37 protein-coding genes and 1 pseudogene are annotated in these 43,733 nt (G+C 62.1%); 20 read left to right on the top strand and 18 right to left on the bottom strand.

All coding sequences use genetic code 11. The features are described from left to right. Positions 1–137: 137 nt before the first annotated feature. Both J2W46_RS33155 and J2W46_RS33150 read right to left on the bottom strand, forming a co-directional pair. A pseudogene (locus J2W46_RS33155) lies at positions 138–368 on the bottom strand (lipocalin family protein); the annotation flags it as partial. A gap of 410 nt (positions 369–778) precedes the next feature. Next, the gene (locus tag J2W46_RS33150; RefSeq protein WP_310360044.1) at positions 779–1,678 is read right to left on the bottom strand and encodes a LysR family transcriptional regulator; all 900 of its coding nucleotides are present in this window, start codon (positions 1,676–1,678) and stop codon (positions 779–781) included. Between the two features lie 110 nt (positions 1,679–1,788). Here J2W46_RS33150 and J2W46_RS33145 point away from each other — a divergent pair, with 110 nt between their 5' ends. The 5 genes from J2W46_RS33145 (at position 1,789) to J2W46_RS33125 (ending at position 7,189) form a co-directional block, all read left to right on the top strand. Continuing rightward, a complete protein-coding gene (locus J2W46_RS33145) occupies positions 1,789–3,210 on the top strand; it encodes an aldehyde dehydrogenase family protein (protein WP_310360040.1) in 1,422 nt (473 codons plus the stop codon). Between the two features lie 573 nt (positions 3,211–3,783). Next, positions 3,784–4,632 (top strand): sensor histidine kinase, encoded by an 849-nt coding sequence (locus tag J2W46_RS33140; RefSeq protein WP_374726912.1) that lies wholly within the window; start codon positions 3,784–3,786, stop codon positions 4,630–4,632. 340 nt (positions 4,633–4,972) lie between these two features. Beyond that, positions 4,973–5,356, top strand: coding sequence for a BON domain-containing protein (locus tag J2W46_RS33135; RefSeq protein ID WP_088174973.1), 384 nt, complete (start codon positions 4,973–4,975; stop codon positions 5,354–5,356). Between the two features lie 117 nt (positions 5,357–5,473). Beyond that, entirely contained in the window at positions 5,474–5,917 is a 444-nt protein-coding gene (locus tag J2W46_RS33130) for a DUF3331 domain-containing protein (protein ID WP_088174974.1), read from the top strand. Between the two features lie 12 nt (positions 5,918–5,929). Further along, positions 5,930–7,189: an MFS transporter gene (locus tag J2W46_RS33125; RefSeq protein ID WP_310360034.1), complete on the top strand. Its 1,260-nt coding sequence runs from the start codon at positions 5,930–5,932 to the stop codon at positions 7,187–7,189. 27 nt (positions 7,190–7,216) lie between these two features. Here J2W46_RS33125 and J2W46_RS33120 read toward each other — a convergent pair whose 3' ends face one another. After that, positions 7,217–8,605, bottom strand: a complete 1,389-nt coding sequence (locus J2W46_RS33120; RefSeq protein WP_310360032.1) for an aminotransferase-like domain-containing protein — start codon at positions 8,603–8,605, stop codon at positions 7,217–7,219. Between the two features lie 160 nt (positions 8,606–8,765). Here J2W46_RS33120 and J2W46_RS33115 point away from each other — a divergent pair, with 160 nt between their 5' ends. From J2W46_RS33115 to J2W46_RS33105, 3 genes are all read left to right on the top strand, one after another. After that, entirely contained in the window at positions 8,766–10,052 is a 1,287-nt protein-coding gene (locus J2W46_RS33115; protein ID WP_088174978.1) for a hydroxymethylglutaryl-CoA reductase, degradative, read from the top strand. 361 nt (positions 10,053–10,413) lie between these two features. Further along, on the top strand, positions 10,414–10,905 hold the full coding sequence (locus tag J2W46_RS33110) for a hypothetical protein (protein ID WP_310360029.1): 492 nt from the start codon (positions 10,414–10,416) through the stop codon (positions 10,903–10,905). Further along, positions 10,905–12,284 carry a tripartite tricarboxylate transporter permease gene (locus J2W46_RS33105; protein WP_310360026.1) on the top strand — a complete coding sequence of 460 codons (1,380 nt, stop codon included), beginning with the start codon at positions 10,905–10,907 and terminating at the stop codon, positions 12,282–12,284. The genes J2W46_RS33110 and J2W46_RS33105 overlap by 1 nt, the downstream gene beginning before the upstream one ends. 69 nt (positions 12,285–12,353) lie before the next feature. Here the strand turns inward: J2W46_RS33105 and J2W46_RS33100 are convergent, their stop codons facing one another. Then, the gene (locus J2W46_RS33100) at positions 12,354–14,045 is read right to left on the bottom strand and encodes an FAD-dependent oxidoreductase (protein ID WP_310360023.1); all 1,692 of its coding nucleotides are present in this window, start codon (positions 14,043–14,045) and stop codon (positions 12,354–12,356) included. Positions 14,046–14,454: 409 nt separating this feature from the next. Here J2W46_RS33100 and J2W46_RS33095 point away from each other — a divergent pair, with 409 nt between their 5' ends. Together J2W46_RS33095 and J2W46_RS33090 are read left to right on the top strand one after the other, a co-directional pair. Next, positions 14,455–15,543: an ATP-binding protein gene (locus J2W46_RS33095; protein WP_310360020.1), complete on the top strand. Its 1,089-nt coding sequence runs from the start codon at positions 14,455–14,457 to the stop codon at positions 15,541–15,543. A gap of 186 nt (positions 15,544–15,729) precedes the next feature. After that, positions 15,730–17,130, top strand: a complete 1,401-nt coding sequence (locus J2W46_RS33090; protein WP_310360018.1) for an amidase family protein — start codon at positions 15,730–15,732, stop codon at positions 17,128–17,130. A gap of 89 nt (positions 17,131–17,219) precedes the next feature. Here J2W46_RS33090 and J2W46_RS33085 read toward each other — a convergent pair whose 3' ends face one another. The 11 genes from J2W46_RS33085 to J2W46_RS33035 all read right to left on the bottom strand — a co-directional run bounded on the left by J2W46_RS33085 (position 17,220) and on the right by J2W46_RS33035 (position 27,724). After that, the gene (locus J2W46_RS33085) at positions 17,220–17,669 is read right to left on the bottom strand and encodes a universal stress protein (RefSeq protein ID WP_288829796.1); all 450 of its coding nucleotides are present in this window, start codon (positions 17,667–17,669) and stop codon (positions 17,220–17,222) included. A gap of 88 nt (positions 17,670–17,757) precedes the next feature. Next, entirely contained in the window at positions 17,758–18,270 is a 513-nt protein-coding gene (locus J2W46_RS33080; protein ID WP_310360014.1) for an RNA polymerase sigma factor, read from the bottom strand. 756 nt (positions 18,271–19,026) lie between these two features. Next, positions 19,027–19,989 (bottom strand): anti-sigma factor, encoded by a 963-nt coding sequence (locus J2W46_RS33075; protein ID WP_310360011.1) that lies wholly within the window; start codon positions 19,987–19,989, stop codon positions 19,027–19,029. Next, positions 19,986–20,534: an RNA polymerase sigma factor gene (locus tag J2W46_RS33070; RefSeq protein WP_020070054.1), complete on the bottom strand. Its 549-nt coding sequence runs from the start codon at positions 20,532–20,534 to the stop codon at positions 19,986–19,988. Before J2W46_RS33070 ends, J2W46_RS33075 begins: the two co-directional genes overlap by 4 nt. A 295-nt stretch (positions 20,535–20,829) precedes the next feature. Beyond that, positions 20,830–21,675, bottom strand: a complete 846-nt coding sequence (locus J2W46_RS33065; RefSeq protein WP_310360009.1) for a CPBP family intramembrane glutamic endopeptidase — start codon at positions 21,673–21,675, stop codon at positions 20,830–20,832. 107 nt (positions 21,676–21,782) lie between these two features. Next, complete coding sequence (locus tag J2W46_RS33060) at positions 21,783–22,577, bottom strand: GNAT family N-acetyltransferase (protein WP_204521168.1); 795 nt, start codon at positions 22,575–22,577, stop codon at positions 21,783–21,785. A gap of 193 nt (positions 22,578–22,770) precedes the next feature. Beyond that, positions 22,771–24,003, bottom strand: coding sequence for an MFS transporter (locus J2W46_RS33055; protein ID WP_310360005.1), 1,233 nt, complete (start codon positions 24,001–24,003; stop codon positions 22,771–22,773). 93 nt (positions 24,004–24,096) lie between these two features. Beyond that, positions 24,097–25,368: an epoxide hydrolase family protein gene (locus tag J2W46_RS33050; RefSeq protein WP_310360002.1), complete on the bottom strand. Its 1,272-nt coding sequence runs from the start codon at positions 25,366–25,368 to the stop codon at positions 24,097–24,099. Between the two features lie 222 nt (positions 25,369–25,590). After that, positions 25,591–25,878: a hypothetical protein gene (locus J2W46_RS33045; protein WP_020070049.1), complete on the bottom strand. Its 288-nt coding sequence runs from the start codon at positions 25,876–25,878 to the stop codon at positions 25,591–25,593. A 64-nt stretch (positions 25,879–25,942) separates the two neighbouring features. Next, positions 25,943–26,218, bottom strand: a complete 276-nt coding sequence (locus tag J2W46_RS33040) for a DUF4148 domain-containing protein (protein ID WP_310360000.1) — start codon at positions 26,216–26,218, stop codon at positions 25,943–25,945. A gap of 306 nt (positions 26,219–26,524) precedes the next feature. Continuing rightward, complete coding sequence (locus J2W46_RS33035) at positions 26,525–27,724, bottom strand: cytochrome P450 (protein WP_310070737.1); 1,200 nt, start codon at positions 27,722–27,724, stop codon at positions 26,525–26,527. 320 nt (positions 27,725–28,044) lie between these two features. Here J2W46_RS33035 and J2W46_RS33030 point away from each other — a divergent pair, with 320 nt between their 5' ends. From J2W46_RS33030 to J2W46_RS33020, 3 genes are all read left to right on the top strand, one after another. Next, positions 28,045–28,374 (top strand): DUF4148 domain-containing protein, encoded by a 330-nt coding sequence (locus J2W46_RS33030; protein ID WP_027804956.1) that lies wholly within the window; start codon positions 28,045–28,047, stop codon positions 28,372–28,374. Positions 28,375–28,526: 152 nt separating this feature from the next. Then, complete coding sequence (locus J2W46_RS33025) at positions 28,527–29,558, top strand: alpha/beta fold hydrolase (RefSeq protein ID WP_020070045.1); 1,032 nt, start codon at positions 28,527–28,529, stop codon at positions 29,556–29,558. 76 nt (positions 29,559–29,634) lie between these two features. Continuing rightward, on the top strand, positions 29,635–30,090 hold the full coding sequence (locus tag J2W46_RS33020; RefSeq protein ID WP_374726913.1) for a cytochrome P460 family protein: 456 nt from the start codon (positions 29,635–29,637) through the stop codon (positions 30,088–30,090). Between the two features lie 107 nt (positions 30,091–30,197). Here J2W46_RS33020 and J2W46_RS33015 read toward each other — a convergent pair whose 3' ends face one another. Beyond that, positions 30,198–30,785 carry a TetR/AcrR family transcriptional regulator gene (locus J2W46_RS33015; protein ID WP_310359995.1) on the bottom strand — a complete coding sequence of 196 codons (588 nt, stop codon included), beginning with the start codon at positions 30,783–30,785 and terminating at the stop codon, positions 30,198–30,200. A 63-nt stretch (positions 30,786–30,848) separates the two neighbouring features. Next, positions 30,849–31,817 (bottom strand): LysR family transcriptional regulator, encoded by a 969-nt coding sequence (locus J2W46_RS33010; RefSeq protein WP_131320321.1) that lies wholly within the window; start codon positions 31,815–31,817, stop codon positions 30,849–30,851. 160 nt (positions 31,818–31,977) lie between these two features. Between J2W46_RS33010 and J2W46_RS33005 the strand changes: the two genes are divergently transcribed. From J2W46_RS33005 to J2W46_RS32990, 4 genes are all read left to right on the top strand, one after another. Further along, positions 31,978–33,267 carry an MFS transporter gene (locus tag J2W46_RS33005; protein WP_310359989.1) on the top strand — a complete coding sequence of 430 codons (1,290 nt, stop codon included), beginning with the start codon at positions 31,978–31,980 and terminating at the stop codon, positions 33,265–33,267. Positions 33,268–33,384: 117 nt separating this feature from the next. Continuing rightward, positions 33,385–34,893 (top strand): M81 family metallopeptidase, encoded by a 1,509-nt coding sequence (locus J2W46_RS33000; RefSeq protein WP_027804955.1) that lies wholly within the window; start codon positions 33,385–33,387, stop codon positions 34,891–34,893. Between the two features lie 239 nt (positions 34,894–35,132). After that, positions 35,133–35,468 carry a DUF4148 domain-containing protein gene (locus tag J2W46_RS32995; protein ID WP_204521160.1) on the top strand — a complete coding sequence of 112 codons (336 nt, stop codon included), beginning with the start codon at positions 35,133–35,135 and terminating at the stop codon, positions 35,466–35,468. A gap of 83 nt (positions 35,469–35,551) precedes the next feature. After that, complete coding sequence (locus J2W46_RS32990; protein WP_020070038.1) at positions 35,552–36,331, top strand: alpha/beta fold hydrolase; 780 nt, start codon at positions 35,552–35,554, stop codon at positions 36,329–36,331. A 103-nt stretch (positions 36,332–36,434) separates the two neighbouring features. Here the strand turns inward: J2W46_RS32990 and J2W46_RS32985 are convergent, their stop codons facing one another. Further along, positions 36,435–36,767, bottom strand: a complete 333-nt coding sequence (locus tag J2W46_RS32985) for a hypothetical protein (RefSeq protein WP_310359984.1) — start codon at positions 36,765–36,767, stop codon at positions 36,435–36,437. Between the two features lie 412 nt (positions 36,768–37,179). Between J2W46_RS32985 and J2W46_RS32980 the strand changes: the two genes are divergently transcribed. The 3 genes from J2W46_RS32980 (at position 37,180) to J2W46_RS32970 (ending at position 43,634) form a co-directional block, all read left to right on the top strand. Then, positions 37,180–42,258, top strand: coding sequence for a trifunctional serine/threonine-protein kinase/ATP-binding protein/sensor histidine kinase (locus J2W46_RS32980; RefSeq protein WP_310359981.1), 5,079 nt, complete (start codon positions 37,180–37,182; stop codon positions 42,256–42,258). Between the two features lie 116 nt (positions 42,259–42,374). Next, the gene (locus J2W46_RS32975) at positions 42,375–43,061 is read left to right on the top strand and encodes a response regulator transcription factor (RefSeq protein ID WP_088175008.1); all 687 of its coding nucleotides are present in this window, start codon (positions 42,375–42,377) and stop codon (positions 43,059–43,061) included. Between the two features lie 195 nt (positions 43,062–43,256). Then, on the top strand, positions 43,257–43,634 hold the full coding sequence (locus J2W46_RS32970) for a response regulator (RefSeq protein WP_288829763.1): 378 nt from the start codon (positions 43,257–43,259) through the stop codon (positions 43,632–43,634). The last annotated feature ends 99 nt before the right edge of the window (positions 43,635–43,733 follow it).

Here is a 43,733-nt window from a genome sequence, read left to right as displayed (position 1 = left end):
TGCGGATTGCCCGTGTGAAAGTAGGTAATCGTCAGGCTCCCCAGCAGCATCAGAAACCCCACCCCACAAAAGGTGGGGTTTCTGCGTTTACGCGGTGGTAAAACGCGGCGATAAAACAGCGAGACCACCTCACAGCCTCACTGCCTGCCGATCCGCAGCGCATCCGCGTAACCCGTCAGTTCCAGATAAGCCCGCCCGAGATCGGCGCCATCGCGGCTCACGCGCACCGCGCCTTCCCAGTACACCGCGCCAGTAGACTGTCGCGAGTCCAGTTCCTGGTCGTCCATCAGCGGATCCAGTTGCCATGTCAGCGCACCGGTTCGGACCGACATCGACACCGGCTACGACGTGTTCGTACGCAGCGAGCGACATGTGGTTTCTCTGCGGCACGCTGCGAATTCTCGCGAGAAGAGACGCTGCATATGAAGCGATTCGCAGCGGCCGCCAAAAAGACCGCTTGGCGGGCAACCTAACCGATTAAACGATCATTGCCGCCCGTCGTGGCGAAACGCTCGCGAGAAGACTTGGAAACCGCGATCGGCCCACAAAAACGGGATCACCCTCAGAGCAACTCCGGCTCAACAGTCCTTCAGCGAACGCAGACCTCGGAACGATCGTTCCTCCAATGGTTGTATCGCGGCGCCTCCACTACAGCACATTGCTGCTCTTGGCTGATCCGACAAGGCAATGCCTCGCTCAGCGACCAGAGAGAAGCAATCACACTCCACCAAGGCCCAAAAAGCCCCACCCATCCCCGCAAAACCAGGTCGTTCGCAACCTATCTGAAATCGCCTACCTCATGAATGAAGTCAATAAGCGCACGCAGCGCCGGCGGCAAATGCCGGTGACCGGAATAGTAAAGGCATAAGCCCGGCACGGGTCTCACCCAGTCATCCAGCACCCGCTCAAGACGGCCCTCGGCCAGGTCATCCGCCACATACCACTCGGCAAGTTGCGCTAGCCCCACGCCTTGTCGTACGGCCTCGCGCATCAAAATAGGCGCATCGAGTACCAATGTACCCGGCACGTCCATGTTGAACCTCTCGGTTCCCCGGTCGAATTCCCAAGGCGACGGCACCCCGCTTGGCAGCCGGGCGCGAATGCACGAATGCTGCAGTAGATCAGCCGGCGTCACAGGTTTAGGATGCCTGACGAAATAGTCAGCCGATCCCACTATGGCCACAGGTGTATCGGCCGTTATTGGCACGCGGATCATGTCGCCTGGAACGCGCGAACTCGAGCGCAGCCCGGCGTCGAAGCCTTCCGCGATGATGTCCACCATCCGTCCTTCGGTAACGAGATCGATGGTGATGCCGGGGTAGCGGTGCAGAAATTCGATCATCACGGGCTGGAACGTCATGAGCGCCGCGCCAAGAGAACTGTTGATCCGAATGGTTCCCGTCAGCTTGTCCTCGCGCTCGCTCACCGCTGCCATGGCGTCCTGGATGTGCGCTACCGCAGGTCGGATCTGATCCACGAATCGCTGACCGGCCTCTGTCAGGGAGACGCTGCGCGTCGTACGGTGAAACAGGCGCACGCCCAGTCTTGCCTCCAGGCCCGCCACCGCGTTACTCACGGCCGATGTCGACATGTCCAGATCAACTGCAGCCGATCGGAAGCCTCGCCGTCTCGCCACCGCCAGCACAACCTCGAGTTCGGTCAAACCGCTTCTGTTCATTGTTCTGGTTTCCGCGATAAGTCATCTCTGACTGCCCATATTATCAAATCAATGCGCCGCCCCCAGACTATCTGTATCCCGGCGACCGCCGGCGCTTTTGGGGAATCAATATGTGGAACATCGACAAGGCATACATCGACGGAAAGTTCGCCCCCGTGCACGGCGACGAAGTGATTGAGACGACCAACCCATCGACGGAGCAGGTCATCGGCACAGCAACGCTGGCTAACCGTGACGACGCCAGGCGCGCAATCGCGGCCGCCCAACGCGCTCAGCAGACGCTCGCGCGCACCAGCAAAGCCGAGCGCATCGATATGCTGATGAGACTGCAGACGACCGTTCTTGCAAGTACCGAGCGCATTCGTGACGCCACCATCGACGAATACGGCGGTCCTGTCGCGCGCGCTCAATGGGTCAGTGAATATGCGTCGCAGTGCTTCGCCAATACAGCGAGAGCGCTCGACGATTACCCGCTGACACGCCGTGTAGGAGACGCCACCGTGTTCATGGCGCCGGTCGGCGTGGCGGGCCTTATCGCGCCCTGGAACAGCACGGCCGGCACGATTTGCAGCAAGCTGGCGTCGGCGATTGCGGCCGGCTGCGCCTCGGTCATCAAGCCTAGCGAGTTGAGTCCCATCCAGACTATGGTGGTTGCCGAAGCACTGCACGACGCCGGCTTGCCGCCGGGCGTCTTCAATATTCTGCTGGGGCGGGGCGCGGACGTCGGCGACGAAATCAGCACCAATCCTGGCGTAGCGAAGATTTCGTTCACCGGCTCGACGCCGACCGGCAAGCTCATCTCCCGTGCCGGGCTCGAAACGATGAAGCGAGTCAGTCTGTCGCTAACCGGCAAATCTGCCTCCGTCATATTGGACGATGCAGACCTCGACAGTGCAATTCCGCTCGCGTTGAACGCCGCCTTTATGAACAACGGCCAGGCGTGCGTGGCCGGTACGCGGCTTCTGGTACCGCGATCCCGCCTCGACGAGGTGATCGAACAGGTGAAGGCAGCGGTCGCAACCATGCGCGTGGGCTATCCGCGCGACCCATCCACGGTCGTGGGGCCGCTCGTCAACCGGGCTCAGTACGATCGCGTGCAGCGTTTCATCCGCCGAGGGATCGAGCAAGGCGCTCTGCTGGTGGCCGGGGGCGAGGGCCGGCCGGCAGGACTCGACAAGGGCTATTTCGTGAACCCGACGGTGTTCGCGGGCGTACGCAACGACATGGACATCGCGCGTGAAGAAATCTTCGGTCCAGTGTTGTCGATTCTGGAGTACGAAAACGAGAACGACGCCATCCGGATCGCGAACGACTCGGTCTACGGTCTTCAGGCGTACGTGTTCTCGTCGCAGACCGGGAGCGCGGAGCGCGTCGCATCGCAACTGGAAGCAGGCACGGTGTTGATAAACCGCATCAAGCCCGAACTTCTCGCGCCGTTCGGCGGGCTGAAGCAGTCCGGATTGGGGCGGGAGTTTGGCGTCTTTGGTCTGGAGGCATTTCTGGAGCCGAAGTCCATCGTCTCGGCGCAGTAAGGCGGAACAGGTCACACCGCATGTCCTCGCGGCGCCTCCGCAATTACCGTGTTTGGGAATCGCCGCTTTTCGAACAGTTGCGCGCCGTCGCGCAACCTTTCTGGAACGCAGTGCAAAAAACATCGCGCAAAAGCGCTGCGTTCAGCGCTGCATATCTACCTCACGCCTGTCCGCAAGCACAGCCCGAGCTTTGCGGACAGGCATTTCCCAGCAACCAGGTTCATCTCTGCTGCATCGCAAACCTTCAAACTGTAGCAGGTACAGTTGGCTGTCTGTAGTCGACATCTGTACCTTTTAAAAGGGTACAAAACACCTATCATTCGCGCATCCGCTTCCAAACAGAATGAGAGCAACTGGAGAACGAAGATGATTGCGTATCCGACTCAGTCAGGTAACGCGCTGCTCGAACGGCCGACGCGGGATCGTACGCATTCGGTTCGACATCCCCGGCGGTTGAGAGGGCGGGCAGGCCGGGCAGGTCGCGTGGGCGCAGTGCTTCTGTTGGCGGGCCTCACTGTCTATTGTGCGCACCTGGGGGAAGCGGTTGCATGGTCCTCGCTGAAAGGCGCCAGCTTGCCGCTCTTCGCAGCGGCCGTCGTCGGAATAAGCCTTGCCGTCGCGGCGACTCTTAAGGCGGCCGAACTGTTGAGCACACTGCGGCAGCTCTCTGCCGCGATAGAAACAGACACCGCGGAAGGTACAGAGGCCATGTTGTCCGAGGACGGACCGCCGGCAATCGCCAGACTGGCTCGCGCGATCAACGCGGCCACCCGCTATCGCGCCGGTCGTCAGGCCGAGCTGCTGCAGGTGCTCGCCGCCTATGCGCACGATCAGCGCACGCCGCTGACACGCATGGGCATGCGCTGCGAACTGCTCGAAGACTCAGCGGTACGCGACGCATTGCAGCGCGATCTCGCGGAGATGGCCCAACTGGTCGAAGCCAGCGTGTCTTGCGCGAAGATGCAATGCAGCGCCGGCGAGCGGACACAGCGGGTCGATGCGGACAATCTGCTAGGCACACTGGTCGGCGATTACCGCGACGCCGGGCGCACCGTGGCATTGGAGGGGAGCGTGGGGCGTCCGCTCGTCACCTGTCCGCATGCGCTGCGCCGTGTGCTGATGAACCTCATCGACAACGCGCTCCGCTACGGTGGCGACGCGCGCCTGTGTGTCCGCGTCGAAGCTCGCCAGCTTGTGCTGGCCGTAGTGGACTCCGGGCCCGGCATTCTGCCTGCGCAAATGGACGCAGTGTTTGCGCCTTGGTACAGGTCTCCGGAGACATCCGCGCGTGCGCCGGGTTCAGGACTGGGGCTCGCGATCGCACGGCGTCTGACGCTCGCAATGCGCGGCGAACTGCAACTGGAAAACCGCTGCGCAGGCGGCCTCGAAGCGCGGCTCACCTTGCCACTCGCGACCGCCTGAATAACCTGGCATAAAAATCGCCCCTTCGTTTCTGCAGGCAGGGCTTGCATACTCAATCGACACCCGGAACAGGTACACCGCGAACCCCGGTTCGCACACGCACCTCTCACGTTCTTCGGAGACACGTTCCAACGGTGCGTCACCGGATACTTGCCGATACCGGGCCGACACATCCGGGATACATTTCGCGCTTCTAATGGACACATGGCGCGAGGTTAGCAAGGTCGAGAAAGCACTCGACGCAATACGTGCCCAGGCACATCGTAGTTGCAGTGATGGTTCTTGCAGTGACAGTTCGATAACTCAAACGATTCTCTCTCATACTTCAAAGGATCAAATCATGAAACTTCGACATCTCGTCGTGAGCAGCGGCCTCGCGATTGCCGTCGCCGCATTCGCATACACGCCGGCCTTCGCGGCGGACGCGGCGGCTGCCGCGTCGGACAGCACCGCAGCGACCAGCAAACCGGCGCCGACCAAGAAGTCGGTTCGGGCAGCTAATCGTGCCTTCTCCAAGACGGTCCATAAGGCGATCTTCAAGACCAAGGGTCTCGAACAGTCGACGATCGCCGTTTTCGGCGATGCAAAGACGGGGCACGTAACGCTGTCCGGTCAGATCGAAAGCGAGGACCAGGAAGGTATCGCGGTCAACGCTGCAAAGAAGGTGCCGGGCGTGACCTCGGTCAGCAGCAAGCTGACGCTGCGCGAGCAAGGCGGAGGCTGATACACCAGGGCGACACATGGCGCAGCGTCTGAACGGATAACTGCGCCGCACGTGTCGTCACCGGCAAGCCTCGGGCCGTTTCGCACTATGTCCACGCACGCTAATGGAGATGGATCGATGACCGTACCTTCCAAAGACCATATCGTGGTTCGCGCGCTGCTGAACGTGCTCGATCCGTCCGCCGAGCAACTCGACGCGTGCGCGAAAAAACCTTTCGTGAAGCTCAAGAAGCGCGGCGTCAACGCATGTGCGCCCACCGCCGACGACAATCGCCGCGTGGTGGGACGGCCAGCCAACATCGTGGTGGTCGAGCGCCTGTCGGCGTGCACGATCAGCGTCTCGTGGAGCGACGCGTGTTCCGGCCGCTACACCGAACAGATCTGGTGCAGCGGTCTCGCTCACGTCGCCGCCGTCTGTGCGCTGACGGGCCGCGCGATCCATCGCGGCGATCAGGTGTTTCGTCCACGCACACGTGAAGTGCGTGTGCCGCCGAATCGCCATCAGATGATTCTTGCCGCGACTATCGGTCATCGCGCCGACCTGGCAATCGCGGGAACGTGACACTACTGGTTTTTGAAGCTCGACGCTCGCGGCTCGCGTCTTCGTGAGCGCAGCAGAACGAGCTTCGTTCGACCAGTCATGCGGATTCTCCCAATGCGCCCATTCAGCGCCTTTTTCGTGCTCATCGGCACCTTGCTCGCAGCGGGCGGGTACGGAGCAACGTTTTTCCTCTCGATGCATTTCCGCTCGATGGGAGGGAACGACCTCGACACCGGACTGGCGCTTGCGGAAGCGACAGTTGGCACGCTCGTCGGAGTCCCGCTGGTGGGCTGGTTCGCTCAGCGCATCGGCGCCGCTCGCACGACCGCTCTTGCGGCGTTGTGCATCGGTTTGGGCGTGGCGGGGTTTGCGTTGATCGACCGCATGAGCGGTTTGAGCGTATTTCCAGGCTTTCTCGTGGGATTCGGCTGGGGCGCGTTCTGTCTTGCTGCGCCGATGGCGCTCGCGGAACGCACGAGCGATACGGACCGCGGCTTCTGGTTCATGCGTTTCGGCACGATCCAGATGGCCGGCATCGGCGGATGTCCTGCCGCGGCCGCGTTCGCCATTCGTTCATGGCATTGGCCGCTTACCAGCGTGCTCTATCTCGTCGGTGGTCTGTGCGCGCTTGCCGCGCTGATGCTCGAAGTTTTCGGCCGGATCTCGCCGCATTCGTCCGCGTCGCCGGTGCAGGAGCGCTGGCTGCGTCAGATAGGCGCTATCAGCCGAACGCGTGCGGCTTATCCGATTGTGATGATCTCGCTTTGCGCCTGCGTTTTCTCAGGCTTGATGACGTTCCAGATGTCTTTCGTGCAAGGCACGCATGCGCAGGCGGGTACCTTTTTCAGCCTGTATGCAGTGACCGTCGTGGCCGCCCGCTGGCTGCTGACGCGCGTCGTGATCCGGCTACATCGCGCAGTCGCGACGAAGCTGCTGCTCGGCATCATGGTGCTCGGCATCGCAGCGATGTCCGCGGTGCCGTACTACACCGGGTTCCATGCCGCGAGCGCCGTGTTGCTCGGGACCGGTTACGGTCTCGTCTATCCGACCATTCAGGCGCAGGCGGTCAACGACTCCGCCGCGATGCACCGGCCGGCCGCATTGACCTGGTTCGTCGTCGCGTACTTTGTCGGCACGTTTGGCTTTCCGGCGATCGGCGGCTGGGTGCTCGTTCATCTGGGCAAGATTGCTTTGATTGCGCTGATCGCGACATGCGGCCTCGCGGCGCTCATGCTCGCGATCATGCGTGACAAGCATGACAGGCACAGCATTGGGCCATTTGCTGGGGCTTGAATAGCCACGGGTTGCGAGTGCGCCGCGTTAAGGCGCAAGCGCGCGCAACGCATTGACGAATCGTTCGTCGCTGAGATAAGCGACGTTGAACCGCGAGTATGCCGAGACGCGTTCCGAAGCAGGCGAGAAAACGGCGCCGGGCGCGAGAATCACGCCGCGCTCCAGCATTGCCTTCGCGAGTTTCATCGAGTCGGTCCATTCGGGCAATGACGCCCACAAGTACATGCTTTGCTCGCTTTCCTTGAAGATCTCCGCGCCCAACTTTTTGAGCGCGGTTTTTGCCGTCGCCGTTGCGCGCTTCAATTTTTCCTGAAGTTGGTTCGTATGCCGAAGGAAATGGCCGTCGCTGACAATGGCCGCGAGCGTCCGCTCGCTGTATTCCGAACTGCTTACGTGAATGAGCATTTTTACGTCGGCGAGATCGCTCGCGAGCGCCGCATTGCACGCGAGAAAGCCGACGCGCAATGCCGCCGACACGGACTTCGAAAAGCTGCCCACATAAATGGTGCGGCGCAGTTGATCGAGTGTAGCGATACGTGTCAATGATCGCGGCCGCAGGTCGGCGAAAGCGTCGTCTTCAACGATGACCGTGTCGTGTGTTTCGGCAAGTTGCAGAATGCGATACGCCTTCGCGGCGCTCGTGTCCGTGGCCGTTGGATTGTGTCCGACCGATTGCGTGAAGAACAGCTTCGGCCGGTGCTCGATCATGCAGCGCTCGAGTTCGGCGAGATTCGGTCCGTCTACTTCGCGCGGCACGCCGATGATATTCGCGCCGCTCAATTTGAGTTTGCCGAACAGCGGGTAGTAGCCCGGATCGTCCACGAGTACGGTGTCGCCCGGCCGCACGAAATAACGCAATACGAGATCCATGGCCTGATTGGCGCCATGCGTGAGAACGATCTGTGAAGGCGCGGCCTCGATCTCATAGCCGGAGAGCTTCTGTTGCAGCGACTGGCGCAGCGGCAGATAACCGTAGCGGCTGCCATAGCGAAATAGCGACGCGACGCCGGTGCGCACAACCCGCTGATGGTACTGATCGAGTCGAGTCGCTTCGAGCCATTCGATAGGCGGAAAGCCTTCGCCCAGATTGAGAACGTCGGGCTTGACCTGTAATTGCTCACGCATTAACCAGACGGTATCCATCGCGCGATCGAGCACGCCGCTTTCTTCTGTTTCAGTCGCGGCTCTTGCTCTTTGCGCGACATAAAAACCGGAGCCCCGCCGAGGCTCGATCAGTCCGCTCGCGGTAAGCATTTCGAATGCGCTGATCACCGTGTTCTTCGAACAACCGGACGCATCAGCATATTCCCTGATCGAAGGAAGTTTGGCGCCCGCCGGAATCACGCCTTCTTCAATCTGTTTGGCGAGATTGTCTGCCATGGAACTCGACAGACTCGCACTTCTACGCAAGCTCATTAACGCGACTCCGGCAGGATATAAAAGTGTCACTGGTACAGTGATTCAACTGTAAGCACCAACTGTACCTTTTAAAGGGGTACGGTCCGCCTATTATTGATCCTTTAATTCATAGTCGCAAGCACGAATGAACGCGGCGACCGTAACCCCGAGGACAGTAATGGCTATTGATTCGACGCTGCCGAATTTCCGTTCACTCAACCCGCAGGAGCGTCTCGCTCATATCTGCAAAGCGGTCGGTCTGGATGATGCGCAATATTCGCAATTGGCAAAGCCCGGCGCGTTGCCGCTCGAAACGGCGAATGGAATGATCGAGAACGTGATCGGTACTTTCGAATTGCCGATGGCGGTGGCCGGCTACTTCCAGATCAACGGCAAAGACGTCATCGTGCCCATGGCAGTGGAAGAGCCGTCCATCGTCGCGGCGGCTTCGTTCATGGCGAAACTTGCGCGAGTAAGCGGCGGTTTTCAGACGTCGAGCACCGGACCGCTGATGCGCGCACAGGTTCAGGTGGTCGGCGTGAGCGATCCCTATGGCGCGAGACTGGCGATCTTGAAACACAAGGACGAATTGATCGGCCTTGCGAATAGCCGCGACAAAGTACTGATCGGCTTGGGTGGCGGTTGTCGCGACATCGAAGTGCACGTGTTTCCGGACACGCCGCGCGGTCCGATGATAGTCGCGCATCTGATCGTCGACGTGCGCGATGCGATGGGCGCGAACACCGTCAATACGATGGCCGAGTCCATCGCGGAACGCGTGGAGCAGATAGCCGGCGGCAAGGTGCGTCTGCGCATTCTGTCCAATCTCGCCGACTTGCGGCTCGCGCGTGCTTCCGTACGCTATTCGGCGGACACGCTCGCTACCAAAGACTATTCCGGTGAGGAGGTGATCGACGGTGTGATCGACGCGTATCTGTTCGCCGCGATTGACCCTTATCGCGCGGCGACGCATAACAAGGGCATCATGAACGGCATCGATCCGGTGATCGTCGCGACCGGCAATGACTGGCGCGCAGTGGAAGCGGGCGCTCATGCGTATGCGTCGCGCGGCGGCCGTTATACGTCGCTCACAACGTGGGAAAAGGCGCAGAACGGCGACCTCGTCGGCACGATCGAGATGCCGATGCCGGTCGGACTCGTCGGCGGCGCTACGAAGACGCATCCGCTCGCGCGTCTCGCACTCAAGATCATGGACGTGAAGTCGGCACAGGAACTCGGCGAGATTGCAGTCGCCGTTGGCCTTGCGCAGAACATGGGTGCTTTGCGCGCGCTCGCAACGGAGGGCATTCAACGCGGCCATATGACCTTGCATGCACGCAATATCGCTTTAGGTGCGGGCGCAACGGGTGACGATGTTGACTGGGTAGTCAAGCAAATGATAAGTTCGGCGGACTTCCGCACTGACTTCGCAATAGAAGTTCTACAGCGTCCGCGAGATGCATGACATCTGCGCGGATACGATTTTGCCGGGGCCGCAATCGACGGTCCTCGCAAAGCGAGACGGCGCTCTGCCGGCACCGGCTATTCCGTTGTACCGGCGCGCCGCGAACATCGCGCCAATAGTGAACGCGCAAACGCGCGCCGATTCGCAACCAGGCGGAGTACTTTCCCGCTATATGACTGAGCTTTCGCTATCACGTGTGAGCTGCGCTTGCTTGAGCAGCGCACATCGTGCGTGACATCTTCGCTGATTAAATTAGACGGAACCTAACCGCAACTCGAAGGCCCACGGCGATGTTCTCGCCGTGCATGAGGCGTCGCGAGGCGCACTCCCAGAATAAAACATCTTGGTCAGGAGACAGACATTGAAATCATCCAGTGCCAGTGCAGCGACGGCCGCCGGCGACGGGTCGGGTATTCACGCGCACGTCGACGCGTCCACCTTCAAGCTTGCCGAAGTATGGGGCGATACCGTCGATCTCCGCCATCTGGCGTGGTCGGTGGCCTTAGGCGTGGCAATTAGCGTCGCCGCGTTCGAGGCCGGCAAGGCGGTGCTGTCGTCCGCTGTTAGCGACGCGGCCATCGTGCGTGCCTACGCAATGCTGATTGGCCTGGGCGGATGCCTCGCGGCGGGCGCGCTCAGTGCGTTCTTCTTCAAACCCAAGCGCGTGGTGACCGACCACACGGTTGGCGAATCGGACCGCCAGCATGTGTTGAAGCAACTCGCTGAAGAAGGAGGCGGCATCGGATCGATCGCCGATCTTCCGCCAAACGCTGCGGCCGAATTAAAAGAGTTGGGACTCTACGACCTGTTCGCCGCATACGAGTTATCCGAGCAAGCAAAGGGAGAACGCTGATGGACTCGCTGATCCAACAGTTTCCGATGGCCTTGGCAATGGGACTGCTCGGCGCTGTCGTCTTCGCGGCGATCGGCCTTGTTTCCGGCACCGACGAAACGACCACGATCGCACCGTTGACCTTGCTGGTCGCATTGCTCAGCGTGCCGCCGGCCGGCGTATTCACATTCTTCATGGCGGGCGCGGTTGCCAAGCACATGACCCACGCCATTCCCACCGCATTGCTGGGCATTCCCGGCGACACGATGGCCGCGCCGCTTCTCCAGCAAGCCGCGATGCTGCGCTCGCTTGGTGTGCCTCATATCGCGTTGCGCAAGATGATCTCCGGCGCGATCGTGGCGGCATTCGTTGCATTGCCTTTCGCCGTGCTGTTCGCCGTCATGCTCGCGCCTTTCGGCAGTCTGATCACGCGCGCCGCGCCGTGGGTGTTTCTGTTCGCGGCGGTTTGCATCGCGTACTTTTCGGCGGGACGGTGGGCTTCGGTGCTTCTACTGATTCCTTTCGTGTTGCTGATAGTCGGATTGCAAACGCTCACGCGCAGTCACGGCGTCAATCTTAGCGTCAGCTATTTTCTCGGCATTGCAATTGGCCCGCTGATTGCCGACCTGTTCTCGATACTCTCACCGGTCGAACGCCGACGCATGCGTCGCGACCACGTGTCGAACTTTGCGCTTGCGCCGGACCTCAAAGGCTGGAGCGGTTACTTTCCGAATCCGCTGAAAGTACTCGACCGGCAACAGACGGCATACACGGTCGCGACGGCGGCGGTATCGAGCGCGACCTTCGTGTTCAGTCCGGTCGCGATGACGGTACTGATGGGCGAGATAGTCGGCGCGCGAATCCGTCATGCGTACCATCGTTTGACGACGGTCATTGCCGTGCGTAACGGCGTGACCGAAGCCACTTACATTGCGGAAGCGCTGATCCCGTTGATCGCGTTCGGACTGCCGCTCAGTCCGGTGGCCGCGGGTCCTGCCGCGCCGCTTTTCAATGCGCCGCCGCGTTTCACCGTGAACACGGCGACCGGCCACATCGACAACCTTCACACGCTGATGACGACCTGGCAGTTTCTCGTCTTCGGTCTGTTGTCCATCGTGCTGGCCGCGTTGATCGCTTATCCGCTCGCGATGAACTATGCACACCGCGCCGCTTCTTTCGTCGCGCGCAAGCTGAGTCACGAGGCGATTATCGCGACGTTCTCCGGGCTGATCGTGGTGATCGGTCTTTGGGAAGGGCAGTTGCTGGGGCTTGCCGTGATCCTCACGGTCGGGCTGTTTGGCGGATTGCTGTCGCGTCTGTTTGCGTTCAATGCGGGCGTCCAGTTCATGGGCTATTACGCCGCCGTGCTGAGCGTGCCCGCTATCATCAAACTCTTCTAACAGAACACCCGCTGCGCGCCTGCTGCGATGACTTCGAATCGCCAGCAGGTCAGCCGCGCCGGGCGCGCATCAAGCCGTAGGCGAAACAGAGCTCAGGAACTGGTGAATTTCGGAGACAACCGCCGCGCCGTCGCCCACTGCGGCGGCGACGCGTTTGGCCGAAGCCGCCCGCGCATCGCCGATCGCGAACACGCCCGGCACGTTCGTCTGCAAAGCGAAACAGGCCGTCTCCGGCCGCACTCCGGCGGTATAGCCCGTTTTGACGAAGCCGCGTTCGTCGATCTCGACGCTGCAATCGCGCAGCCAGCGTGTGTTTGGATCGGCGCCGGTGAACAGGAACAGGTGGCGCGTGGCGACACAATGCGGCCCGTCAGGCGTATCGCAGACGACCGATTCGAGTCCCCACTGATCGCTCGTGACCGCCGATACGACCGTGTTCGTATGCAGCACGATATTGCCAAGCGACGCGATGCGATCGATCAGGTAACGCGACATGCTTTTCGCAAGATCGTCGCCGCGAATCAACATATGGACGCGGCTCGCATGCGAAGCGAGGAATACCGCCGCCTGACCCGCCGAATTGCCGCCGCCAATCAGCACGACCTCGGCGCCCCGGCACAAACGCCCTTCGACGGACGACGCCCAGTAGTAGACGCCGCGTCCGTTCACCGCGTCGAGTCCGGCAATCACGGGCTGCCGGTATGCCGCTCCTGTTGCGATGACGACCGTGCGCGATGCGATCCGCTGTCCGTCTTCGAGCGTGAGCTGCAGCGGCGTTTGTGCGCAATCGAGCGTCTCCACTCTCGCGGGCATTACGATTTCCGCGCCGAACTTAACGGCCTGGACGAACGCGTTCGCGGCCAGTTCGTGGCCCGACACGCCGGTGGGGAAGCCGAGATAGTTTTCGATGCGTGCGCTCGCGCCGGCCTGGCCGCCCGGACCATGGCCGTCAAACACGATCACCGACAGACCCTCCGACGCGGCATATACCGCCGCAGCGAGACCTGCGGGCCCTGCACCGACCACGGCGACGTCATAGGTGCGGGCCGCGTCGACGTCGAGCAGAAGGCCGAGCTTCGCGGACAACTCGCGCGCGTCGGGGTTGCGCAATAACGTGCCGTCCGCGAGCATCACCACGGGATAATCGTTTTCACCGCCGCCCAGACTTGCGAACAGTTCGCGCACGGCGGGATCGATGTCGGGATCGGCGACCGAATACGGATGATCCAGCCGATGCAGCAAGCCTTCGAGCGCGACCAGATTCATGTTGCCCGCGGGGCCGATAAGCACCGGCCCGCAACCTTCATGCACGAGACCGAAGCGGCGCAGAATCACCGAGCGCATGATCGTCTCGCCGATGTGCGCGTCGGCGACCAGCATCGCGCGAATCTGTTCGGGCGGAATCATCAACGCTTCGACGTCGGTGAGCGCGAGCCCGTCCGCGAGCGCGGGCTTCCCACTCAACTGCGCGACTTCGCCGAGGAACTGGCCGGCGCTCAATTCGGCGATGACCTGCGAACGGCCGAGGCCGTCGCGCCGCGTGAGCCGGGCTTCTCCGCTAAGCAGCACGCGCATGCCGAGGCCCGGCTGTCCCGTGCGAAAAATCACATCGCCCGCGTTCCAATGTTCGAGCGTGCCGAAGCGCAGCATTTTGCCGATGTCGGTTTCGCTGAAACGCGGATAGAGGTGATCGCGCGGCGCACCGAGCGATGCGGGAAGGCGCGGCGCTGATGCGTGTTTGCTGCTTCGATCGTGGTTCATCGGATACCTTTCCTTGCGCGCCGGCCGCGCGTCGCCGGGCGCGCAGCGCGGATCGGCGGCCAGGCAATCATGCCGCCGGCCACAGCGACGGTCAAGACAAACGAAGGTATGCCCGCACACACATGGACCGTCCACCGGCAGAAGGTCTTCGGGCCCGGTTCCTAAGCTCGACTGACCATATTCGACGGCCTTCGCTCATACCTACATATGATGGCACTCCGCGCCTCGAACGATATGCTTCTATCACGGGCGATGACGGCGAGCGACTTCCTTTCATCCGACATGCTCGAATGAACAAGCCGCCTTCACACGGCGACCAGATGCCTGCTGCGAAGACCGTCGAAACGCTCGTGCGATTTGAACGCGAGTATCGATGTGCGCGCATCGCGGCGGCGATAGGAGAATCACCATGACGATGATTGCGTTGATGCCATCCGATCCCACTCGCCGATCGCCTGCACCAGTTCGAGCAGATGCCGAAGACTCGGCGTTGCAGCCGGCCGTTGGATTTCGTCGCCTGCTTGTGACTCGCCGGATCCGCAACACAGTGGCAATCGCTGCGTGCGCATTGTTCGTGCCGCTCTTCGACCTGGGTGGCCGGGCGATCACGCTGTTCGTGACTCGCTGTTTCGCCGGAACTGGTTCAGTGGCGATCGCCGCGGGCGTGGCCGTCTCGTTGTCGCTGCTCGCCGCCGCATTGTGGATGTATGTGCGATATCTGCGTGTGAGCATCGAGCATGTGACAAAGGCGATCGAATTGCACAGTGCAAGCGACGATCATGCGCCGCTCCCCGAGCGCGGTCCATCTGCGGTGTTGCGGTTGACTCGCGCAATCGGTTTCACACGCGGCCGTCATGCGGCCCGCCTGGCGGAACTGCTCGATAGTCAGGCCGCTTACGCACACGACCTGCAGGTACCGCTTAAACGCATGGGTGTTCGCTGCGAGACGCTCGACGATCTCGCGTTGCGGCGTTCGCTGACGCGCGACCTCGCCGAGATGAAGCAGCTAGTCGAGGCGAGCATGGCTTGCGCGAGAATGCAGTGCAACGTGGAAGAGCCGCGGACTCATGTGTCTGTCGACGCGCTGCTAAACGGCCTGATCGACGACTATCGCGATGCGGGGCATTGCATCGAACTGAAAGGCGAGGTCGGTTATCCGATCGAGACATGCCCGCATGCGCTTCGTCGCGTGCTCGTCAATCTGATCGACAACGCATTGCGTTACGGCAGCGACGTGCGTTTGCGTTTGCGAGTCGAAGCGCAGGCCGTGGTGTTTGCCGTGCTGGATAACGGACCAGGCATTGAACCGTCGCAGATGGAAGCAGTATTCGCGCCGTGGTATCGCGCGCCGCGCACTGCCGCGCGCGCGCCAGGTTCGGGCCTCGGTCTCGCGATCGCACGGCGACTCACCCATGCGATGCACGGCGAGCTTTGTCTGGAAAACCGCCTGACGGGAGGCCTCGAAGCGCGGCTCACGTTGCCGTTAATCGTCACGTGAACGACGCGACGTCGCGCGCCTCCTTCTTGCCGTTGCTGCATCGCCGTTCACGTGCACGAAGCGTGCTGCTTTCGTAGCGCAATGTATCCGCGGCGCTTCTGGAAAAAGTGGCTTGCAAAGCGGCATCAGTTGGAAATACGGCGGATACGTTGAGCCGTTCAAATAAGAATTCTTATTGGAGGCAACATGAGTGAACTATGGCGTTTGTCCGCGGCCGAGCTTGCCGGACTCGTCAAGACCCGCAACGTGTCTGCGCGCGAAGCGGCGCTCTCCGCGCTGGAGCGGCTCGATGCGGTGAATCCGAAAGTCAACGCGGTGGTTGCGCATCGGCCCGAACTGGTACTCGAGCAAGCGGATAACGTGGACCGCGCAATAGCGCGCGGCGAAGATCCGGGGCCGCTCGCCGGCGTGCCGGTCACGACGAAGATCAATACTGACCACGCCGGTTTCGCAACCACCAACGGTACGCGGTTGCAGGAAAACCTCGTGGCGCAAACCAATAGTCCCGCCGTCGACAATCTGACGAAAGCCGGTGCGGTGCTGCTTGGCCGGAGCAATTCGCCGACCTTCGCGCTGCGCTGGTTCACCTCGAATCAGGTACACGGCCGCACGCTGAATCCGCGCAACGCGAAACTGACGCCGGGCGGCTCGACTGGCGGTGGCGCGGCAGCGGTCACGGCGGGCATTGGCCAGCTTGCGCTCGGCACCGACATCGGCGGCTCGTTGCGCTATCCCGCCTACGCGTGCGGCGTACACGGGCTGCGGCCGACCTTCGGTCGCGTGCCGGCCTTCAACGCTTCGTCGCCTGAACGCGCAATCGGTGCGCAACTCATGTCCGCAACCGGGCCCATCGCGCGGACTGTGCAGGACCTGCGCCTCGGTCTCGCCGCGCTCGCCGCGGCTGATCTGCGCGATCCCTGGTATATGCCGATGCCGCTCGAAGGACGCGCGGTGCCGTTGCACGCGGCCATCTGTCTGCGGCCGGGCGGCTTGCAGATCGCGAAGGAAGTAGAGGACGCCTTGCTCGACGCCGCGCGCCGTTTGGTCGATGCCGGTTGGACCGTCGAGGAAATCGACGACGTGCCGGCGATTCGCGAAGCCGCGCAATTGCAGGAGCGGCTGTGGCTCGGCGACGGCTTCGGGGCGCTCGCCGACATGGTGGCGAGCGACGGCGATCCTGGCGCGCACGCGGTGGTCGCGGCCGCGCGTCTCAAAGTGAAAGACCTGCCTGCCGATGTGATCAGCCGTTCGCTCGTCAGGCGCACGACGTTGCTGCGTCAATGGCGGCTGTTTCTCGACCAGTACGCGGTCGTGCTGATGCCGGTTTCGTCGGAGCTCCCGTTCCCCGACGACCTCGACATGCAGGGCGCAGCAGGTTTCGACCGCGTGTGGGAAGCACAACTGACGATGCGCGCTTTGCCTGCGATGGGTTTGCCGGGTCTGGCGGTAACGACGCAACTCGTCGACGGCGTGCCGGTCGGCGTTCAGATCGTCGCGGCGCACTTTCGTGAAGACCTGTGCCTGCTCGCCGGCGAAGCGATCGAAGCGCGTGGTGCACCCGCGTCGCCTGTCGATCCGGATTGCTAAGTATGTGAAGGTCCGCGCTGTGAAGCACTTGGGGTCGCGAACCACCTGTCGTGCGCGTAACGCAACTTCACGGTGCGGACTATCCGACGCTATGCCGACGGCAGCGTGACGGTGACGATAGTCGATCCGCGCAGGCGTTCGGCCAGATCCAGATGAACCGGCCGCTCGCCCAGCCAGCGCAAGAACCCCTTCTGCGTTCGGTGGCCGACCACCACGATATCCGAATTGAAGTTGGCCGCGTGTCGCGAGACGGCGTCCGCCGTGCGTCCGAAAGTAAGGTAGCCGTGCGCGGTGACGCCGCTGTCCGCGAGTTTGCCAATGGCGGTTTGCAACGTATGGCGCGCGAATTCTTCGAGGCGGCTGTAGGCGAGGTCGCTCAGCATGCCCGCAGAGTGCGCATTTGCGCCTGCCGGGTCGACGACCGACACCACATCGACTGCGGCCGACAACGCCAGCGAGAGTTGCGAACAACGCGACAACGCGGCTTGGGACTCGGCTGTGCCGTCGTACACGAGCAGCATTCTGAAAAGAGATGACATGTGTGTCTATCGCAAGTAGGGCATGAGGGGCGGTGCTGACACAACAACACGCCACCGTGCACGTTTATTCCGCTTGGCGGAGCCGGCGCTATCTCGGCGTTTTGCAGTCGTCATCGAATAGCGCGCCGATGGTCCGCCGCGCGCGCGACAGTCGGCTCATCACGGTGCCCACAGGTATCTGCAACGCGTCGGCCGCCTCCTGATAGCCGAAGCCTTCCACGCTCACCAGCAACAGAACGACACGCTGCGCTTCGGGCAGCCGCTCGACTGCCGCGATGATCTGCTGAGCCAGCGCACCCGCTTCCGACGCGGAGCCCGGATCGGCGACTGTCTCCGACAGCGTGTCGCTCCATTCGGCCTGCAACTGGCTGCGCTGATCCCGCTGCTTCAGATCGTTGAGCCATGTTGAATGGACAATCGAGAACATCCAGTTCAATGCCGAGGTACCGGCGCGCAATTGATGCGCTCGCTCCAAACCCCGTATGCATGCTCTTTGCACCAGCTCTTCCGCGTCGTAGCGATTCCGTGAAAGACGGAATGCGAACGACCAGAGCCGCGGGAGCATGTCGGGGAGCAGAAGTGAGAGATCGGTTTGCTTCATTGCCCATGTAACGCTGATAAGAAATGCCACCCCTCTGCCTGATATGCCGTGTATGTCGCGTGGCCGGGCGGAGTGCTCTAAACCGGCCGAACGCATTCATCAACTGACGCAGGCGGACCACGCGTTACAGAGAATCCTGCTGAAGAAGTCCTTACACCTCTGGCAATGCATCGGACATGTTGTCCAGGCGACGACTATCCCTTCTCTGCGACGCGCATTAACGACTCGAATAACGAAGCCGTACAACGATTGGAACGCCTCAAGGTATCTGGCGTATGTCGGCGAAGTGGAGTTCTGCAATGTTGTGTAGCTGCCGCTCAGATGGATACATTGCAAAAAGAATCGAGGGCGTAATTGGGAAGTATGTGTTGGGAGTGCTGCCCGTTACACACGACATGCCGAGAAGAATGAATGGCGCTGCAACCAGGAAGCGTTGCTGCAGGATGCCAAGTCGGTGTTTCCGCGCATACAGGCGCGTGTTATCGGGGCGCACTGGTTAAACGCGTTCAGGTGGAGTGGTGCTGACTTGCCAGGCGACGCGTGACAGCGGCAATCATCCCAGTGCCGCTCGCCTGAGGATCGCGAGAAGGAAGGGCGGATGCCGCGCGTGTGCCGGCGTGATAGCTAAGACGCAATCTTCACGCGGCGCTGCAGCGAGTCGCCTTCGGATCGCCGATGTTCGTGCAGACAGTGCTGACGCAAGTACTCAAAGCTGCCCGAGGTGCGACACGTGGGCAGTTGTTGAAATACTGTTACTCAACTCGCGAATGGGCGTTCGGCTTTGGACAACTGGCCGATGAGTTCCTCGACATCGCTTTCGGAAATCCGCTTTCCGAGCGCACCGAGATCGGTATCGCCGGGCGTGGCGATCAGCGCATAGCTCAGTTTGTCGCGCCGCCACGTGACGACGTCCATGCTGTCCACCTGTTGTTGCGCGAGCGCCGAGTCGGCTTTTTCGTCCTTCATCACGCACAGTGCAACAGGCAAGCCTTTTTCGGGTAAATAAACGATCTGCACCAGCGGCTTGTTGTTATAACGCAGCCGCTGTATGCGTTTGAATGTCAGTCCGGCCGAACGCAGGTCGGGCACGCGAATAGGCAGTCCGTCGTCGTGACGGATGTTATCGACAACGTGCGCGGCCGCGGCCATATTGGACGAATCCAATGCGACGGTATCACGCGTGTAAAGGCGCTGATAACTGACTGCCGCCATGACCCACGGCGACGCGCCGCCTTGTGCGCCGTCGTGCATGCCGTTCTGCCCGGCCACCTGAGCGGTCGATTGCGCGAAGCCGCCTTGCGCAGCGCCAGGCGCGAAGCGCAGCACCACGCCGCAGCAGAAAGCGCCGGCGACGAACGCGACCGCGAGCCATGGTGCCGCGGTGCGTAAGCGCGAGCGTACCGGCAGGGAAGGGCCTGCGAGAGGATCGGGCTGCGAGTCGGGGGCAGGCGCGCCATGGTTGCCGCCCACCTGCGACGCGGCCGCGGGTGTCGCGTACGCTTGCGCAAGCTCGGCGATCTTACGAGTGAGGCTTTCCGGAACCGGCGGCAATGCCTGTTGCTGGAACGCGCGCCGATACGGCAGCACCGACGCTTCGAGTAACGCAACGCGTTCGGCGACATCGGCCGAGGTGCGAATTGCCTTCTCGACTTCCTCGCGCTCGTGTGGCGTTAGTTCGCCATCCACATATGCCATGAGCAGGATGTCGTCCATTTTCATGCCCCTTGGTCCTTACTAATCGCCGCGCTGTTTACGCGTTCTTCTTTTAGGTCACTAAAGAGGGCGCCGATGGCCTGGCGAGCCCGCGAAAGCCGGCTCATTATCGTGCCGATCGGCACGCCCAGCGCCTCGGCCGCTTCCTTGTAGGAAAGGCCCTCCACGCCTACCAGCAGCATAACGACGCGCTGTGCTTCGGGCAACCGCTGCACCGCCTTGACGATCTGGCCATCCATGACGTTCTGTTCCGGGGTGCGGGCGGCCGGGTCGGCGACGGTTTCCAGGAAGTCGTCGTCCCAATCCATGCCCGAGCGCCCGCGCACGCTGCGCGCGCGCAGTTCGTTGATCCACGTGGATTGCACGATCGAAAACATCCAGCTGAGCGGCGCGGTGCCCGGTTGCAACTGATGCGCGCGTTCTAGTGCGCGCACGCAGGCACGCTGCACGAGATCTTCGGCATCGTGCTGATCTCCCGAAATACGCAGCGCGAATGCCCACAGACGCGGCAGCAGCGGCGGAAGCATGGCGGACAGGTCGGCGGCGGTCATTGGCACGAGTCCTCGTCCGATACGGCACTGCCGGCGTGCACCGGCTCGGCGAATAAGTGCTCTCCGATATGACAGGAGCACCGCTGTCGGGTTGATTCGTGCGGCAGGGTCCGCGTCTGACTCGAACGTCGACGCTTGAGGACCGGTTGCGGTATCTGACGAGTATCCATGGGTTCAGGCGAAATTGGGCAGGCAATCCATCAACACGTAAACAACCCGATCGAATTATTATTCCATCAGGGCTGAAACATAACGCAAATTGCCGTATCGCACTTACCCGGCGCATTTGGGCTTTTTATGACCGGGCGATGAATGGATAGGTAAACAAGCCGAATTGCACCAGATTGAGTCCGAAGTGCGTAAGCATCGCGGCCTGCAGTCCGCCGGCACGATACGCCAGGCCGTAGCCGAGCCCCGATAGTCCCGCCAGCACAACCAGAGCCGTGCCACCCTGATAGTGCGCGAGACCGAAGAGAACGGCCGCGACGATCAGTCCGAACCACCAGGCTTGCGGCCGCGCTTTCATCAAGCGCGTTATTCCTGCCTGAATATAGCCGCGGAAGAATGCTTCTTCAGCGAACGCAACGAACAGGAAATTGTTGAGCATCCAGAGCCATGCGAGATGCGGCCACTTCGGCGCCCATGCAATCGAGCCGGCTTCAAACGCAATAAAAAGGCAGACCGCCGACGTGAGCGCACAAGCGCCGAGCGCAGAAACGGCCACCACCGGGAATGATTTCTTCAGCTGAACCCACGGATAGGTGAGTACCAGCCAGAAGCCGATTAACGGCTTATCGAAGTTCAGGTACATCGTATAAGGCGCGGCGTCGGGCGTGAAACGCGTGGCATCGATCACCTTCAGGTTCTGAAAGCCCGGTAACCAGTGCTGAAAGAGGCCGAGCGCCACGATTACGAAAACGACATTGCAGAGCAGTTTGCCGAGCGGCGAAGGGTTCCACTGCAACAGAATGCCGGTGCACAGCAGTAAGGCAATCGGAAGTATTGCGAGTACATGCAATTGTCCAAGTGCAAACGCGAGCCCGTAACCGATAGCGAGAAGGACTAATGTCAGTCGGCGGGGCGCTCGAAAAATTGCCGTGGAAGCGGCGATAAAAATGGCAATCCATGGCAATGCGGCCATTAGAACTTCCGGAAATATGTAAAGGCTATTGTTTGCTCTGCGCCGCGGCTTTACACCGCGGCTTAGCAGCACAGCTAGCAACGCGGATATGCGCGTCAGCTCACGCTTCAGGCCGGCCGATAAGTCTTGAATACCGTCGTGCGATGGTAGCCGACTCTCATGTAAACGGGCAGGCCCGCGTCGGTAGCGTGCAGGATGGTCCGCCTGATCGCCGTTGCATGGTAGGCCGCATTAAGCGCATAACGGACGGTGGCCTCGCCGAATCCGTTGCGTTGTGCGTCTGGCCGCGTCGCTACGAGCGCGAGATAGATGGCGCCGTCGTTGACGATCGCTGCTGCTGTCGAGACCGGCTGACCGTTCAGATAGCCGATGTAAGCAAAAGCAGTTTTCTTCCAGAACGTCGAGCCCGCAAGGCCCGCGCGTCCTGCTTCGAGCGGAAAACCGTATCCTTCGCTATTGATGTCGGCATAGGCCTGCAATGCCGTTTCGCTGTCGACGCGCGCAAAGTCCAGCACCGGATGCGGCAAGCCCGCTTCGACCGGCAGGATATCGCCAGCCATACCGGTGATATCGAGCGCGAAGGTCAGATTCTCGCTCGCGGCGATTGCGTCGAGTTCTTCACGCGCCGCACCGCTCAGCAGATCTTCGCAGACGTACACGAGGCCGCTGTGCTGTTTTGCCAGCATATAAGTACGCGACATTCTCAGGCGAACGCGCAGCAGATCGCGATCCGAAATGTTCTCGTTGATGAATAGCGCGTTCCAGAACGGAAACGGGCTGTCCGCCCAGCACACCGAGAGCCCCGCTTTATCGCGCAGATCGGCGCCCTTGCGGTCGCCGGCCAGTACTTTCCACATTGACACGTACTGGTCGTTGGATTCGAGAATTTCTGATCTTTTCATGACTATGGGGCTGTTGGATGAAGACGCGATGCGCGGCAAAGCAATGGCGCCAAGATGCCTGCTGACGCGTATTCGAGCGTTGTATCAGTCAAGAACACCTGAGCCTCCGGCTTTATTCCAATGGCACGGTGTTTTTGGCAAAACGGGTTGTTATCGCCAGATGCGTCGTTGAAAGCGCGCCGGCAGGTGTCGATCAACGCGGCTCGGACATCGCGGGCATCGCTTTGCTTCCCGATTGCGACAAGGGTCTTAATAGCGGCACCATCGACGTAATCGCGACAGCTACCAGGAAGAGCATCAGATACGAGGCGAAATAGCCGTCCGTGCGATCTCGCAGAAAGCCGAAGCTCAACGGCCCGAGCGCCGCCACCAGATAGCCGACGAACAGCATGAATACGCTCCATGCATTGGTCTCGGCCGGCGTATGGGTGTTGTCGAGCGGCAAGGTCATCGCAAGCGTAAAACACATGCCTTGGCCGATGGCGATCAATACGATGCACGGCACGGGAAAAGCCGTAGGGGCGAAAGCAAGGCCGCCGAGTCCAAGCGCCGTGATAGCCGACGCGAGTCCCAGCCAGCCGCGCCGGTCGCTCGAATGGCCCGCTTTCATGCCCATACCAAAGCTGCTCAACGCGAACACGCAAGTGAAGAGGCCGAGAACGAGGCCGGGTGAAAGCACAGCGATATTCATCTCCGCACTCGACGAAGCAAGCCACGCGAAGCAGGCATAGACAATGAACTGACTCGCGCCGAAGTAGATGGCAACGCGCCACGCGTCGATTCTCGTCCACGGAAGTCCGGCCGCCGCCGCAGATTTCGCGGGCTGGCGTTGTTCACGTTCACCGGTCTCCGGTTGCTGGAAGCGGTGAGCGAGTCTGCGCCAGCTCACAATGGCTGTGATGCAAAGCGCACTCCATAACGCCACGGCCACGCGCCAGCCGCCGAGGCTATGCGCGATATAACCCGACGAGCTTGCGGCAACAGTTGCGCCCACGCTGAGTCCCGCGCTGTAGATGCCCATGAAGTACGACGCGTCGCGCGCAAAGTGCTTTTTGACCCACCCCCCAATCAGGGAGCCGGAGATTGCGATGCCGATTCCCGCGAACACGGTGCAAACGAGCAGCACGGCCGCCGAGCCTGCCAGTGCGCGGGCAATCATCGCAATGCAAAGCAGAGCGAGCGCGGCGACCACCGCGTTGTCCGTGCCGAACCGGCGCGCGACGCCCGGCGCGACCAGCGCGAACACACCCATGCAGATGTCGGGAATCGCAGTGAGCAATGAAGCCTGCGTGTAGCTCAGGCTGAAACTCCTCTGTATCGAATCGAGTACCGGGCCGATCGAAACGATTGGCGGACGCAGCGCGACCGAAAGTATCAGAAGGGCAATGGCCGCGGCCGCTTTCTTTGTATTCGTGGATTCAGGCATGGAATTCCTGGCGTTCTGGCACTCGCTGCCGACGTTGGCATGCGAAACGTCACGGCGACAGCGCGAGGCGCTCGCCGTGACTTACCGCTCTTCTTAACGCAGCGTGCGGAACGCGGCGCGAACTTCGGTTGCGAACAGTTGCGGCTGTTCCCACGCGGCGAAGTGACCGCCTTTGTCGACTTCGTTGAAATAGATGAGGTTGTGATAGGCGCGCTCGGTCCAGCTACGCGGCGCCTGATAGATCTCACCGGGAAAGACCGTCACCGCGGCGGGCAACGAGATATCGACGGCATTGAAGTTGTTGGAATGATCTTCCCAATATATCTGCGCGGCAGAAGTTGCGCTGTCCGTCAGCCAATAGAGCGAGATGTCGTCGAGAATTTCGTCGCGGGTGAGCGCGCGTTCCGGCACGCCGCCGCTATACGTCCATTGCGAAATCTTGTCGTACATCCAGGCGGCCTGGCCCACAGGCGAATCCGCAAGTGCATAACCGACGGTTTGCGGGCGGGTCACCATCATCGATGCATAGCCGCAATTGTCGCGATAGAAAACATTCAGCGAGTTATAGGCGGCTTTCTCTTTCGGCGACAGATCGGCCGGCGCCGGTTCTCCAAGCAGGAGCAAGGTAGCGAGATCCGGCGGTACGGTTGCGGGCATGTTGACGTGAATGCCGATCAAGCCTTTTACTTTTTGCATCGCCATGCGGTGCGAGATGACCGATCCGCAATCGCCGCCTTGCGAAACGAAACGCGTATAGCCGAGACGCGCCATCAACTCGCCCCACGCGCGAGCGATATGGTCTGAGCCCCAGCCGGTTGTCTTCGGTTGTCCGGAGAAACCGAAACCCGGCAGTGACGGCACGACGATGTGAAACGCGTCGTCGGCACTTCCGCCGTAAGCGGTGGGGTCGGTAAGCGGCCCGATGACCTTGATGAGTTCGAAAATCGAGCCCGGCCAGCCGTGCGTCATGATGAGCGGCAAAGCATTCTTGTGGCGGGAACGTACATGAATGAACTGGATGTCGAGCCCGTCTATTTCGGTCATGAACATGGGCAGCGCGTTCAGTTTCGCTTCGCCTTTACGCCAGTCGTAATCAGTGCCCCAATACTGCGCTAGCGCCTGCATTCTGACGAGCCGCACGCCTTGCGATTCATCGGCGACGGTTTCCTTGCCTGGCCAGCGCGTGGCAGCGATGCGTCGGCGCATATCGGCGATATCGGCTTCGGGTACGTTGACCTTGAACGGACGAACCTTGCTATCGCCTGTCGCGGCGAACACGGAGCCGGGGATCAGCCCCATGGCGCCGACTGCGACAGAGGCGGCAAGAACGTGACGTCGAGCGGGAGAAAACGGTGTTGAAGACATGTTTGATTTCCTGACGCTATAAGAAGCCGGTGAGCCGTTCGCGGCGAACCGGAAAGTTCACGAAGAGAGCGCTCCACCGCCGGATCTGTCGATGAGCAAGCGGTATGGAGCGCGAGTCAGACAGCAGCGGACTCAGATCACAGTGATAACGACGTTGCCGGGCATCGGGGCGAATAGCGACACGTCGTATGTGTGAACGATGCAGACATCAGTGATGGGTAATCAGTGATGTGTATACGGCGCGATGGAAACGCCGGACATTGCGCGCGAGCCTGCTTGCGAAGTCGTGTCGGGCATGCCGCCGTAAGACTGCGCGGCGTCGTCCGCGCTGGCCATCGACTCGGCCTGTTCAGCGCGCACGGTCTGCTCGCTCTGGCCGCGTTGCGAGGACGGCGCGCCGACGAGCGGGTTGTAGTGAGGCGCCGGACCGTAACCGCTGCTGGCGAAAACCGGCGCGGCAACTGCGGCACTTGCGCAGAGAACCGCGGCTATAACAAGGCGCTTGATCATGATGGAACCTCCAATGAATGAATTGGCAGCAAATGTTCTGTGTGGCTGAAATGGGGCGGCTAACCTAGCTGCCTTGATAGAGCTTGCTGAGTGCTGCAAGCTGACCGTCTTTCTCGGCGCGCACCAGTTCCTGGCGAACTTCGGCACGAGTCTTCGATTTCAATGCGGTCTGGGCCGGTGCCCAGCTAGCCGCTTGCTGAGCGTCAAAGGTGGTGATGGTGGTGCTGGCGTTGGCGCTGCTGTTGGTGTTGGCGCCGGCGGAACTCGCCGCAAAAGCGGAAGCGCTCATTGCGGAAGCGGCCAAAGCAGCAAAGGCGAAACCTATGATCGAGACTTTCATGTCGTGCTCCTGAAACAGATCGGGTGGAAAGCATCCGTACGGGCATCTGAAAGTCGGCCGGGAACAGTGAGGTCCGCCGCGTCGCGTTGTTCAGATTCCGTCGTTGGAATGCATTAAAGCCACACGAGGTATCTGGTGTGTGTCACGAAAGCTGGCTATTGCAATGCCGTGTATCAGTGCGAATCTCATACACATTGAGAAACAAAACTGTCTATTCATTTGCAATAGCGCTTTGATTGAATCGCGAATAAATAGCGCGACAAACGCAATTAGAAGAAGCCGACGCGGCGCGTCGTATGCAATCGCTCAGATATGTATCCGCAACGATTGCACGCCGCGCAGATTATTACGGCGGTGCCAGGTCAGCTGGTCGAGATCTTCGGGCTGCATCTGCGGAAAGCGCGCGAGAAGATCTCGCAGCGCCACTTCCATTTCGAGCAATGCGAGCCTTGCGCCAAGGCAATAGTGAATGCCGCCGCCGAATGCGAGGGAAGGGACATTTGGACCACGGTCGAAGTCGAGCTGGTCGGGATGCGAGAACACCGCGGGATCCCGGTTCGCTGCGCCGGTCAGCATGAAGACGATCGTGCCGGGCTTGAGCGTCACGCCTTGAATCACCACTTCCTCCAACGCGGTGCGTACCACCATTTGCACAGAACTGTCGAAGCGCATGCACTCGGCAACCGCCTTTGCAATTATTGCCGGCTCGCGCCTGAGCGCTTCGAGCCGCGCTGGATGACGAAACAGCGCGACCATTGCATTGCCAATCATGTTCGACGTGGTTTCATGGCCTGCAATGAATAACAGTATGACGTTCGAGACAATTTCATCGTCGCTTAAGGTCGTGCCCTCGTCCTCGACATGAACCAGCGACGAAACGATGTCGTCGCCGGGCCGTGCACGGCGCTGCTCGATGACCGTGCGGAAATAGCGTTCTAGCGTGAGCGCGGCTTCATTCGCATCGGCCAGCGCGGCGTCATCGAGCGGCGCGAGATCGAATGCGGCGACGAGGCGGCTCGCGGCCACACCGAGTTCAGTGCCATCAGAAGAGGGGATATCGAGCAGCCGGCAGATGATCTCGACCGGCAATGGCAACGCGTACTCGCTGACCAGGTCGAATTGGGCCGCGGAGCCGATGCGATCCAGAAGTTCGCGACTGGTCGCTTCGACTATCTCTTTCTGTTTTTCGACTTGTCGCGCGTTGAACGCTTTCATCAGCAGCGTCCGGAGCTTGGTGTGCGCCGGCGGGTTCATCATCAGAAAGGTGCGGCTGAGTGCCTGAAATACCGGTTGTTCGGTGGCCGCGTCGCCGTAACGTGCGCGTACACTTTGCAGATAAGTCTTGCCCATGCGCCGGTCGCGCAACAGCGCGTCGATGATCTCGAAGCGGCCCGTGACGAGCGCGTTGGGCCCGACAGGCAGCAGCGGACCTGCCTCCCGCAGCTTTTCGTACATCGGATAGGGATCGGTAAAGAAGGCGGGAGACGAGAAGGTCGCGAAATTCATCGTGCAGGGTGTTCCAGTAAGTCGATGGACGGACGGCTACGCCGGTTGCAACCGATAACACCCGGCAGGCTTGTCCTATTCCATCCGCCACAGCGAATTCCGTCCATGCGGAGGAAGGTCAATGCGAGCCGTCTTCGTTTTGTATCCCAATGTGTCTGCGTGCCGGGGCGTTACATAACGTTGCACCGGCGCGGATCGCCGACATACGCCAGATACCTGGAGAGCGTCTAATGATTCCATGCCAGCCGCACTGGCGCTTGCAGAACCCGAAAACGCAAACGGGCGTTTGCGTCGAAAGACATTCTCTTGAGGTGGATATCATGAAAGTCATTCAATCGCTGATTGCAGTCGCTTCCGTCGCCGCTGCCGTTGCACTGCCGTCTGTATCGTTCGCGCAGTCGAACCAGCCGCTGACCCGCGCGGAAGTCCGCGCGCAACTGGTCGAATTGCAGAACGCCGGCTATAACCCCGCAAGCGATCAAACGCAGTACCCGAAGAACATCCAGGCCGCAGAGGCACGTATCGACGCACAGAAGAATGTGCTCGCGTCATCGTATGGATCGTCTACTTACGGCAGCTCGGCTTCCGGTTCGCCGCATTCGTCCGAGTCGGATGTCATCGGCCTCGGCCCGATCTACGCCAAGCCTTAACGAAACACACCGTTCATTTATCCCACTGCCTGTATTCATTTCGACGATCGACCTGTTCGTGCGCCGTTGATCGCGTGCGGACTCGTTAAAAGTTTTTTTCCGCGAGTGCATGCAGGTCCTACCAGGTTTTCGTACAAGAAGAGGAAATAGCCATGTCTGAACAGGTCAATACGCGGCGGCGCCGTCTGCTGGGCACGACGGTCGCAGGCATCAGCCTGATGGAACTCGGTTTGAGCGGACTCGCGCACGCGCAGTCGAGCGGCACGAAATCCGGATCCGGCGCCACGTCGTTCGAGAACTTACGGCAGATCAACGCCGGCACGCTGAACATCGGTTACGCGGAAACAGGTCCGCAAAATGGCCCCGTCGTCATTCTGGTGCACGGTTGGCCATACGACATCTATAGCTACGTGGAAGTCGCGCCGCTGCTGGCCGCCGCCGGCTACCGCGTGATCGTGCCGTACCTGCGCGGCTACGGCTCGACGCGCATTCTTTCGGCGGATACGCCGCGCAACGGCCAGCAGGCGGTTATCGCGGTCGACATCATCAACCTGATGGACGCGCTGAAGATCGACAAGGCCATTTTCGGCGGCTTCGACTGGGGCGCGCGCACCGTGAACATCATCGCGGCACTGTGGCCGGAGCGCTGCAAGGCGATGGTGTCGGTCAGCGGTTATCTGATTGGCAGCCAGGAAGCCAACAAAGCGCCGTTGCCGCCGAAAGCGGAACTTGCCTGGTGGTATCAGTTCTACTTCGCGACCGAGCGCGGCGTAGCCGGCTACGACGCGAACCGTCACGAGTTCAACAAGCTGATCTGGCATACGGCCTCGCCGAAATGGAATTTCGACGACGCGACGTACGAACGCACGGCGGCATCGTTCGTCAATCCCGATCACGTCGCGATCGTGATTCACAACTACCGTTGGCGTCTCGGCCTCGCGTCCGGCGAGCCGAAATACGACGACCTGGAGAAGCGCCTGGCAATGGGCCCGACCATCTCCGTGCCGACCATCACGATGGAAGGCGACGCCAACGGCGCACCGCATCCGGAGCCGTCAGCCTATGCGAAGAAGTTCACAGGCAAGTACGCGCATCGCAACATCGGCGGCGGCGTGGGGCATAACCTGCCGCAAGAAGCACCGAAAGCTTTCGCCGACGCCGTCATCGACGTCGCCCGTTTCTGAGCGGACGAACGGGAGACACGCAATGCGAAAGATCCGGCTTGCACAGGTTGCGCTGAATGCGGCGCTCCTGCTTGGCATGGTGGGAAATCATGCGCTGGCGGCACCCGCGAAGTCGGCGCCCTCGCCAATCTACGGGGTGACGATTCCGGATGGCTACCGCAAGTGGCAGATGATCGCGCCTGCGGAGGAGGCCGCGCCGCTCGACGAACTGCGCGTGGTGCTGGGCAATCCCGCCGCGATCAAGGCAATCGAGAAGTCGACGTTGCCGTATCCCGACGGCACCATCCTGGTCAAGCTTGCGTACAAGCGCAAGCAGTCGCCCGAGTTCGCGACGGCGACCATCCCCGGAGAGCCCACTACCGTTCAGGTGATGGTCAAGGACTCGCGCCGTTATGCGTCGACGGGAGGCTGGGGTTTCGGGCGTTTCATCAACGGGCAGCCCGTTGACGCCGCGCAGCACGAGACGTGCTTCGCGTGTCACGCGGCGAAGGTGAAGGATCGCGATTATGTGTTCACGCGATTTGCGCCGTAGCCGAGGCGGCGCGCGCACCGGGTACGTGTGAGTGTTTCAGAAGGGCGGGCTGCAGCGATGTGAATATCGCTGCAGCCCGTTCGAACGTTACGGCGTTCTTCGCTCCGCTATGAACGCACGACCAGCCGCTCGACGGCGAATTTCGCAAGGCGTCGCAGCGCAGCCGGCGTCATGCCTGCGCGTGCATTCAACTGAATGCTTTGCATGGTGCTGCCGATGAACAGCGCCACTTCTTCCGCGTTCATTTGCGGATCGATCTCGCCGTCGCGCTGCGCCTGTTCGATGCGAGCCAGCAAGTGCTGCTTCAGGCGCTTTGCGCCTGCTGCACGGATCGCGACGATATCGGCATCGCTCGCGCCGAACTCGGCGGCACTGTTCACACCCATGCAACCGTTTGCACGCTCGGCGGCGTCCGACGCAATCGCGCCCAGCAACATCGCCTTGATGCCGGCTAGCGCCGACGCGCCGCGTGTGAGCCGCTCGACGTGCGCCGCGATGCTGTGCTGCTGATAACGGTCGAGCGCTTCCAGGTAGAGCTTGCGCTTGTCGCCGAATGCGTTGTACAGACTCTGCCGGCCAATTTCCATGGCCGCGAGCAGGTCGTCCGTGGACGTCGCCGAGTAACCCTTGGACCAGAACACGCGCATGGCGCGATCCAGCGCTTCGTCCCGATCGAATTCACGTGGTCTCACCATATCTTCAGCCTGATAGTTGTGGACTGAATAATCAATAAAAAAGTTTCGCCGTATATGCCGCGGCTAGCCGCCGCTTGCGCGGCTGGATGCCCGCTTTTCCGGTTTGTGTCTCTGTGCGTTTCCGCGCGCGAACATCGGCATGCGTTCCTCGATCCATTTCAACAGTTCGAGCGGCCCGGCGGCGAGCGGCCGGTCGGCTTTGACCAGCACTCTCGCCTGTGCGCTTTCAAAGAGCGGATGGGCGACCGGAACGGTGGTGAACTCGTCGCTGGCGAGTTCGCGGTATGCGGCGAATTCTCCAATCAGCGTCATGAAGTTCTCCGCCGTGACGAAGCGCTTAAGGGCGCTCAACGAGTTGGTGGTCAATGTTGCACGGATCGACACGTTCGCGGCCACCTGTGCCATCGACACGACATGACCGATGCCGAACGTAGACGGCATGAGCGCGAGCGGATAGGCCTGCAAATCCTCGAGACGCGCCGGGCCGCCACGTTTGACCAGAGGATGGTCCTTTCTCAGCAGCAGCACAACCGGCTGCGCGGAACTCGCCCGATACGCGATGCGCGCGTGCGGCGGTGGATTATAGGCGAGACCGATGTGGGCGCGATTCTCCGCGACCTCGTCGAGGATCGCGTCTACCGCCAGCATCGTCATGCTGACTTCCAGACCGGGATAGCACGTGCAGAACGGCGCCAGCACGTCGTCGACGAAGGTATCGACGAAACCTTCGCTGACAGCCAGTTGAATTTGCCCGGTGCGCAGACCCCTCAGCGCGTGCAGCTGGTCTTCGAGCTTCTCCTGTTGCGAGCGGTAGCCGCGCCAGAACTCGAGCAGATGCATGGCGGCTTCGGTCGGTTTGACGCCGCGCGCCTGGCGCTCGAACAGTACGGCACCCAGCTCGTCTTCGAGCAGTTTGATCTGCCGCGTGATGACCGACGGCGACGTGTTGATGTGTTCGGCCGCGCCGCGAATCGTGCCGTGACTGAGCACCTCGTGGAAATAGCGTAGCCGCTGCTGGTTGATTTCTCGCATTTGATCGCTCCGACCGCCGGTCCCCCGCTCACCGCAGGATTGGTGTCTGTTGCCCATAAGACAACGATATGTGAACTTAGTTGCTCTTGCTAGTCCGTTTTTGCGCTGCCACCATCGACTCAACCCCTGCAACGGGCCAGCAAGGCATACGGAGACAACCATGTCAGCAATCCATCCCTCGGCCGCCGGCGATCCCGCCGCCGCGCTCTACAGCAAGCTTAACTGGCGGCTGCTGCCGTTCCTTGTGGCCTGCTACATGTTCGCCTATCTCGACCGCGTCAACGTCGGTTTCGCGAAATTGCAGATGCAGTCCGACCTCGGTTTCTCCGACGCCGCATACGGCGTGGGCGCGGGCATTTTCTTCATCGGCTATGTGTTGTTCGAATTGCCGAGCAATCTGATGCTGCCGAAAGTCGGCGCTCGCAAGACGTTCAGCCGCATTCTGGTGCTATGGGGTATCACGTCGGCGTGCATGCTGTTCGTGCGAAGCGTGCCGGCGTTTTACGCGATGCGCTTTTTGCTGGGCGTCTTCGAAGCGGGCTTTGCGCCGGGCATGATCTATTACCTGTCGTGCTGGTACGGCCCGGCGCGCATCGCGCGCGCCATTGCGCTGGTTTTCGTTGCGGGACCGCTGGGCGGCATTGTCGGCGGACCGGTGTCGGCGTGGCTGATGACGAGCCTCGCCGGCGTCGGCGGCCTCGCCGGCTGGCAATGGATGTTCCTCGTCGAGGGTCTGCCGTGCATCGTGCTGGGCTTGCTGACGCTGCGCGTGATATCCGATCGACCCGCCGACGCGCGCTGGCTCGATGACGGCGAAAAAGCACTGCTCGAAGGGGAAACCGCGCCGACCCAGCATCGCGCGGATTCGTTCAAGGCGGTGCTGAAAAGCCCGCGAGTGTATGTGCTCGCGCTCGCTTACTTCAGCGTCATCTTTCCGATCTACGCGATCAGTTTCTGGCTGCCCACGTTGCTCAAGGAGCAAGGCGTGACCGATACGGTGCGCCTTGGCTGGTACACGGCGATTCCGTACGTGGCGGCTGCCGTCTGCATGTATCTCGCGGGCCGCAGTTCCGACCGTTTCGGCGAGCGCCGCTATCACTGCGCGATTCCCGCGCTGGGCGCCGCGGTCTGTTTGGTCGCCACGGTCTTTGCCGACGGCAATCTCCCGCTCACGCTTCTCGCGCTGACACTGGGCACGGCGTGCTTGTGGATGGCCTACACGGTGTTCTGGGCGATCCCGTCGCAACTCGTTGAAGGGACGGCGGCGGCGGGCGGCATCGCGCTCATCAATACCGTTGGTCTGTCTGGCGGATTCTGGGGGCCGGCGGTGGTCGGCTGGACCAAGGCGGGGACCGGCACCATGCATGCGGGGCTTCTCGTCATGGCGTGCGCCGCCGCGCTGGCCGCCATTCTGATCCTGAAGGGCAAGTTGACGATGAAGCAGCAATAGCCGCTTCAAAGCGGCTCCGCAGATCTGTCTCGCGACTTGACAGATAGGTATCCGAAGTAATTTGTCACTGCTGCGTCGTGCTCTCGCGCAGCGGTGAAACACATCAAGGTGAACCACATGAAAATCCTGATCGCCGGTTTCCAGCATGAAACCAATACGTTCGCGCCGACCAAGGCGTCTTATGAGAGCTTCGTCCAGGGCGAAGGCTTCCCGCCGATGGTTCGCGGCGCAGACGTGTTCAGCCTGCGCGACGTCAACGTGCCGATCGGCGGCTTCATCAAGGTCATGGAAGCGAACGGCCGCGAACTGAAGCCGGTGATCTGGGCTGGCGCGAGCGCGTCGGCACATGTCACCACGGATGCGTTCGAGCGGATCGGCGGCGAGATCATCGCCGCCGTCGAGCAAGGCGGCTTCGACGCGATCTATCTGGATTTGCACGGCGCAATGGTGACCGAGCAGCACGACGACGGCGAGGGCGAGTTGCTCGAACGCGTGCGGCGGATCGTCGGCGATCGCATGCCCGTGGTCGTATCGCTCGATCTGCATGCGAACGTCACGGCCCGCATGTTCGCTCATGCGAGTGCGCTCGTTGCGTACCGCACGTATCCGCACGTCGACATGGCGGAAACCGGCGAGCGCGCCGCGCGTATTCTCGAAGATCTGATGTGGGAGAAACGCCCGTTGCATCGCGCGGTACGCCGGGTTCCTTTCCTGATTCCGGTAAACGGCATGTGCACGTTGGTCGAGCCGGCGAACGACATGTACCGCATGCTCGCCGATCTCGAGAAGCGCCCGGTCGTATCGGTATCGTTCGCGCCCGGCTTCCCGGCGGCAGACTTTCCTGAATGCGGTCCGACTATCTGGGCCTATTCGTTCGACGAAGACGCGGCGACGCAGGCCGCCGACGCGTTGTTTGCCAGGATCGTCGGCGAGGAAGCGCGCTGGGACGTGCCGTTTCTCTCGCCCGACGAAGCCGCGCTCGAAGCGATCCGCGTGAGCGCATCCGCATCGCGCCCGGTCATCATCGCGGACACGCAGGACAACCCGGGCGTGGGCGGCGACTCGAACACCATGGGCATGGTGCGCGCGCTGTTGCGCAACGGCGCGAAAGATGCGGCAGTCGGCGTGATCTGGGACGCGCAGGCGGCGGCTGCGGCACATCGCGCGGGCGTCGGGGCGCGCATTGCGTTGCGGCTCGGCGGCGGTGCGGGCGTGGAGGGCGATGCGCCGCTCGAAGCTGAGTTCGAGGTCGAGCACCTGTCGGACGGACGCTTCCGTTTCGACGGGCCGATGCTAAACGGCATGGAAGGCGAGCTAGGTCCGGTCGCATGCCTGCGAATCGAAGGCGTGCGGATCGCGGTGAGCTCCGTGAAAATGCAGGTCTTCGACCGCAATCTGTTCCGCGTGGCGGGCATTGAACCCGAGCGAATGAAGATTCTGGTCAACAAGAGTTCCGTCCATTTTCGCGCAGATTTCGAAGCGATCGCAGAGGCGATTCTCGTCGCCAAAGCGCCGGGCCCCATGGCCGCCGATCCTGCTGATCTGCCGTGGACGCATCTCGATCCGGAAATGCGAGTGCGGCCACTCGGTCCGTCATTCAGTGATTTCAATACGGTAGCGGGCTGATTCGCTTCACTGCGTTTTTGTATCGCAGTGTATCCAGGCCGTGCCCCGATAAACACGCTTGCATTAAACGGGTTCGCGAAAACATTCCAGATACGTCGGCGGGTTCAAATGTCGTCACGCAAGGTTGATTCGCAACACTGCGCCCGATTCGGGTGACACGCTAGCTCGTAGATATGGGCTGCAGAGTGTTTCAACCGAACTTCTGACCTTTGAATGCCGTCGTTTTCTGGAGAATGCTCATGAAACTCGTTCAATCCCTTCTCGTTGCCGCACTCGTTGCCGTCCCCGCTGTTTCGTTCGCCCAGTCGAGTCACGCGGTGACGCGTGCCGAGGTGCGCGCGGAACTCGTTCAGTTGCAGAAGGCCGGCTACAACCCCGCCAGCGACAGCACCCAATATCCGAAGAACATCGAAGCCGCTGAAGCGCGCGTTGCCGCGCAGAACGCCTCGGCCGCCGCGGCATATGGCGGCGTCGTGCAAAGCCGTTCAGCAGCAGGCTCGCGTGCACAGACGACCGGCGCATCGGCGCCGCAGCAGGGCGTGGTCGGTCTCGGCCCGATCTACGCGCACTCGTGATTCACGCGGCGGCGCGCGTTCGCCGCGCGTCGTCCGCGCAATAGTTCAGTCAACGTCAACTCCATTCTGCCGGAAGAAAATCAATGACCAGGCTTCTCAAGAAATTCGTCGGTTCCGCGTTGCTGCTCGGCGGACTGTTCGCGCTGCAAGCATCGCACGCGGCGCCGCCGCAGGACCTGAAGGGCAAGAACATCGTGCTGGTGCACGGCGCATTTGCCGACGGTTCAAGTTGGGAGAAAGTGATCCCGCTGCTCGAAGCGCGCGGGGCACACGTGGTCGCAGTGCAAAATCCATTGAGCTCGCTGGCCGACGACGTTGCCGCGACGAAACGCGTGATCGAGCAGCAAAACGGACCTGTGGTTCTGGTCGGCCATTCGTGGGCGGGCGTGGTGATCAGCGAGGCGGGCAACGAAGACAAGGTGAAAAACCTGGTCTACGTGGCGGCATTCGCGCCGGATAGCGGTCAATCAATCGAAGACATCACGAAGGGCAAGCCGGCGCCCGTGTGGGCGAGTGAATTGCAGAAAGACTCGGCCGGCAATCTGACGCTGTCGACCAAAGCGGTGCTCGAAGATTTCGCGCAAGACGTGCCTTTGCCGCAGCGCCGTGTGATCGCTGCAACGCAAGGTCCGTGGGCTTCGGCATGTATCGGCGAGAAGGTCACGAAAGCAGCGTGGCATGACAAGCCGTCGTACTTCGTGGTGACCGAACGGGACCGCATGATCGATCCTGGTCTGCAACAGACAATGGCGAAGAACATCGGCGCGCACGTGACGTTGGCGAATGCAAGCCACGTCGCGATGGTCAGCCAGCCGAAGCTCGTTGCCGACACGATCATCGCCGCGGCGAAGGCTGCGCAATAAGCTGCAATAGGCGGTAATAAGCGGCAAAACAGCAGCAGCCTCGCTGCGAGCTTCATTGATTATTCGCCCGCACACGCACGTGAGCGGGCGAATAACCCGTTGTTCAAACCGACACGTTAATCTGTTGTCCGGAAGCTTTCTGTTGTTGCATCTCTCGCTGTGCCTCCATCTCTTTCTTCAGCATTTCCCGGACTTTCGCCAAAATCTTCTCGCGCTCTTCCGGCGACATCTTCTTCAGTTCTTCTTCTGTGACTCCCAGCTTCGCGAGAATCATCTTTTCCATGCGCTCGCCCGGCGTGCCTTTCACATAATCGGTGAGTTCAGCCAATAGCGACTGGAACGACGGCTTATTGCTGCTACTCGCGCCAACCGACGTCGAGCCCGAAGTCGCGGATGTACCGGCGACGCCATTCACTTTCGAAAAATCGATGGTCATTGTTTTCCCCGAAGTTGGCTGCGACTGATCGGCGGCAGCGGACGATTGTTAATTATGGATCATTTGGTCCATAATAGGGCGTGCTTTTTCCGAAGGCAAGCAACGGCCTGTTTCAGGCCGTTATAACGTGAACAGTACTGCTTCAGAATCAGGACAGTTCTAATCATTGAGAGGGTACAGTTGTCGTGCTTTGATACGTACGATCGTACAGATTCTGCAATGTCTATTTTGTTTTCACTGCCTGACCCGAAATGAACTGGGAGTGGGTATTATTTTCGGCGCACACCTTACGTAGAGGCCAACGGGCTGCCCGCAGAACTGGGGATGAAGGAGTGTGCAATCGTCTGCATGGGTGCTGTGAGCACCTTCCCTGAACTGCTCGCGCGCGTCGCTGCGTCCATACCGTCTTCGCATGATCGAACTGTCGAACCGAAGCTTTATCGAACTGGGCAATGGTTCACCGCGTCTGCAACGAGCGGTTGCCGACGGCGCGTCGTCGGTGCTCGTCGCCGGCCGCGGGAGCGGTGCGCCGGCCGTGCTGGCGGCGCTGCAGCGCGAATACGCGTTGCGCGCCGCGCTGCATGAAACGTGGTCGGCGGTTCCGCAGGCGCTCGTGCCGCACGGCGAAGGCGCGCTTCTCCTGCTCGCCGATCCGGGCGGCGAGCCGTTGCGCTGCTGCAGCGGCTCACGCCAGGCCGGCACCGCAGCCTTCCTGAAGATCGCCATCGGTCTTGCGAGGGCCGTCGGCGCCATGCACGCGGCGGGCATCGTGCATCGTGCGCTGTCGCCAACCCGCTTTCTCGTGAACGACGAAGGCCAGGCGTTTCTCACCGGCTTTGGCTCCGCCACCCGTCCCGGCGACACCACTGCTTCGCCCGACGCCGACCTCGAATGGAACGACGGCAGCTTTATCTACATGGCGCCCGAGCTCGGCGCGCGTATGAACGTGCCGGTTGACGAACGCGCCGATCTCTATTCGCTTGGCTGCATCTTCTATCAGTTGCTGACAGGCATGCCGCCCTTCGAGGCCGCCGACACCGCCGCGCGTGTGCATGCGCACGCGACCCACCGGCCGCGTCCGCCATACGAGCTCGCCGCCGACGTGCAGCCGCAAATCTCGCGGATCGTGATGAAGCTGCTCGAGAAAGCGCCCGAGCAACGTTACGCCGACGCCGCGGGGCTGCTGGCGGACCTGCATCGATGTGAGGACCTGCAACGGCGTCACGGCGAGATCGCGCCTTTTACGCTCGACACCCATGCGGCGCTGCAACGCCTGCAGCAGGCCGACCGGGTGCTCGGCCGCGACGACGAAATCGAGGCGCTGCTCGCGCAGTTCCGTGCGGTCGTAGATGGCCGGCAAGCGCGCGTCGCGTGGGTGTCGGGCAGTTCCGGGATCGGCAAGTCGACGCTGCTGCAAGAAGCCGTTGCGCGGATGCAGCGTCTGAGCCCGCCGCTTCTCGCCGTCAGCAAGAGCGAGGAAGGTCATCGCGGCAAGCCGTACGCGATTCTCGGTCAGGCGCTCGAGCAGTTGCTGCGCTTCGTGCTCGGCTGCCCCGACGGCGAGTTTGCGATCTGGCGTGAGCGGATCGCCACGGCCACGGCGCCCGTCGGCCGCACGCTGAGCACATTTCTGCCCGCGCTCGGCGCCGTACTCGGCCCGCAGCCCGAAGCGCTCGACCCGCCGGACGCCGCGCCGGCGCTCGAACGCGAGCGCGTGCTTCAGGGGATCGCGCGGTTGATCGCGTGCTTTGCGAACGGCGCGCGTCCGCTCGTGCTCGTGCTCGATGACCTCCAGTGGGCGGACACCGGCACCTTGCAGGTGCTGGAGCGGCTGCTGCATCAGCATAGCGATGCGGCGCTGCTGCTGATCGGCGCGTTCCGCGACAATGAAGTGCCCGCGGATCACCCGCTGCGCGCGGGCAAACTGGCCGATGTGGCCGCCGCGCGGCATGTGCAACTCGGGCCGCTGAACGAAGGCGCGCTGCGTGAATTGATTGCGCGTGCGCTACATCAGGACGCGGATTCGCTCGGACCGCTCGTGGAGATGATCGGCCGCAAGACCGGGCGCAATCCGTTTTTCGCGCACCATCTGCTGCGCCTGCTCGCGGACGACGGCCTCCTCGAATATGACGTGGAGTCGTCCGCGTGGCGCTGGAGTCTCGAACAGATGACGGCACAGCGCGGCGTCGAAAACGTCGTCGAACTGCTCGCGCGAAAGCTCGGACAATTGCCCGCCGCCGCGCAATTGATGCTGCGGGTGCTGGCCTGCCTCGGGCAGCGCGCGTCCACTTCAACGCTCGCGGTGGCGGCCGGGTTGTCCGAACTCGATGCGACCCGGCATCTGCAACCCGCGCTCGAAGCCGGCACGGTGTATCGCGAGAACGGCGACTGGGTGTTCTGGCACGACCGGATTCGCGAGGCGACTTACGCGTCGATGCCGGCAGCCGAGCGCGCCGAGCTTCATTTGCAGATTGCCCGTCGCCAGTTGGCGAACCGGGGCGGCGAGACGGATGTGTTCGCGCTCGCGGCGCAAGCCAACCTCGCGCGCCCGGCGCTCGACGATTCCGACGAACGGCGCGTCTTCGCGCGCCTCAATCTGGACGCCGGGCGCGAGGCGAAAGCCGCAACGGCGCACGATTCGTCACTCGGCTTCTTCCGCGCGGCGCTCGACTTGCTGGGCGACCAGGCGGCGAGCGAAGACGGCCTGCTCGCCCGCAAGCTGTGCGGCGAGGCCGAGTTCATGACCGGCGCGCTCGAGGTTGCCGAGGCGCGCCTGTCGGCGCTGGAAGCCGAGGCGGGCGACGGCATCTTCGGCGCCGATCTTGCGCGGCTGCGCGCCGCGCTCTACACGACGCTCGGCCGCTATGATCTCGCGCTCGGCGTGGGTCTCGCGTTTTTGCATCGCGCGGGTATCGAGGTGCCCATGCATCCCGTCGATGCCGACGTGGACCGCGAATACGCGCGTCTGCGCAGTTGGCTGGACAAGCACGGCATTGCCGGGCTGCGCGAGTTGCCGATCATCGCGGACCCGCTGCGCCGTGCCATCACCGACATCATCTCGGACCTCATCCCGCCCGCGCTCTACACCGACCAGAATCTGGTCGACTTCATGCTGTTGCGCTCGGTCAACCTCGCGATCGAGCACGGCCATTCGGACGCGGCCGCGAACGTGTACACGTGCATGAACCAGATCTTCGGCGTGCGTTACGGCGACTACAGCTTTTCGCTTCCGTTCGGCCAGCTCGCGCTGCACCTGGTCGACGAACGCGGGCTCGTACGGTATCGGGCGCGCGTCTACATGGTGTTCGGCACCTTCGTCGTGCCCTGGACCTTGCCGGCACGAAGCGCGCGCGATTATGTGCGCCGCGCCTACAACGTCGCCATAGAAAGCAGCGATCACACCTTCGCGCTGTATTGCGGCCGCAACGAAGCCACCGGCATGCTGTTCGCAGGCGAGTTGCTGGCCGACGTGCGCGAGACGGTGGCGCGCGCACTGGCAAGCGCACGCGACGCCAACTTCCAGCTGGTGATCGATGCGCTGCTGTCGCAATGGGCGCTCCTCACGCACTTGCAGGAAGGCGAGCCCGACGGCCGCGTCGAGATGCCGCCGGTGCCCGTGGACGGCAGGCCGACCACGCTCGTGGACTTCTCTTACTGGGTGTACCGTTTGCAGCGCGCGCTGCTGTTCGGCGACCTCGCGGATGCGTTGGAATCGCGTCAACGTGCCGAAGCCTGCGCGAACGCATCGCGTTCCTTCGCCGAGAGCGGCGAGTTGCCCTTCTACGGGGCGCTCGCGCTGCTCGCATTGCCGCAGCGCGATCCGGCGCAAGAGGCTGCGTTGCAGCGCCATGCCGGACAACTCGCGATCTGGGCGCGAGCCTGCCCGGAGAATTTCGTCGGACGATGCGAGCTGGTGCATGCTGAGATGGCGCGTGTCGAAGGCCGCGCGCTCGACGCGCTGGAAGCGTATGCGAGGGCCGTCGCGCACGCGCGTCGTCACGGCTTCACGCAGGTCGAAGCGCTTGCGGCCGAGCTTGCGGCGTCGTTCCACGCTGCGCGCGGCGAAGAGGTGAGCGCGCAGGCGTACCTGCGTCACGCGCGCGGGGCGTGGCAGCGCTGGGGCGCGATGGCGAAGGCGCGGCAGTTGCAGACCGGCCATCCTGAACTGTTCGACGCCGACATGGATGCACCCGCCGCAAGCCGTCTTCAGGAACTCGACGTGCAAGCGGTGCTGCGCATTTCGAATGCGCTCGCAAGCGACATCGTCCCGGCGCGGCTCGTCGAAACGCTGTTGCGCACGGCGCTCGAAAGCGCCGGCGCCGGGCAGGGCGCACTCGTTTTGCTGCGCCGCGGCGTATGGCAGGTGCCGGCACGCGCGCAGGTGGTCAACGGCGGGATCGCCGTCACGCAGGAGGCGGTGCCGTTCACGTCCGACGTGCTGCCGGTCTCGCTCGTGCAGGCCGTCGCGCGTACTCAGGAAGGCGTGGTAGCCGACGACCCGCACGACTCGCCGGTCTATGCGCAGGACGTCTACATCCGCCGCAAGCGTCCGCGTTCGGTGTTATGCGTGCCGTTGATGCGTTATTCGACGCTGGTAGGCGTGCTGTATCTCGAGAACGATCTGGCCGCGAAGGTGTTCACGGCGGCCAAGGCGGCGGTGCTCGAAGTGATCGCGTCGCAGGCGGCCTTCGCGCTGGAAAACGCGCGGCTCTACGACGATCTCGTCGAGCAGAACGAGCAGCGCGCGCGGGCTGAGGAACAGCTGCGCGCCGCGCTCACCGACCTCGCGCGCGCAACGCGTCTGAAGGCGATGGGCGAGCTGGTCGCTTCGATCGTGCACGAAGTCGGGCAGCCGCTCGCCGCCGTGGATACCTCCGCGAGCGCCGCGTTGCGCTGGTTGAGCCGCAGTCCTCCGGAGATCGGCGAAGCGCAGCAGATGCTCACGCACATCAGCCGCAGCGCGACGCGCGCGAAAAGCATCATCGAGGCGCTCCGCGCAAAGGCCCGCAAGGCCGAGCCGCAGTTCACGAGGATCGACCTGTCCGAAGCGCTGCGCGAGGCCGCGGCTCTCGTGGCCGCGCACCTGGACACGCTGAACGTCACGCTGGAATTGCGCGGCCTGAACGAACCCGTCTACGTGCATGGCGACCGCGTTCAGTTGCAGCAGGTGGCGATCAATCTGCTGACGAACGGCGCCGAGTCGATGGCTGCGCTCGACACCGGGCGGCTGCTCGTGCTCGCGTGCACGATGGGCGCGGACGGCACGGTGCAGGTGACGGTGGACGATCTCGGCAGCGGCATCGCGCCCGAAGTCGCGGACCGGCTGCTCGAACCGCTCTTCACCACGAAAGACAACGGCATGGGCATGGGCCTCGCCATTTCGCATTCGATCGTCGACGCCCATGGCGGCACGCTGACTCTCGCGCCGCGCGAAGTGACCGGCACGCGCGCCCGGTTCGTGTTGCCGCGGCTCGACGCGGAAGGACCATAAGCAGCGCGCCGCCGTGCGGTTCGCACGAAGCATGTGTGAGCCGGCGCCGGCGCTTCGAATTCGTCTAACCACCGGGCCGCCTCGCGGCCTTTAACGAGAGCTCTGCGAACGCCGCAATGTCCGATTCCCGAACCTTCCGTACAGCCGCTTCATCCACGGGCCGCGAGTCCCGCGTCGTCTACATCGTCGATGACGACGACCTCGTGCGTGGCGCGCTGGTCGGCCTGTTGCGCTCGATCGACCTCGAAGTGCACGCGTTCGCCTCGACCGAGGAATTCCTCGCCGCACCCAAAAGCGCGAATCCGTCGTGCCTCGTGCTCGACGTGCGGCTGCGCGGGCAGAGCGGCATTGCGTTCCAGAAATCGCTGTCGGAGACCGGCCAGCCGCACATGCCCATCGTCTTCATGACGGGCCACGGCGACATAGCGATGACCGTGAAGGCGATGAAGGCCGGTGCGATGGATTTCCTCTCCAAGCCGTTTCGCGACCAGGACATGATCGATGCGGTAGTCGCCGCGCTCGACAGCGACGCGAAGCGGCTGGAGGCCGACCGCTCGCTGCACGAGGTGCGCGCCTGCTGGGAATCGCTGACGCCGCGCGAACGCGAGGTGCTCGAACACGTGGCGGCGGGGCTGATGAACAAGCAGATCGCGGCCAACATGGGAATCGCGGAGATCACGGCCAAAATTCATCGCGGGCAGGCGATGCGCAAGATGAACACGCGCTCGGTGGCGGAACTGGTGCGCAAGATGCAAGCGCTCGGTATCGCCAAACTTGGCGGAATAGGCGCCGCGGAGCAGTAAGCGTACGCTTTATACCGTACCGTACCGTACCGTACCGTACGCGCGCGCGAAGCTGTACCCATCGTGTTCCGGCAGGCGGCGCGGGTGTACCCATACCTACATATGATGGCGGTACCCATGCGTGGCGTTATGCTGGGCTACCGGTGAGCGGTGGGATGGGCCCATCCGTTTGCCTGGCCTCAGGCAGGTATCGCTTTGTCGCTTTCATCCACCGAACTCGTCGTCATTGTCGACGACGACCCCTTCGTGCTCGCCGCCGCCAGCAGCCTCGTGCGTTCGTTCGGCTGGGAGGCGCGCGAGTTCGCGAGCGCGGCAGCGTTTCTGGCGTCGGATGTACTCTCGCGAACCGATTGCCTGATCTGCGATATCCAGATGACCGGCATGGGCGGGATAGAACTCCTCGACAAGCTCGAAGCCGACGGCATGCGCGTTCCCACCTTATTCATCACGGCCCTGGCCTCCGCGCGCACGCGCGCGCGGGTAGGGGCCAGCTCCGCGTTGTGTGTGATCGAGAAGCCCATCGACGCGAGCGAACTCGAGTCGTGGATTCGTCGCGCGCTTGGACACGGCTAGCAAGAGCGACACCAGCGACACCAGCGACACCAGCGACACCAGCGACACCAGCGACACCAGCGACACCAGCGACACCAGCGACACCAGCGACACCAGCGA

Origin of the sequence: Paraburkholderia strydomiana (assembly GCF_031456815.1) — a bacterium.
In the GTDB taxonomy this organism is placed as follows: domain Bacteria; phylum Pseudomonadota; class Gammaproteobacteria; order Burkholderiales; family Burkholderiaceae; genus Paraburkholderia; species Paraburkholderia caledonica.
Note: the sequence above shows the minus strand (reverse complement) of the source record. Positions and strands in the feature narration are given on the sequence as shown.

What these genes read in the sequence shown, in the direction of transcription:
- J2W46_RS33055 (WP_310360005.1), bottom strand. Translation starts at nt 24,003, where the DNA reads ATGCCTGAATCCACGAATACAAAGAAAGCGGCCGCGGCCATTGCCCTT.
- J2W46_RS33010 (WP_131320321.1), bottom strand. Translation starts at nt 31,817, where the DNA reads ATGCGAGAAATCAACCAGCAGCGGCTACGCTATTTCCACGAGGTGCTC.
- J2W46_RS33060 (WP_204521168.1), bottom strand. Translation starts at nt 22,577, where the DNA reads ATGAAAAGATCAGAAATTCTCGAATCCAACGACCAGTACGTGTCAATG.
- J2W46_RS33070 (WP_020070054.1), bottom strand. Translation starts at nt 20,534, where the DNA reads ATGACCGCCGCCGACCTGTCCGCCATGCTTCCGCCGCTGCTGCCGCGT.
- J2W46_RS33095 (WP_310360020.1), top strand. Translation starts at nt 14,455, where the DNA reads ATGACGATGATTGCGTTGATGCCATCCGATCCCACTCGCCGATCGCCT.
- J2W46_RS33020 (WP_374726913.1), top strand. Translation starts at nt 29,635, where the DNA reads ATGGTGGGAAATCATGCGCTGGCGGCACCCGCGAAGTCGGCGCCCTCG.
- J2W46_RS33025 (WP_020070045.1), top strand. Translation starts at nt 28,527, where the DNA reads ATGTCTGAACAGGTCAATACGCGGCGGCGCCGTCTGCTGGGCACGACG.
- J2W46_RS33085 (WP_288829796.1), bottom strand. Translation starts at nt 17,669, where the DNA reads ATGTCATCTCTTTTCAGAATGCTGCTCGTGTACGACGGCACAGCCGAG.
- J2W46_RS33090 (WP_310360018.1), top strand. Translation starts at nt 15,730, where the DNA reads ATGAGTGAACTATGGCGTTTGTCCGCGGCCGAGCTTGCCGGACTCGTC.
- J2W46_RS33135 (WP_088174973.1), top strand. Translation starts at nt 4,973, where the DNA reads ATGAAACTTCGACATCTCGTCGTGAGCAGCGGCCTCGCGATTGCCGTC.
- J2W46_RS33050 (WP_310360002.1), bottom strand. Translation starts at nt 25,368, where the DNA reads ATGTCTTCAACACCGTTTTCTCCCGCTCGACGTCACGTTCTTGCCGCC.
- J2W46_RS32995 (WP_204521160.1), top strand. Translation starts at nt 35,133, where the DNA reads ATGAAACTCGTTCAATCCCTTCTCGTTGCCGCACTCGTTGCCGTCCCC.
- J2W46_RS32985 (WP_310359984.1), bottom strand. Translation starts at nt 36,767, where the DNA reads ATGACCATCGATTTTTCGAAAGTGAATGGCGTCGCCGGTACATCCGCG.
- J2W46_RS32980 (WP_310359981.1), top strand. Translation starts at nt 37,180, where the DNA reads ATGATCGAACTGTCGAACCGAAGCTTTATCGAACTGGGCAATGGTTCA.
- J2W46_RS32975 (WP_088175008.1), top strand. Translation starts at nt 42,375, where the DNA reads ATGTCCGATTCCCGAACCTTCCGTACAGCCGCTTCATCCACGGGCCGC.
- J2W46_RS33030 (WP_027804956.1), top strand. Translation starts at nt 28,045, where the DNA reads ATGAAAGTCATTCAATCGCTGATTGCAGTCGCTTCCGTCGCCGCTGCC.
- J2W46_RS33120 (WP_310360032.1), bottom strand. Translation starts at nt 8,605, where the DNA reads ATGAGCTTGCGTAGAAGTGCGAGTCTGTCGAGTTCCATGGCAGACAAT.
- J2W46_RS33115 (WP_088174978.1), top strand. Translation starts at nt 8,766, where the DNA reads ATGGCTATTGATTCGACGCTGCCGAATTTCCGTTCACTCAACCCGCAG.
- J2W46_RS33145 (WP_310360040.1), top strand. Translation starts at nt 1,789, where the DNA reads ATGTGGAACATCGACAAGGCATACATCGACGGAAAGTTCGCCCCCGTG.
- J2W46_RS33045 (WP_020070049.1), bottom strand. Translation starts at nt 25,878, where the DNA reads ATGATCAAGCGCCTTGTTATAGCCGCGGTTCTCTGCGCAAGTGCCGCA.
- J2W46_RS33130 (WP_088174974.1), top strand. Translation starts at nt 5,474, where the DNA reads ATGACCGTACCTTCCAAAGACCATATCGTGGTTCGCGCGCTGCTGAAC.
- J2W46_RS33150 (WP_310360044.1), bottom strand. Translation starts at nt 1,678, where the DNA reads ATGAACAGAAGCGGTTTGACCGAACTCGAGGTTGTGCTGGCGGTGGCG.
- J2W46_RS33000 (WP_027804955.1), top strand. Translation starts at nt 33,385, where the DNA reads ATGAAAATCCTGATCGCCGGTTTCCAGCATGAAACCAATACGTTCGCG.
- J2W46_RS33105 (WP_310360026.1), top strand. Translation starts at nt 10,905, where the DNA reads ATGGACTCGCTGATCCAACAGTTTCCGATGGCCTTGGCAATGGGACTG.
- J2W46_RS33005 (WP_310359989.1), top strand. Translation starts at nt 31,978, where the DNA reads ATGTCAGCAATCCATCCCTCGGCCGCCGGCGATCCCGCCGCCGCGCTC.
- J2W46_RS32990 (WP_020070038.1), top strand. Translation starts at nt 35,552, where the DNA reads ATGACCAGGCTTCTCAAGAAATTCGTCGGTTCCGCGTTGCTGCTCGGC.
- J2W46_RS33100 (WP_310360023.1), bottom strand. Translation starts at nt 14,045, where the DNA reads ATGAACCACGATCGAAGCAGCAAACACGCATCAGCGCCGCGCCTTCCC.
- J2W46_RS33040 (WP_310360000.1), bottom strand. Translation starts at nt 26,218, where the DNA reads ATGAAAGTCTCGATCATAGGTTTCGCCTTTGCTGCTTTGGCCGCTTCC.
- J2W46_RS33075 (WP_310360011.1), bottom strand. Translation starts at nt 19,989, where the DNA reads ATGAAAATGGACGACATCCTGCTCATGGCATATGTGGATGGCGAACTA.
- J2W46_RS33080 (WP_310360014.1), bottom strand. Translation starts at nt 18,270, where the DNA reads ATGAAGCAAACCGATCTCTCACTTCTGCTCCCCGACATGCTCCCGCGG.
- J2W46_RS33015 (WP_310359995.1), bottom strand. Translation starts at nt 30,785, where the DNA reads ATGGTGAGACCACGTGAATTCGATCGGGACGAAGCGCTGGATCGCGCC.
- J2W46_RS33035 (WP_310070737.1), bottom strand. Translation starts at nt 27,724, where the DNA reads ATGAATTTCGCGACCTTCTCGTCTCCCGCCTTCTTTACCGATCCCTAT.
- J2W46_RS33065 (WP_310360009.1), bottom strand. Translation starts at nt 21,675, where the DNA reads ATGGCCGCATTGCCATGGATTGCCATTTTTATCGCCGCTTCCACGGCA.